We start from the raw sequence: 57,671 nt of genomic DNA, 5'->3' as shown, positions 1-57,671 counted from the left end.
AAATTCGGTGAGGGTCGCTTCGGGTTGACTTGGGTCGCTGAGTAAGTCGGCATTTAAGTTGTGGCCAACGCACTTGGATTCAATCGCCGCCACAAACAAATCATCTTTACTGCCGTAGTGGGAGTACACCGTTTGTTTGGACACGCCCGCCTGTTTCGCCACTTCATCCATGCTGGTATGGGGAAACCCCTGGCGGCAAAACAAGTCAATGGCCGCCACCAGCACCTGCTGTTTCTTTTGTTCACTGCGGCTCATCGGGATATCGGAGGACAGAGTCATATCTTCACTCAAGGTAGCAACATAATTAATTCGTATTAGTTAAGCATAAAATAGACTAGACAGTCCAGTTCCGCACAACTAGACTAGCAAGTTTAGTTACATAAACTTAACCTAAAGCTTACAACGGAAGGATTCAAATGGATCGAGCAGCCCGACGTTCTTGGCGTTCATTTTACGTTTGCGTGATTGCCGTCACCACCTTAACGGCCTGTCAAAAGGAAGTGACAGAACATAGCAATGCCACGCAATTGCAAACCGTAACGACGGCGCCACTGCGCTTGTCGACTAGCTATCAGAGTGAGCAAGTATTCACTGGCACGATCCGCGCGGGCAATACCACAGGTGTCGGCTTCGAATTATCGGGTAAGCTCAGTGAGTTAACTGTCGATAGCGGCGCTAAGGTGACACAAGGGCAAGTACTGGCCAAGCTAGATACCCGCTTGCTCGATGCCGAACATCAGGAGATCCAAGCCAGTCTGGCGCAAACCCAAGCCGATGTTGACCTTGCCACCAGCACCCTCAACCGAAATCTTGAACTTAAAAAATCGGGTTATGTATCTGAGCAGTTACTCGACGAGAACCGCACACAGCTGGCGAGTCTCGAAGCCGCCAAAAAAAGGTTATTAGCCTCGCAGCAGGCAAACCAACTTAAACGCGATAAATCACAGCTACTCGCGCCCTTCGATGGCATTATCAGCCAGCGGCAACACAATCTAGGGGAAGTGGTCGCCGCAGGCAGCCCAGTGTTTACCTTAGTCGGCAGTGTGAATACCGAGGCCTATATCGGTGTCCCAGTCGCAGTCGCCCAGCAATTCGTCAACGGGCAGAATGTGACTGTAAGCGTCCATAATCAGCAATTTACCGCCAAGATTGCTGGGATCAGTGCCGAAGTAAACCCCATCAGCCGCACCCTGCAGCTGCGGATCAGCCTGCCTGCGCATGCCAATGTGATCAACGGTGAAATCGCCTATTTGCATCAACAACAAACCGTCGAACAAGCGGGTTATTGGGTGCCAGTATCGGCACTTATCGATGGGATCCGTGGTCGCTGGAATATCTATGTAACCACGCCGCCTTCACATTCAACAACCGATAGCGCTTCAACTCAGATAGAGCGTCGTGATGTCGATATCCTCTACACCACTCAAGATATGGCCTACATTCAAGGCGCGATTAAGGCCGACGAACAGTATGTGACTCAAGGTTTGCATAAGTTAGTGGTAGGCCAAGCCGTTTCTTCCATCGCGTCGACGAGGTAATTATGATTAAAGCCTTCGTCGAAAATGGTCGCTTAGTCAGCCTAGTGATCGCCCTACTGCTGGTCGCGGGATTTGGCGCTATGTCCAGTTTGCCGCGCACCGAAGATCCTCATATCACCAACCGATTTGCGTCTGTCATTACCCCTTATCCCGGTGCCTCCGCCGAGCGGGTCGAGGCGCTTGTCACCGAAGTATTAGAAAATCAATTACGTCGCCTTGAGGAAATTAAGCTTATTCAATCCACCTCAAGACCCGGTATTTCGGTGATCCAGTTGGAGCTTAAAGATACCGTCACTGACACAGACCCTGTCTGGTCTAGGGCGCGGGATCTATTAGCCGATGCCAGAAATACCCTCCCCGATGGTATACAAACACCGACCTTAGATGATCAAGTCGGCTACGCCTACACCGCCATTTTAAGCCTAGTGTGGAACGATAGCAGTCAACCGCGGGTGGATATGCTCAACCGCTACGCCAAGGAATTACAAAGTAGGCTCAGACTCTTATCCGGCACCGACTTCGTTAAACTCTATGGCGCGCCCGAGGAGGAAATCCTGGTTCAGCTCGATGGCTATAAGATGAGCCAGTTGCAATTAACGCCGGGAACCATAGCGAAAATCTTAAGCAGCGCCGACAGTAAAATTGCCGCGGGCGAGATCAATAACAATCAGTTTCGTGCCCTCGTCGAAGTCTCGGGTGAGCTCGACTCCCAAAGCCGTATTCGCCAAGTGCCACTCAAGGTGGATGCGCAAGGGCAAATTATTCGTTTAGGGGATATCGCCCACATCAGCCGCCAACCTAAGACCCCCGCTGACAGCATCGCCCTTGTCGATGGTGAGCAGGGCGTGTTTGTTGCTGCACGCATGCTCAACAATACCCGCGTCGATATCTGGCAGGGGCAAGTCAAACAGCTGGTCGATGAGTTCAATCAGGAGCTGCCGGCCAATATCAAAGTGCAATGGCTATTTGAGCAAAACAGCTACACCAGCGAACGCCTCGGCGGATTAATCGTCAACCTATTGCAAGGGTTTGTAATTATTCTGGCGGTCCTACTGCTGACCTTAGGCTTAAGAAACGCGATTATCGTAGCCCTGTCACTCCCCCTGACCGCCCTCTTCACCTTGGCCTGTATGAAATATATCGGCCTACCCATTCATCAAATGTCGGTCACAGGCCTAGTCGTCGCCCTTGGGATCATGGTGGACAATGCCATTGTGATCGTCGATGCTATCGCCCAGCGCCGCCAACAGGGGATGAGTCGCTTAAGCGCGGTAAGTGAGACCTTACATCACCTCTGGCTACCCTTGGCCGGGTCAACCATCACCACCATTTTAGCCTTCGCCCCTATCGTGCTGATGCCGGGGGCGGCGGGAGAATTTGTTGGTGGCATCGCGATGTCGGTGATGTTTGCCCTGCTGGGTTCCTATGTGATTTCCCATACTTTGATCGCGGGCCTTGCGGGACGCTTTAGCCTCGAAGGTAAACATCCTGTCTGGTACCAACATGGCATCAACGTGCCTTTAGTAAGTGGTTACTTTCAGGCAAGCCTAAGATTTGCGCTAAATCGCCCACTACTGAGCGCTACCTTTATCGGGATAATTCCCCTGCTAGGGTTTTATGCTTCCGGCAAGATGACTGAGCAGTTTTTCCCGCCGTCGGATCGGGATATGTTCCAAATTGAGCTGTATTTCGCGCCCCATGTCAGCCTCGAAAACACCTTAAACCAAGTGCAGTTGATGGATAAGCAATTGCATCAAATCGAGGGTATCACCCAAGTCGTTTGGGTTGTGGGAGGCAATACGCCTTCGTTTTATTACAACTTAACTCAGCGCCAACAGGGAGCCACCAACTATGCTCAGGCCATGGTGAAAGCCAGCGACTTTGAGCGCGCCAATGCCCTTATCCCCGAGTTACAACAAACCTTAGATAAGGCCTTCCCCGAGGCGCAGGTGTTAGTGCGTAAACTCGAGCAAGGCCCGCCCTTTAATGCGCCGGTCGAGTTAATGATTTTTGGCCCTAACCTTGAGACGTTACGCTCACTCGGTGATGAAGTGCGCAATATCTTAGCCGCCACGCCAGATGTGCTGCATACCCGCGCAACTTTGAGCGCCGGCGCTCCTAAGGTGTGGTTGCAGGTGAATGAAGATGCGAGTTTGATCAGTGGCTTAACCCTAACGGATATCGCCAGACAGGTTCAAATGGCCACGACGGGTGTTATCGGCGGCAGTGTGCTCGAACAGACCGAATCGCTGCCGATCCGTGTGCGTTTGGGTGACACCAGTCGTGAGCAGGCTAGCCGCCTCTCTGAAATTCAGCTAGTGACTCCCTCTGGCACAGCAGTGCCCTTATCTGCGCTGTCCCACAACGAGGTGCAAGTGAGTCGAGGAGCGATCCCGCGGCGAAATGGCCAACGCGTCAATACGATTGAAGCCTATATCGTCAGCGGCGTCTTGCCCGCTCAAGTATTAAATGATGTAAAAGATAAAGTCGCAGCGATTTCACTGCCTGCGGGTTATCGAATCGAAATCGGCGGCGAAAGCGCTAAACGTAATGAGGCGGTCGGTAATCTGCTCTCTAATCTGATTTTGGTTGTCACCCTGCTGCTGGCCACGGTCGTCTTGTCCTTTAACTCCTTTAGGCTCACAGCAATTATTTTACTGAGCGCATTACAGTCGGCGGGGCTTGGGCTACTTGCGGTGTATGTGTTTGGTTATCCCTTTGGCTTTCCAGTCATCATCGCCCTACTCGGCCTAATGGGGCTTGCAATCAACGCGGCAATTGTGATCTTGGCCGAACTGGAAGATACCGACAATGCCCGTGCGGGTGATAAAGAGGTGATTATTACTACGGTCAGCAGCTGCGGTCGTCATATCAGCTCAACCACTATCACCACGGTCGGCGGCTTTATTCCGCTTATTATTGCGGGTGGTGGCTTCTGGCCCCCCTTTGCCATCGCCATTGCAGGCGGCACCTTACTGACAACGTTGCTGTCGCTCGTTTGGGTGCCAACCATGTATCTGTTGCTGATGAAAACGCGGCGCAAGGCACAAACATCGGCCTTGTCAGCCCAGACGGCATCCTAAACGAGATATTGATACAACTTATCTTTTAGGTGAAGTCGCTCTAATTTTAACGCCACAAAGTGCTCATCATCGGTGGGCACTTTGGTTAGCTCTAGAGCGCGGATTTTATGGTCCAGCTCATGGTAGCGCTCCGCCATAGTAGCAAAGGTGGTATTGGTCGTTTTGAGATGCTGTATATGGTCAACAAAATCGGGAAATTCATAAATTAATGCGTGATTCTCGCCAAGCATAGTGTCACTCCTTGTTTCTGGTATCGACTTAATCGCAGTAAACCTAGGGATACTTCCATTTAGTCCCTCAACGCTCGCCTTACGCCACTCTTCCTACCACTCAAACGTATATTTCTATCGACTAAAGTAAAGACTGGTCTACACTGGTATCTGTGAGCGAACTATTTATAAATAATAGAAAATCTTAGACCCATATCAAGACCACCACGTAAAAGTTCGGTTACATTAGCGTTAACCTTTACCCTATAGGATCGCACAATGAACTATAAAAATTGGCCTATTGCAAAACAGATTGGTGCCCTCGCTTTTGTCCTTACCCTGATCATTTTCTGCATACTGAGTACCCTCTCCTACAAATCCGCGTCCAACGTGCTCGAAGATAAAGGCATCAGTGCCATGAAAGCCGAGATGCACGCCGTATCTGACATGCTAGAGCTGCAATACGATAGCTTGCTGCAACTAGCAAGACGCAATGCCGATGTCTTTAAGGAAATGTACCCCGGCCAATTTAGTCGCCCAGATAAAACCGTGAATGTGCTCGGCGTCAGCACCCCTGCACTACTGCATGAAAAAGAACAAATTAACTCGTCAAAGAGTAAAGTTGACCGCTTTGCCAACCTCACGGGCGGGACCGCTACAGTGTTTGTGCGCGATGGGGATGACTTTGTGCGGATTGCAACCTCGTTAAAAAAGGCCGATGGTAGCCGCGCACTCGGCACTTTCCTCGGTAAAACCCATCCCGGTTATCCAACGCTTATCAAAGGTGAGGTTTACGAAGGCTACGCCAAACTCTTTGGCAAAGACTATATGACAGTCTATCGTCCAATTAAGGATGCCCAAGGGCAAGTGATTGGGATCTTATATATCGGCTTTGAAATCACTCAATCCCTCACACAGTTACAAGCCGCGGTGAATAAAATCACCCTAGAAGAAACCGGTAGCTTCCTGCTGATGCGCAAAGCCGACAATGTGTTGGTCGCCAATCCTAAATTTAATGCGGGCGAGCCAGTCACTGAGTCCATGCTCGATGGATTAACCCTTAGCCAAGCCACACAGGACCAATCGGAGTTTCGCTACACCAACAGTAAAAACCAACCTATGTTTGCCTACACCCAAACGGTGAATGGGTGGAATTGGATGTTGATTGGTCAAGTGAATGCAAACAGATTAAATGAAGAGAGCCTACTGCTACTGACCATCAACGCCATAGTGGCGGTCACAGGCATAGTACTCATCACAGTGCTGTTATCCTTAGTGCTGCTGCGTTCGCTTAAACCTTTACACGCACTTCAGCAACATATGGAAATTCTCGGCAGAGGGGACTTTAGTCATCCGCTTCCCCCATCCGCCTCAGATAGCAACAACGAAGTCGATAAGATCACCACTAGCGTGTCGACCATGTCATCGGAATTACGACAATTAATCAGTGCATTGCAAGCCTCAGTGCAAAGTATTGAACAGCAAGCCTCTAAGGCACAGCGGGTTGCCAAGCAAAACGGCGAAGAAGCCCAGGCATTGATGCAACAAACGGATCAAATCGCCACCGCGATCGAAGAAATGTCCACCTCCATCCGCGATGTCGCCAACCATGCTCAAGATGGTGCGAATCAGAGTCATCAAGTGGATATCGCCGCCAAAGAAGGCCAACAGCAACAAACCCAAGTGGTGCAAGATCTGTTGAAACTGAGCCAACAACTCAGTAGCAGCCATCAGGCCGTCGAAAAAGTCAGCCAAGAGAGTGAGGCCATCAGTAAAGTCACCGAGGTGATTAACAGCATTGCCGAACAAACCAACCTGCTCGCCCTCAACGCGGCCATTGAAGCGGCCCGCGCAGGAGAACAGGGTCGAGGCTTTGCCGTGGTCGCCGATGAGGTGCGAACCTTAGCGCAGCGGACACAATCCTCCATTCTGGAAATTTCGCAAACCATTGATAAGCTGCAATCTCAAGTGAAAACAACCACCAGCCAAATGGCGCAGAGCCACCAGCTGGGTATTGCATCGGCTAATCAAGGGGAAGAAACCGGCAAGCAGCTGGAGGAAATCACCCGCAGAATTGGCGAATTGGCGATTAGCTCACGTAATATTGCCTCGGCGACTGAGCAACAAAGCAGTGTTGCCCAAGAGATCACCCATAATCTGCACCAGATAAGCGAACTGGCTAATGAGGGTGAGCACAGAGCGGCCGAAACAGTGAACTCGGCAAATGATCTATCCTCACTCGCTGTCGCGCTTAAACAGCAAATCAGCCAATTTAAAGCCTAACTCAAACTATTGCTTTGTTCAGATACCGCCCGCTTGGGCGGTATTTTTTGACTTTTCAACTTAAGTTAAATCAATTCAGTTAAGCCGACATGGATAAATCACACAGCTGAATCTACTCGGCAAAACCGCAGAATAAATAACCTCGCGTAATGTCTGTCAAGTCGGTGTAGCGCGGCCTAATGCTCGAAACCACCTGCTGGCTTTGGCTTTGGCTTTGGCAATCAAACATAAGCTTTTAAATAGGCTTGAACTAACACTTTGATAAGCTGTGTGCTAATCGATACTGTGCGGCTAAATCAAATTGAGCCATGCCTCTTATGGAACCCCGTAGCTAACTTGTTGCTTGTTGCTTGTTGCTTGTTGCTTGTTACATTCGATATATCAGCAAATCAATGCCACCTTAGCGAATCCTTTGAACTGAGTAATCAGGTAATAAAAAACCCCGCGATTGCGGGGTTTTAAAGGGTTCAGCTATAGGAGGTTAGCTATTACTCAGCGTCATCGCTTGAGCGGTCCATATTCTCCGTGTTTTCAAGCCACAGGGCGTTGATCACACCAAAAGAACAGGCTAACAAAACCCCTAATATCCACGTGAAATACCACATAGTAGATGCTCCTTAATTCTAATAGAGTGAGGCTTTGTTATCTTCAATATGTTTGCGGTTTAAACGGCCAAACATCTTGAAGTAAGTCCATACAGTGTAACTTAACACAATTGGAACGAAGATAATCGCCGCCCAAGTCATCACAGTTAATGTCATTTCACTCGCAGTCGCATCCCACATGGTTAAGCTCACGTTAGGATCTAATGAAGATGGCATAACGAATGGGAACATTGCTGCACCACAAGTTAAGATCACCATAGCCACAGTCAGCGAGCTAAATAAGAACGCAAAACCTGAACGATTTAAGCGGCTCACGACGATAACCAGCAGTGGTAATGCCACACCTAATACTGGGAACAGCATAGTAATAGGATACTTATCGTAGTTGGCTAACCAAGCGCCAGACTCAACCGCAACGGTTTTCAGGGTTGGGTTTGACAGTGCATGGTGGTCAAGGGTTGAAGTGATAACATAACCATCAATACCGTTGGCTAACCACACACCCGCAGCGGCAAATAATACTGCAACTAACAGTGCACATAGTTGAGTCGCATTCGCGGCACGTACACGCAGCTCACCGTCGGTCTTCATTTGTAACCAAGCAGCGCCTTGCATCATAAACATGCTCACGCTCACTAAGCCCGCCAGTAAACCGAATGGGTTCAACAGGCCAAATAAACCACCGTGATAAGTCGCACGCAGGAACTCATCGAAGTTAAATGGCACACCTTGGAGTAAGTTACCGAAGGCTACACCGATGATCAGCGGTGGAATAAAGCCACCACAGAACAAGGCCCAGTCCCACGATTTACGCCATTTTGGATTTTCAATCTTAGAGCGATAGTCAAATCCTACAGGACGAGTGTACAAGGCAAACAGCACTAACATCATGGCCACATAGAAGCCAGAGAAAGACACCGCATACACCATAGGCCATGCCGCAAATAAGGCACCACCAGCGGTGATTAACCATACTTGGTTACCGTCCCAATGGGGGGCAATGGTGTTGACCATAATACGGCGCTCAGTATCGTCTTTACCGATAATCGGTAAAAGTGCACCCACGCCCATGTCAAAACCGTCAGTGACCGCAAATCCGATGAACAGTACGCCGATCAGAGCCCACCAGATAACTCTCAATATTTCATAATCAAACATAATGAAATCCTCTGCTTAGGCTTCTAGTTTCTCGAAGTGATAACGACCAGTCTTTAAACTGCTAGGGCCAAGACGGGCAAACTTAAGCATCAAGAATATCTCGATCACCAGCAGCACAGTGTAGAACAGTGAAATCGAAAGAATACTGAACCACAGGTCCCCAGTCGTTAAACTCGAAGCAGACATAAAGGTCGGCAGTACCTCAGAGATGGTCCAAGGTTGACGGCCATATTCCGCCACAAACCAACCACACTCGATCGCAATCCAAGGTAATGGCAAGCTAAAGAGTGCAGCTTTAAGTACCCATTTCTTCTCTTCGATCTGATGACGTGTGCTTTGCCAGAAGGCCGCCGCGAACACAAACAACATCACAAAGCCTAAGCCAACCATCACGCGGAAGCTCCAGAAAATCGGTGCCACATTCGGGATAGAATCCTTCGCTGCCGCTTTGATTTGCTCTTCAGTCGCGTCTACAACATTGTCGGTGTAACGCTTCAGTAGTAAGCCGTAACCTAAGTCAACTTTCGCCGCTTCGAACGCTTCACGTAACTCTGGAGACTTATCACCAGCGCGCAGTTTCACCAGCATCTCGTAAGCTTTCATACCGTTGCGGATACGTACTTCGTGTTCAGCCACTAAGTCACGTAGACCAGTCACTTCTTCATCTAAAGAACGTGTTGCCACGATACCCATAGCGTAAGGGATCTTCACCGCGAAATCGGTGTGCATGGTTTCTTGATTTGGGAAACCAACTGCAGTAAAGGCTGCAGGCGCTGGCTCTGTGTGCCACTCAGCTTCAATTGCCGCTAACTTAACGCGCTGCGCTTCACCCACTTTATAGCCTGATTCGTCACCCAGAACGATAACAGACAGGATAGACGCCATACCGAAGCTGGCTGCAATCGCAAATGAACGACGAGCAAAAGGTAAGTCACGTTTCTTCAGAATGTAGTAAGAGCTGATCGCTAATACGAACATTGCGCCAGTCACATAGCCAGAAGCCACAGTGTGAACAAATTTCACCTGTGCAACAGGGTTGAAGATAACATCAGCAAAGCTGGTCATTTCCATACGCATGGTTTCGTAATTGAACACGCTACCCACAGGGTTTTGCATCCAACCGTTTGCCACCAGGATCCACAATGCGGAGAAGTTGGAACCAAAGGCGACCAACCAGGTTGTCGCTAAATGTTGACGCTTAGAGAAACGATCCCAACCGAAGAAGAACATACCCACGAAGGTCGATTCTAAGAAGAACGCCATTAATCCTTCAATGGCCAGTGGTGCACCAAAGATGTCGCCCACATAGTGCGAATAATAAGACCAGTTAGTACCAAACTGGAATTCCATCGCTAAACCCGTTGAAACACCCAAGGCAAAGTTGATACCAAACAACTTACCCCAGAACTTAGTCATATCTTTATAAATTTGTTTATCCGTCATCACATAGAGTGATTCCATGATAGCCAGCAAAAATGCTAACCCCAAGGTTAAGGGAACAAACAGGAAGTGATACATGGCTGTCAGCGCAAACTGCAACCGTGATAGCTCAACAACCTCTTCAACAATCATCGGTGACTCCTTACGTGGTGCGTCCAATTGCTACGACTACTTGAGCCATTCGTAGCAAGTGCCTTTGTAGGATAGTGAGTTTTCATTTTGTGTTTATAGCTGGATTCAGTATAAACCGTTAAATTTCATCTTTTTCATTACATCGAAGCAGCAAGGCTCAAAAATCCCCTTTTTCCTCGCATACTGAGACCCTAGTCACACTATCGCTCGGCTTTGAGACTTCCACCTCACCACCCAATCCTACAAATGATCCCATCGATATAAATATCAGATAGTTAAGATATTTAATCGCTTTCATTTGTGAGTATTTTATACCACCCGCCTTTGATTCAAATCAATCAAACTCAGGGCTTTAGATGGGTTTTGCTACGGGGCACACACTTCACTTTTACCCACAGTTGACAGAGCCATAATTATGGGGTAGAGAGCGATTCATATTGAATTAAAAAGCCCATTTTTGACCGTTTGAGCACAAAACTACACTACAAACACCAAAAACTGATAAAAACAAATTAAAAACAATATTCACACTAATAAAACATTATCTATTCGATTTTGGATAATGAAATATATTAGTTTAAATTCAACAATGTACAAAATTAAACACACTTAAACCAATAAAAGTATGATATATATTGATTAGTTTTTCTAATTGTTAAATGTACTTTTTCTCGTTTGAGAAGATAGATTGGACTGGTTAATATATCTCCTGTGTTAAGGAGACGGTTTGATGTGACTGGTGAAGCGCCCCAGGCAAGCCAAACTCCGCGCACATAGGTATAACTTTGGTGTGGAGAAAGAGATATGACAAACTTATTTGAACGTCTGGTTAACAGCTATAAGCGTGTTTTTGTTGAACTTTATACAGCTCGTGAGCTGTAATCGTTCACCGCTTACTCTGAAATAATACTGATTTGATTTGAAGTTTTGTTAGCGCAAAACGAGCCCCCTTCTCGATGAGTTGGGGGCTTTTTGTTTTTATCTCTCGAGAATACAGGCAAGTACAGCGACTAAATTAAGGCAAGTCAATTTTGTTTCACTTGTGTGAACTACTTATTAAGGGATAATTAGTCTTTAAAATTGATATTTTTAAACTTCATTTTATTAGATTTAACAAATGTAAGACTAAGATCTTAAAATACCTTATCTTTTTAAAAGATGCGTTTTATATATAAAAAAGGAGCGAAAAATTTCGCTCCTTTTTTTGCTCACTTAAGTCGTGGTTTTCTCAATAAAAACCTTAGCCTAAGTTGACTCGCGCATTGCGGAACATGCGCATCCATGGGCTGTCTTCACCCCAGTTATCTGGGTGCCAAGAGTTCGCAACCGTTCTAAATACACGTTCAGGGTGTGGCATCATCAGGGTCACACGGCCATCGGTAGTACAGATACCGGTTAAACCGTTTGGCGAACCGTTCGGGTTTTGTGGGTATTGGGTGGCAATTTCACCTTTACCATTCACAAAACGCAGCGCGATGGTGCCAGAGGCCTCAGCTAACGCCAGTGCCTGCGCACTAGCAAACTCAGCATGACCTTCACCGTGGGAAACGGCGATAGGCATACGTGAACCCGCCATACCTTGGAAGAACAGTGATGGACTTTGCTGTACTTCAACTAAGCTGAAACGCGCTTCAAAACGCTCAGAGCGGTTACGCACGAAACGTGGCCAGTGCTCGCTACCAGGGATGATTTCCTTCAGGTTAGACAGCATTTGGCAACCATTACACACACCTAATGCGAAGCTTGAGTCACGTTCAAAGAAACGTGAAAACTCATCGCGAGCACGGGCGTTGAACAGGATAGACTTAGCCCAACCTTCACCCGCACCTAATACGTCACCGTAGGAGAAGCCACCACAGGCCACCAGACCTTGGAACTCTTCGAGGCTAATGCGGCCCGACAAAATGTCAGACATATGCACGTCGCGGCTCTCAAAACCTGCGCGGTCGAATGCTGCGGCCATCTCCACATGGGAGTTAACGCCCTGCTCGCGCAGAATCGCCATCTTAGGTGCAGCACCTTTGAGGATGTACGGCGCAGCAACGTCTTCACTTGGATTGAAGCTTAAGTTAACCGTTAACCCTAAGTCGGTTTCATCCTGCTTAAGTTTGAACTCTTCTAAGGCACAATCAGGGTTATCACGCAGTGCTTGCATGCGGTAAGTGGTTTCAGACCATAAGGTACGCAGTGCAACACGCGTCTCGCTGAACACTTCACGCGCACCATCTTTAATGGTGATGCGTTGGTCATTCGCTAAAGAGCCAATCATATGGCAAGGTACGCCTGCTTGGGCGAATTGGGCAGCGATAAGCTCGGCATCCGCGCGGCTCACTTGCAGTACGCCACCGAGTTCTTCATTGAATAGACGTTCAACGTCGGTACCTTGCAGTGCACTTAAGTCGATAGCAAGACCCGTGTTACCGGCAAAGGCCATTTCCACTAACGTCGTGAATAAACCACCGTCACTGCGGTCGTGGTATGCAATAACCGACTTCTTCGCCACCAGTTTTTGCATGGTTTCGAAGAAACCACGTAACAGAGCAGCATCGTCTAAGTCTGGCGCGATATCGCCTAACTCACCGTAAACCTGTGCCAAACAAGAACCGCCTAAACGGTTTTTGCCAGCGCCTAAGTCGACTAATAACAGCGAGGTTTCGCCTTTATCGCTGCGAAGTTCTGGCGTTAACGTGTTACGGATATCCTGCACCACACCGAAGGCAGAAATCACCAGTGACATAGGTGCCGTCACGGTTTTGTTCGCGCCGTCTTGCTGCCATGCGGTTTTCATCGACATGGAGTCTTTACCGACAGGAATGGTCAGGCTCAGTTCTGGACACAGCTCTTCACCCACGGCCTTAACCGCTTCATAAAGACCCGCATCTTCGCCTGGGTGACCCGCGGCAGACATCCAGTTAGCCGACAGTTTGATACGTTTGAACGAACCAATATCCGCACCCGCGATGTTCATAATCGATTCGGCCACTGCCATGCGGGCAGAGGCGCCAAAATCGAGCAGTGCCAGCGGCGTACGTTCGCCCATAGACATGGCTTCACCGGCATAGGTATCAAAGCTTGCTGCCGTTACCGCGCAATCTGCAACGGGTACTTGCCATGGGCCAACCATTTGGTCACGGTTCACTAGGCCGGTTACCGTGCGGTCACCAATGGTGATAAGGAAAGTTTTGTCCGCCACGGTTGGCAGGCTAAGAATGCGTTTAACCGCTTCTTTTACATCAATCTTGCTTTGCTCAAGCGCTGGTGAAACTGCCTTAGCTGATACCACATTACGGCTCATCTTAGGTGCTTTACCTAATAACACCTCGAGTGGTAAATCGATAGGATTGTTATCGAAATGGCTGTCGGCTAGGGTTAAATGCCGCTCTTGCGTCGCCTCGCCCACTACCGCAAACGGTGCGCGCTCACGCTCACAAATCGCCGTAAATAAAGGCAAGTCTTCGGCAGCAACCGAAAGCACATAACGCTCCTGCGATTCGTTACACCAGATCTCCAACGGGCTCATGCCCGGCTCGTCCGATGGCACGTTGCGCAGATTGAAGATACCACCACGGCCGCCATCGTTCACTAACTCAGGGAAAGCGTTAGATAAACCACCCGCGCCCACGTCGTGGATAAATTGGATAGGGTTTTTATCGCCTAATTGCCAGCAGCGGTCGATCACTTCCTGACAGCGACGCTCCATTTCTGGGTTTTCACGCTGTACCGACGCAAAGTCTAAATCTTCGCTCGATTGACCCGACGCCATCGAAGAGGCAGCGCCGCCGCCAAGACCAATGTTCATCGCAGGGCCACCGAGTACGATCAGCTTAGCACCGACGGTGATTTCGCCTTTTTGTACGTGCTCTTCGCGGATGTTACCTAAACCACCGGCTAACATGATGGGCTTGTGATAACCACGGACTTCTACACCGTTGTGGCTAGAGACTTCTTGCTCATAGGTACGGAAGTAACCTAACAGGGCTGGACGACCAAACTCGTTGTTAAACGCTGCGCCGCCAAGTGGGCCTTCGGTCATAATGTCCAGCGCACTGACGATACGCTCAGGCTTACCGTAGTTGCCTTCCCAAGGTTGTACAAAACCTGGGATTTTTAAATTCGATACGCTAAAGCCAGTTAAACCCGCTTTAGGTTTAGAGCCACGACCGGTTGCACCTTCGTCGCGGATCTCACCACCCGAACCTGTCGCCGCACCTGGGTATGGGCTGATTGCAGTTGGATGGTTGTGGGTTTCCACTTTCATCAGTACGTGCATTGGTTCAGTGTGATAGCTGTAAACACCGTTTGGATCGGGGAAGAAACGTCCCGCAACCGAACCTTCCATCACAGCGGCGTTATCTTTATAGGCAGATAACACGTGGTCAGGTGTGATTTCAAAGGTGTTTTTAATCATCTTGAACAGAGATTTAGGCTGCACCGCGCCATCAATTGTCCAATCTGCGTTAAAAATCTTGTGACGGCAGTGCTCAGAGTTGGCCTGAGCAAACATCATCAGTTCAATATCGTTTGGATTGCGGTTCAAACGCACAAAGTTTTCGACTAAATAATCGATTTCATCTTCGGCGAGCGCCAGACCCATTTCGACGTTGGCCACTTCAAGGGCACGGCGACCTTCAGCCAACACGTTCACACTCTTGAAAGGCGCAGGTTCAGTGCGCTTAAACAGCACATCGGCCTTAGCAAAATCGTCTAGGACCACTTCAACCATACGGTCGTGCAATAATCCTTTGAGGGTTTGTTGCTGCTCGACAGTCAAAGTGTCTGACTCCACATAATAGGCAACACCACGCTCTAAGCGCTTCACTTTACCTAAACCACAATTGTGGGCGATATCAGTGGCTTTAGAAGACCATGGGGAAATTGTGCCGGGGCGGGGAGTAACAAACAGGAGTGAACCTTGGGGGGTATGGGCTTCGATAGCAGGTCCATAGGTGAGAATTTTTTCAAGTTGCTCGCGCTCATTAGTCTCAAGCAACTCGCTCAAATCCGCTAAATGAACATACTCAGCATAGATTTGGCGTACCGGAAGCGCAGCGTTTACGCAGGCCTCCATTAGCTTTTGCACTCTAAACGTCGAGAGTGCTGGGGCTCCGCGGATGATCTCCATCACGTCAATTCACCTTATATTTATAATTGCAGGGGTCAGAGATGGCGCTATTATAAGGAAATGTCTGTCACAAATCACCTGTGACCTTACGTAAAACAGTGTTTCCTATTAAGATAAAAAGCGGCCCTTTTCCCCTCCTTCGTATTCCATGCGGTACGATTTTTTTACGTAATTGGCGACAAACGGATATAATCACAGCAATGTCAGCCAGTTTATCCTTGTTACCTCACTGACCTTCTACTGTTCATCATTTTGATTTTATTTAATAAAGTGTGTTTAATGACTCGATTTCTGTTCGCGATTATCTTAGGTTTCTTACTGACGGCTTGTCAGCAAGTGACCGTGGAAGAAACAGAATATGTCCCCCATAAACTCACCGAATTAAGGGTCGGCACCCTTTATGGCCCGCAAATTTATATGACCTCGGGCCAAGGCAACAGTGGCTTCGATTACGATATGGCGGTGCTGTTTGCCGAGTATCTCGATGTGCCCTTAAAAATGGTGCCTTATACCAACCGCGCCGAACTCTATGATGCACTGAAAAAAAACGAGATTGATATCATTGCCGCGGGGATGACAGAAACTCCAGCGCGGCGCGAACAATTCCGTTTAGGCCCGCCGCTGTATCGCGTCAATCAAGTACTGGTTTACCGTGAAGGCATGCCAACACCCAAAGATATTACGGACTTAAAAGGCAAAATTACCGTAATTGCCGACTCTTCTTTTGTGGAAACCTTGACGCAATTACAGAAACGCCATCCGACGCTGGTGTGGGATCAAGTCACAGATAAAGACAGCGAAGAGCTGCTGGCGATGATCGCTAACAAGGAAATCGACTACACCATCGCCGACTCGAGCAGCGTGCAGATTAACCGCCGTTACTTACCGGATCTGCGTTCAGGGCTCGTGCTAGAAGAAAAGCTCGATGTGGTTTGGTTACTGCCACCCACGCACAGTGACGGCTTGATGAGTCAGCTATTGGCGTTTTGGCACCAAGAAAAACTCGCCGGTACCCTCGATCACCTTAATGAAAAGTACTTTGGCCACGTTAAGCGTTTCGACTATATTGATACCCGCGCCTTCCTGCGCGCCATAGAAACCGTATTGCCTCGTTATCGTCAGCTATTCGAAACCCACGCTGGTGACTTGGATTGGCGTAAATTGGCAGCCACAAGTTATCAAGAATCCCATTGGAATCCTAATGCCCGCTCACCCACTGGGGTGCGCGGCATGATGATGCTCACACAGCCGACCGCCAAAGAAATTGGCATTACGAACCGCCTCGATGCGGAAGAAAGTATTCGCGGCGGCGCCGCTTATTTACGGGATATGATAAATCGCTTACCCGAGTCTATCCCCGAGAGTCAACGCATGTGGTTTGCGCTAGCCTCTTACAATATCGGTTATGCCCATGTGGAAGACGCCCGTAAGCTCGCCGAATCCATGGAGCTTAATCCCAACGCGTGGCGGGATCTTAAAAAGGTATTGCCACTGCTGCAAAAGCGTAAATATTACCAAAAGACTCGCTACGGCTATGCCCGTGGTAGCGAAGCCGTTCATTACGTCGACAGCATCCGCCGTTATTACGACACTTTAGTCTGGGTCGATAATCAATCTAAACAGCAAAATAGCGATGAGGAAGAGCCAAGCGACCTCGCCTCGGAAGATGGCCCAGCGCCAGTGCCCAGCACCCTCAGCCCTGATAAGCCCAAATAGTCCTAACCGCTTCCCCCTCAATAACTTGACTTGCGCCGCAGCCTTGCTTTTTTGCGGCCATCAAACCACGATTTTAATCTTAGATTAAGCCAATACAGGCTAAAGTGAGCTAGCTTTGGGCTAAAAATGCTGTTTTATAAAGCAGATGCATCGAGGGGGATTGCCGCCTGAGATCTCTGCTGATACTGTCATAGTGACAGGTCAATATAATAATCATTGCGCGTTAACCCATAGCCGTTAACCAAAGCAAAAAAGCCTTAACCTAGACAATAACAAGATACAAAACGGGGTCTATATGAGAAGAAAAACCATCAATAACAGCGCATCACGCCGTCGCACCACATTGAAAATTCGCCATCGCCGGGTGCTCAATCGCCACAAACTGTTTTTTACGTTTATCCAAGCCCAAGACTAACGCTTAAGCGAGTCCCTAAACTCCTTAGGATAGCGTTCCCTGCTGCGCCTTTTGAGCCTGTTTTAAAGCCTTCTTTTCCTCCCTGCGACGTTTAAAAAAGCGGCTCAATTGGTCAGCACAGTCCTGCGCTAACACCCCAGATGTGACCTCAACTTGATGATTAAAGGCTGGATGCTGCAAGAGGTTAAGCACGGTTCCTGCGGCGCCCGTCTTCTCATCTTTTGCGCCAAATACCACGCGGGCAATTCGGCTATGCACCATAGCTCCGGCGCACATGGCACAAGGCTCGAGGGTAACGTAAAGAGTTGTATCGAGGAGGCGATAGTTTTCAATCGTTTGACCCGCAGCTCGCAAACATTGAATTTCAGCATGGGCGCAGGGGTCGTGCTCACTGATAGACAAATTATATCCGGCCGCGATTTGCTGACCACCTTTGACTAAAACCGCCCCCACAGGTACTTCACCCGCTGCCTCGGCCTTTTCAGCCATACTCATCGCGACACGCATCCAATGTTCATCGACTCGAGCTTGTTCAAGGCTCACTTGATTGAGACTCGCTTGATTGAGACAAGGTTGCTCGCCAGTTAGCACATCAGCAGTAGCTTCATTACAACCAAGATCATCACAGCCAAGTTCATCAGGGCTAGGCGTATTCGCATGCAAGGTTTTGGGGTTCAGTTTTGTCTGCTCCACTTAAGGATTCTCTTTAATCAACAATGTGGGCAATTATACCCATAACCAATAAAAAAGGCGCACTTGGCGCCTTTTCGTTAATGCATCATGTTATCAAGACAGGGAATTATTCCCACTCGATGGTTGCAGGTGGCTTACCTGAAATATCGTAAACCACGCGGGAGATACCATCGATTTCGTTGATGATACGGTTAGACACTCGGCCTAAGAAATCGTATGGCAGATGTGCCCAGTGAGCGGTCATAAAGTCGATGGTTTCAACGGCGCGCAGTGACACCACCCAATCGTATTTACGGCCATCGCCCATCACACCGACAGAGCGAACCGGTAAAAACACGGTAAAGGCTTGGCTGACGTTATTATAAAGATCAGCTTTGTGCAGCTCTTCGATGAAAATGGCATCGGCGCGGCGCAGCAAATCACAGTATTCTTTCTTCACTTCGCCCAGTACACGCACGCCTAAGCCAGGGCCTGGGAACGGGTGGCGGTAAAGCATGTTGTATGGCAGACCTAGCTCAAGGCCAATCTTACGCACTTCGTCTTTAAAGAGTTCGCGCAGTGGCTCAACCAGACCCAGCTCCATATCGTCTGGCAGACCACCAACGTTATGGTGCGACTTAATCACATGGGCTTTACCTGTGGCGCTGCCAGCGGATTCAATCACGTCTGGGTAGATGGTGCCTTGGGCTAACCATTTAGCGTTAACGCATTTCTTGGCTTCTTCGTCGAAGATTTCCACGAATACACGGCCGATGATTTTACGTTTCGCTTCTGGATCGGCTTCGCCTTTCAGCGCATCGAGGAAACGGTTTTCCGCATCGACGTGAACAATGTTCAGGCCGAAATGGTCACCAAACATTTCCATCACTTGCTTCGCTTCATTTAAACGCAGTAAGCCGTTATCAACGAATACGCAGGTCAGTTTTTTGCCAATGGCGCGGTGCAGCAGCATGGCCACTACCGATGAATCCACACCACCAGATAGACCTAAAATCACTTCATCGTCGCCTACTTGCTTTTTCAAGCGTTCGATAGCGTCTTCGATGATTGAGGAAGGTTTCCAGTTGGCCGCACAGCCGCAGATATCCAAGGCAAAGTGCGACAGCATACGCATACCTTGGCGGGTATGGGTAACTTCAGGGTGGAACTGCACGCCGTAGAAACGTTTGGATTCGTTAGACATGGCCGCAAATGGGCAAGTGTCAGTTTTAGCAACGGCCACGAAACCTTCTGGGATAGCCGAAACTTTATCGCCATGGCTCATCCACACATCGAGCAGAGATTTGCCGTCGGCACTCACTGCGTCTTCGATATCTTTAAACAGGGCCGATTGCGCTAACATTTCGATTTGAGCGTAGCCAAACTCGCCTTCGCCCACGCCTTGAATCACTTTACCGCCGAGCTGCTCAGACATGGTTTGCATGCCGTAGCAAATACCTAGAACAGGTACGCCAGCATTAAACACATATTCAGGTGCGCGGGGAGAATTGTCGGCAGTCACACTTTCAGGGCCACCAGCGAGGATAATCCCGTTAGGGGCAAACTCACGGATTTGGGCTTCGGTCACATCCCACGCCCATAACTCACAGTAAACACCAATTTCACGGATACGACGGGCAATCAGCTGGGTGTACTGAGATCCAAAGTCGAGGATCAGTATCTTATGCTCATGAATATCGCTCATGGATAACCTTTATCTCATCTATTGTTTTAACTTAGCTCAAGACTGCGAGGTTCAATCTTGAGGGCATACAAATCTTAATAACGGGGCGGCTTATCGCCGCCCCGTTATCACAAACGTTTACGCACCTGAACGGTAGTTTGGCGCTTCTTTAGTGATAGTCACATCGTGAACGTGGGACTCGCCCATGCCCGCAGAAGTCACTTTCACAAACTGCGCTTTTTCGTTCAGTTCTTGAATCGTGGCACAGCCCGTTAGGCCCATGCATGAACGCAGACCGCCCATATGTTGATGGATGATTTCCTTGAGCTTGCCTTTGTAAGGTACACGGCCTTCGATGCCTTCTGGCACCAGCTTGTCGGCAGCATTGTCAGATTGGAAATAACGGTCAGAAGAACCTTGAGACATGGCACCTAAAGAACCCATACCGCGGTATGACTTATAGGCTCGGCCTTGGTAGAGTTCAGTTTCGCCCGGCGCTTCGTCAGTACCCGCGAACATTGAACCCGCCATAATGCACGATGCACCTGCAGCTAAGGCTTTGGCTAAGTCACCCGAGAAACGTACACCGCCGTCGGCGATAACAGGGATCCCTAAACCTTTTACGGCTTCGGCAGCGTCAGACACTGCGGTAATTTGTGGCACGCCCACACCCGTCACGATACGAGTGGTACAGATAGAACCAGGGCCAATACCGACTTTAACCGCGTTAACACCGGCTTCAACTAGGGCTAATGCGCCTTCAGCTGTTGCCACGTTACCACCGATGATTTGTAAATCTGGGTATTTAGCGCGGGTTTCACGGATACGTTGCAACACGCCTTCAGAGTGGCCGTGAGAAGAGTCAATCAGCAGCACGTCAACACCGGCTTTCACCAGCGCATCGACACGCTCTTCGTTACCCGCACCCGCACCCACGGCGGCGCCCACACGTAAACGACCTAATTCGTCTTTACAGGCATTAGGTTTACGCTCGGCTTTTTCGAAGTCTTTTACTGTGATTAAGCCTTTCAGCTTGAAGTTATCATCGACAACTAACACTTTTTCGATACGGTTTGAGTGCATTAATTTTTGCACTTCATCTAACTTAGTGCCTTCCGCAACAGTGACTAAACGCGCCTTTGGCGTCATCACTTCTTCTACGGTTTTGCTCCAGTCAGTCACGAAACGTACGTCACGGCCAGTGATAATCCCCACCAATTCATTGGCTTCGTTTACCACAGGGTAACCCGCAAAACCATTCTTCGCGGTCAGTACTTTAAGATCCGCCAGCGTAGTTGAAGGCGTTACCGTCACAGGTTGTTGAACCACACCCGCTTCGTAAATTTTTACTTTACGAACTTCTTCGGCCTGCTTTTCTATGCTCATGTTTTTATGAATAAAACCTAAGCCACCTTCCTGTGCCATGGCGATAGCAAGACGCGCTTCGGTCACAGTGTCCATAGCGGCAGACACAAGTGGAATATTCAGTTCAATGGTATTGGTCAGGCGAGTTTTAAGGATGGCGGTGCTTGGGAGTACAGTCGAATGCGCAGGAACAAGTAACACATCGTCAAAGGTTAGCGCTTCTTTAATTAAACGTAGCATAGGCAACATCTCCCCAGTTGAGTAGGATTTTAGAGGTGAAATATTGCGGCGGGATTATACCTTGCATCTGGGGAGCGGTAAATGGAAAATAGTGAAAAAATCCCATTTGCACGAGAAAACACATGCAAGTCCCTAAAAATAATATTTATACCGTCTCACGCCTCAATGGTGAAGTCAGGCAAATTCTCGAGGGACAACTGGGAAAAGTCTGGCTAAATGGTGAAATTTCCAACTTTTCCGCCCCCAGTTCGGGCCATTGGTATTTAACCCTTAAGGATCATTATTCACAAATTCGCTGCGCCATGTTTAAGGGACGCAACCAAAGCGTGAGCTTTAAACCAGTGAATGGTCAGCAAGTGCTAGTAAAAGGCGCAATTAGCGTGTACGAGCCTAGAGGCGACTATCAACTATTGATTGAGTCTATGCTCCCCGCGGGGGATGGCTTACTGGCACAACAATTTGAAGCGCTCAAGATGAAGCTCGCGGCGCAGGGATTATTTGCCGCCGACACTAAACGCCAGCTTCCGAAAAATATTCAACGCATTGGGGTCATCACCTCCCCTACGGGCGCGGCTATCCGCGATGTGTTGCATGTGCTTGCCCGACGCGATCCTTCCATCGAAGTGATAATTTATCCCACTCAGGTACAAGGTGAGAGCGCGGATCTCAATATCTGCCAAGCCATCAATATCGCCAATCAACGACTGGAGGTCGATGTATTACTGCTCACCCGTGGCGGTGGCTCACTCGAAGATTTATGGTGTTTTAATAGCGAAGCGCTCGCCCATACCATTTACAACAGTGCCCTACCCGTTGTCAGCGCCGTAGGCCATGAAGTCGACACAACCATCAGTGACTATGTGGCCGACGTTCGCGCCCCGACACCCTCTGCGGGCGCAGAACTACTGTCTCAGGATAGCGATAATAAAAGCCAACGCTTAGCCACAGTACTGTCGCGCCTCAAACAGAGCGCCAGCCACTATCAACTCAAGCAGGAAAGACGCTTAAGTTTGCTCGAACACAGACTGCAACGCTTAGATCCTAAGCGCACCCTGCAGCAATTTGAGCAGCGTTTCGATGAGATGCAATTAAGACTCGAAGCCGCATTGTCTAACAAACTGCACGGTTTAAGTCGCCGTCAGCAGCAACTGGCAAATCGCCTCGAGCAGCAATCCCCAAAGCACAAGCTCGCACTCGAGACCAATAGGTTGAGCTATTTAGCGACACGTTTGCAGGATGCTATGCAAGATACCCTTAACCAAAGTGAGCAGCGAATTAAATATGCCGCCCATCAATTGGAAACGGTCAGTCCATTAGCCACCTTGAGCCGGGGGTACAGCATCACCACAGATGCAAATAACCAAGTCATAGACAATGCCGCTCAGCTGAGTGTGGGCGATAGGATAAACACTCGTTTACTCCATGGGCAGGTGCAGTCGACAGTGACGCACATAACGGATAAAAGCTAAGACACAACAGCCTTTAGGCTCAACACTCAAGCCCATAGCCCATAGCTATACATTTTATCGAAACAAGACTTAAGATTTCCCCCTAAAATGCGCCAAGAAAAAAGGAACCCTAGGGTTCCTTTTTTATGTTCAGCTTAAGCCAATACCGCAGATTTACTTTGTCTTGCGATCTTTAATATGGCTCAGGGCGCGCTTACGGCGACGTTCTTGGCTCATGGTCAGCTTTTCAACCTTGTTTTCAAACGGGTTATCACCCTCTTGGAAACGTAGCTGAATTGGCGTACCGACCACTTTCAATGAACGACGGAAGTAGTTCATCATGTAGCGCTTGTAAGAATCCGGTAGCTTGCTGACTTGGTTACCGTGAATAACCACGATTGGCGGGTTATAACCACCGGCGTGGGCGTATTTCAGTTTCACACGGCGACCGTTCACCAATGGTGGCTGATGGTCATCCTGCGACATTTGCATGATGCGGGTCAGCATCGAGGTGCTCACGCGGCGAGTCGCACTGTCGTAAGCTTCTTCAATCGACTCAAACAGATGGCCAACACCTGTGCCATGTAGCGCCGAAATAAAGTGAATGCGAGCAAAGTCGATGAAGCCTAAGCGGCGGTCGAGTTCACTCTTAACGCGGTCTTTAATGCCCTGATCGATACCGTCCCACTTGTTGACGGCGATCACTAAGGCGCGGCCCGCGTTCAAGGCAAAACCTAATAGACCTAAATCCTGCTCGGCAATCCCTTCACGGGCATCGATGATCAGCAGCACGACGTTGGCATCTTCAACCGCTTTTAGGGTTTTGATCACCGAGAATTTTTCAATCACTTCATGGACTTTACTGCGACGACGCACACCAGCAGTATCGATAATCACGTATTCGCGGCCATCGCGTTCCATCGGAATGTAAATACTGTCGCGGGTGGTTCCCGGCTCGTCGTAAACCACCACACGCTCTTCACCTAAGATACGGTTAGTCAGGGTCGATTTACCCACGTTCGGCTTACCGATAATCGCAAGCTTGATCGGTAAATCCTGCAGACGTTTTTGCTCAGCTTCGGCTTCTTCTTCGGTGTACTGACGTTCGTCGACTTCTTCCTCTTCGCCTTGGCGTTCAATGCCCATAGCTTCAGCGTAAGGTGTCAGTGCGTACTCAATCATGTTGGTCACGCCGCGACCTTGGGCGGCTGCCATTTGATAGACCTCACCTAAACCTAATGACCAAAACTCGGCGCAGGCAGAATCGGCATCGATACCGTCAATCTTGTTCGCCACCACGAAAGTGGTTTTTTGACGGCTACGTAAATGCTGAGCGATAGACAAATCCGCAGCGGTTAAGCCCGCGCGCGCATCGGTCATAAATAAGACAACATCGGCTTCTTCGATAGCGGCAAGGGACTGCTCGGCCATCTTAGTTTCGATCCCCTCTTCGGTGCCGTCAATACCGCCGGTATCCACCACGATAAACTCATAGCCGGATAGGAATGCTCGACCATATTTACGGTCACGTGTTAGGCCAGGAAAGTCAGCAACCAGCGCATCACGCGTACGCGTAAGGCGGTTAAATAAGGTGGATTTACCGACGTTCGGCCGCCCAACAAGGGCCACTACAGGGATCATGATTTTGCCTCTAAAAAACTTTTTCAATAAAAAGCCCCCGGAACACACTTCCAGGGGCTCTACAAGGATAACACTTTTAACTAAGGAAGTGTTACAACAGCTAACTTTCCGCTGCGGCCTTGCACGTAGATTTTATCATCCACCACTAATGGCTGGCTGAATAATCCAGAGCTGTCCACTTGGATACGACCGACAATACTGCCTGTGCTACGGTCGATAAAGTGCAAATAACCTTCAAAATCGCCCACGACCAGATAGTCGCGATACACGGCTGGTGATGTGAGTGTACGGTTCGCCAGCTCAGAATTGCTCCACAATTCTAAGCCGTTACGTCTGTCCACAGAGTAGATACGGCTGTGATCATCCACTAGGAATAAGCTTAAACCGGCTGACGCAAGTTCATTAAAGCTTGAGTACTTACGGGTCCAAATCACACGCCCGCTACGCAGCTCCATCGACACCAAGTTACCGTTGTAGCTCACCGCATAAAGGTTGTCACCTAAGATCAGCGGCGTCATATCCACATCGGCCATACGAGTAAACTCATTGCCGCCGGTTGGATTATAAATCGCTTGTTCCCATGCGGCTTGACCGTTGTTTTTCACCACAACGGCGACTTTGCCATCGGCAGTACCGATAAAGAAACCACCCGCCTCATAGGCCGCAGAACCCGTGCCACGTAAGGTCAGATTGGGCAACTGCATCTCATAGGCCCACAGCTTAGCGCCCGTATCGACGTTAAAGGCTTCGAGCGCGCCAGAGCTAGTGCTCACCACCACCACATCGTCAGCAACGGTTGGCTTAGAGAGTAACTCGCCCCCAGCCACGACATGCCACAGCACTTGACCATCTTCGGCATTCAGCGCGGCCAATAGACCACTCTCACCACCGACAAAGATTTTATTGCGCGCGGCAGTGACACCCGCGGCTAAGCGTGCGCCCTTGTTTTTGGCTAAGGCGTTATCACGAAACTCTTCACTAAAATCTTTTTTCCAAACGCGCTCACCCGTGGCTTCATCAAAGGCCACGACTTCGCCGTAACGGTCGGCTGCAAAAATTTTACCGTAACGAACTGCAGGAGTGAGGCGAGAGTAATAATCACCGACACCGTCACCTACAGAGGCGCTCCAACTTACTTCAGGAAACACTGTCGCCTGAATCGCAGTTAACTCACTTACCGGTTCTTCTTCCACATCGCTAGAAGAACAGGCGGATAACATGGCTAGGCTTAACCCAGCGGCTAGCAGGTTCTTGCACCAAGACTTCATCAAGGGATCCCTTATGCTTGATTTAGGTTATCAAGTTTGATTTTAAGTGCAGGGCTGGTCACAACACCGCCATTGTCCATTGCCGCTTGGTAAGCGGTTTTCGCTTTATCCGCTTCGCCTTGGCGTACAAAGAAATCGCCTTTGAGTTCTTCACGTTGCGCTAAGAAGGCTTTATCAGTCACTTGTTCTAAAGTCGCCAGCGCAGTACCGATTTGGCCTTGCTCTGCTTGAATGCGCGCTAAACGCAGTGTTGCCACTGTGTCTAATCCGGCGCCCGGCTTAGCGGCAATCACCTTCTTCAGCGCTTCTTCGGCCTTAGCAAAATCTTTCGCTTCAACCGCGGTTTTCGCAACAATCAAGTCCAGCAGTGCTTGATAGCCCTTTTGGTCGTGATTTTTGGAAAACTCAGCAACGCCAGCCAGCATGGCCGCTTCGTCAGTTGATTTGGTGGTTAAGGTTTGGAAAGCCTGTGATGCTTCTTCGGCCTTCACGATTTTCATGTCGGAGTAATAGTTCCAACCGTACAGGCCGCCTAAACCAACGACCGCCCCGATAACAATCGAGGTTCCATAGTCTTTCCAGAACTGCTTGATAGCATCAACTTGTTGTTCTTCTGTGCTATAAATTTCCACGCGCACGTCCCCTTATTTGGTAAGTTCAGCTAAAAATGCGCTTAGTGCATTTCGAGCGACCCGTTGTTGTTCGTTGTCATTGCGTAAATATTTAACGGTAACCACACCTTCGGCGAGTTCTTCTTCACCGATGAGTAAGGCTACTTGTGCGCCGCTTTTATCGGCACGCTTAATTTGCTTCTTGAAGTTACCGCCGCCGCAGTGGCTCATAACACGCAGTGTCGGTAAGGTTGAGCGTAACTCCTGTGCCACTTTAATGGCTTCAACCAAGCAGCTATCCCCCATCGCAGCGACGTAAACATCAACAGCCGCGAGGATATCTTGGGTCAGCTCTAAGGTTTCAAGCAGCAACACAATGCGCTCTAATCCCATCGCAAAACCGACGGCAGGCGTATCTTTACCGCCCAATTGAGCGACTAAACCATCATAGCGACCGCCCGCAAGTACAGTGCCTTGAGAGCCTAAGCTATTGGTAACCCATTCAAAAACCGTGCGATTATAGTAATCCAAACCACGGACTAAGCGCGGGTTAACTCGGTATTGGATGCCAACTGCGTCGAGGAGTTCACGCAATTGTGCAAAATGTTGTGAAGATTCTTCACCTAAGTAATCCATCAGCGCAGGTGCATCACCTAAAATGCTTTGCACTTGCGGGTCTTTCGAGTCCAGTACGCGCAGCGGATTACTGTACATACGGCGCTGGCTATCTTCGTCTAATTTGTCCTTGTGTTGCTCTAAGAAGGCAATCAAGGCTTCACGGTAAGCGGCGCGCTCGGCTGGATCGCCTAAGGTGTTTAGCTCAAGCGTCACATGCTCGCTAATGCCGAGTTTTTCCCATAGACGGGCCGATAACATCAACACTTCGGCGTCGATATCGGCGCTACCAATGCCGTAGACTTCCACACCAAACTGGTGGAATTGGCGATAACGACCTTTTTGTGGACGTTCGTGGCGGAACATTGGGCCCATGTACCACAGGCGTTGTTCTTGGTTATAGAGCAGACCATGCTCATTACCGGCACGCACGGTTGAGGCGGTGCCTTCAGGACGTAGGGTTAAACTGTCACCGTTACGGTCCTCGAAGGTATACATTTCTTTTTCAACAATATCAGTCACTTCACCGATAGAGCGTTTAAAAAGATCGGTATTTTCCACTATTGGAGTGCGGATCTCACTGTAACCATAAGCAGCCACGCTCTCACGTAGTACCGCTTCCACTTTTTGCCATAGAGGACTTTGAGTTGGCAGAATGTCGTTCATTCCGCGAATCGCTTGGATCTGTTTTGCCACTGTATCGACTCGTCCGATTTTCGCTAAATTAATAAAAAATGTCAGGCATTATAGGCTGTTCAACACTAAACGTAAAATGACCCCGTCGGTTTCGGGGTCTAGCTCAAGGCTTGAGTGTTTTTATAACGCCTAATCTATGGGTTTGATTCGGCTGTGTCTGTTACTCAGTCGTGTCTTTCACTTGGATGCGATTGGCCATTTGGCTCGCCTTAGCGCGAATTTTCGCCTCGAGGGAATCGACTAGATTGTCATTGTCGAAACGCTCTTTTTGACGCTCGCCTTCATCGTAATAACCACTCTTACGATGTCCACCCGTTAAGCCGATGTGTGACACTAAGGCTTCGCCTGGGCCATTGACCACACAGCCGATGATAGACACATCCATCGCGGTCGTCACATCTTCGAGGCGGCGTTCTAATTCATTTACCGTGCTGATCACATCGAACTCTTGCCGCGAGCAGGAAGGACAGGCAATAAAGTTAATGCCACGACTACGGATACGCAGTGACTTTAGGATATCAAAGCCAACTTTGATTTCTTCCACCGGATCGGCCGCTAACGAAATACGCAGCGTATCACCAATGCCTTCCGCAAGCAGCATGCCTAAGCCAACAGCCGACTTCACCGCACCGGCACGGGCACCACCTGCTTCGGTAATACCTAAATGCAATGGCTGGCGAATTTGTTTGGCCAATAAACGATAGGATTCTACCGCCAAGAACACATCGGAGGCTTTTACGCTGACCTTAAATTGGTCGAAATTCAAACGGTCAAGAATGTCCACATGGCGCATAGCCGATTCGAGCAAGGCTTCCGGCGTAGGCTCTTTGTATTTGTCCATCAGATCTTTTTCTAATGAACCGCCGTTCACCCCAATACGGATAGGAATGTTTTTATCGCGGGCGCACTCCACCACACTGCGGATACGCTCTTCGTTACCGATATTACCTGGGTTGATACGCAAACAGTCCACACCATATTCGGCTACTTTCAGGGCGATACGGTAATCGAAGTGGATATCCGCAACCAAGGGCACAGACACCGATTGCTTAATCACTTTAAAAGCTTCGGCGGCATCCATGGTCGGCACAGAGACACGCACGATATCGGCACCCACTTTCTCTAGGGCACGGATTTGGGCTACGGTTGCCTCAACATCTGTGGTCTTAGTGTTAGTCATCGACTGTACGGCAATCGGCGCACCATCACCAATCGGCACATTGCCCACATAGATGCGGGTTGAAGGACGTCTCTTTATGGGTGTTTCGTTATACATACTCAATACGCTCTTTTCGGTACTCTGTGTCAGGCGCCAGACTTAAACCTGTGGGATAGTCAAACGCGCAACACGACCCTTAGGAAATTCAGCAAGGCTGATGGCTTTACCATCGACCGTAAACGTGGACACGACAGTAGGAGCGCCTAGGATCACTTTAAACGGAGGCACACCACTGGCTTGAATATTCGCACCAGCACCACGGACGCCGTCAACAATCGCTTTGCCCTTGGCATCGACGATGTTGATCCAGCAATCGCCCGTGAGCTCAATAGTAATGCTCGACTGCCCTGCGGTCACTGGCATGGCTTGTGCTGTCGACGCAGTATTAGTTGCGGGTGCATTCGATGCGGTTTGGTTCTGCACTGGGGCGGTATTGGTCGCAGCGTTTTGTGTAGCACTCGGAGTCCCAACGGTATTACTCGCTGCAGAACTCGGCGCAGTGTTAGAAGCATTGCTAGTCAGTGCGGAATTAGATTCGCTCGGATTCATCGCCGAATTGGCAGACGTCTGCTCTGCTTCCATCGCCGCCATATCGTTTATATTCGGGTCGATAGTGCTCTCATCGGTATCTTTAACCGGACCATCAGTCGCCATTGAACCATTGACTGCAATCTCGCTTAAGCGCTCGCTGGCGTCAGTTTCCGTTAGCAGCACATCGCCCGGCAAGGTTTGATTCGCCGCAGCTAACTCTTCCGCTGTCGGTTGAGACACATCAACATGGGTCACTAGCGTGGTTCGTTGCATCCACCATAGGACGAACAGGCCCAGTAACACGATGACAATAAAAAAGCTCAGCCACTTTAATTTAGTGTCACGAGCTTGATAGGTCGTCTTGCGGGAAAAGCTTTGCATGGCAGGCTGCGTCACTAACGGCACCTGCCGCGCTAGGCATGCCTCAATCAGGGCGTTATCCACCCCCAGCATGCGCGCATAGTTTTTGACATATCCGCGAACATAAGTCGAAGAAGAAATATTAGAGAAATCGTCGGCTTCGAGATTTTCAACAATCCCTGGGCGCAGATGTAACTTCACCGCGGTATCCGCAATGCTTAAGCCCATCTGCTCACGAGCCGTTCTGAGTACAGTGCCGAGCGTTACATCAGGCGTCGACTCAGCTTCACTCGCTGCTACTGGTTCTACTGACGCGTTTATTTCGTTATCTTTCATTGATGCAAATTAACTCTGTATTGCTTGGCTTGAGGCGATGCTGGGAATTTGGCGAGCAATAAAATGCCAAATCGCTTCATAGCAGCATCATCATTCAACGCCTGCTCAATTTTTATTCCGAGCGTTAAACTCTCTGGAGTCTGGGCTGCCACTTGGTGATAGCGCGCTAATTGGTTTTGCGCATCGACATAATCACCTTTATCTACCCCAAGCTCAGCCAGCTCCAGTAAAGACACCGAGCGTCTCGGGTCATACTTTAACGCCATCTGAAAATACTGTCGTGCCTTTTCTGTTTGTCCCGCGTCTCGGCTGCAAATGCCTAAGTTTTCATAACTGGACGCGGTACGCGTATATTTGGGCATTTCTATCGCGGCCAAAAACATTTTTTCAGCTTTGTCGTATCGCTTTTGTTGGCACAAAAACACCCCAAAGTTATTCATGGAATCGCCAGAGGCGTCCTTAGTATTGATAGCGTCTTGATACGCCTGTTCGGTACGTACTAAATCGCCAACGGTTTGATAGTAATAGGCCATGGCCACATGCACATCTTCAAGCTCTGGCGCATATTCAACGGCTTTATCAAGATTGTATTTGGCTTGTTCCGAGTTACCTCGATTAAGGTAGGTTAAACCGAGCTGCATACGCTCCCGTGCGGCGGCGACTTTATCGAGTTTTCGCTCCGACACGGGAATATCAGTCCCTGAATAGGTACGCTCAGTTACGCATCCTGTCACTAATAATGACAGGGCAATTGCTAATGATAACCCTGACAATCCATGCTTCATGGGCAAGCCTATAAATCTGTGCAAACAAAGAGTTAATTCATTGTGACCGAAATCTGATTTTCTTGCATGCGTTTTTTTGCTAAACGCTTGGTTCGATCGCGAATATCACCCGCTAACTGGCCACAGGCCGCGTCAATATCATCACCACGGGTTTTACGTACAATCACAGTTAAGCCATATTCCATCAATACCTTAGAAAAACGGTCGATGCGCGAGTTTGACGAGCGACCATAGGGCGAGCCTGGGTATGGGTTGAATGGGATCAGGTTAACCTTGCAGGGTGTATCCTTCATTAATTGTGCTAATTCATGGGCTTGTTCAGTACTGTCGTTGATGTGATCGAGCATCACATACTCCACCGTCACGCGGCCACGGTTAGCATTAGATTTAGCGATATAACGGCGAATTCCCGCCAAGAACTCTTGCAATGGATACTTTTTATTCACGGGAACCAGAATATCGCGCAGTTCATCGTTTGGCGCATGGATACTCACGGCCAGCGCCACATCGAGGGCATCACCGAGTTTATCTAATGCTGGCACTACGCCCGAAGTTGACAGTGTCACACGGCGTTTTGACAGGCTAAAGCCGAAGTCGTCCAGCATGATATCCATCGCAGGGATCACGTTGGCAAGGTTAAGCAGAGGTTCACCCATGCCCATCATCACCACGTTGGTGATTGGCCGCTCGCCGGTTTCTTTGGCGAACCCTAAAAAGTGGGAAACACGCCAAATTTGACCGACGATTTCAGAGACAGTTAAGTTGCGGTTAAAGCCTTGCTGTGCGGTCGAGCAGAAAGTACATTCAAGGGCGCAGCCCACTTGAGATGACACACACAGGGTGGCGCGGTCATCTTCAGGAATATATACGGTTTCAACTTCTTGGCCTTCGCCGACATGGATGGCGAACTTAATGGTGCCATCGGTGGATTTTTGATAGCTAGAAATCTCAGGCGCCACAATCTCACAGCGCGCCGCCAGCTTTTGGCGTAACACTTTGTTGATGTTAGTCATCTCTTCGAAGTCACTGACACCGAAATGATAGATCCACTTCATCAGCTGATCGGCACGGAAAGGCTTCTCACCCAGATCCGCAAATAATGCGCGCATCGCCTTACGATCAAGGTCTAATAAATTGATCTTTTTTTCACTCATAGAACTAACCTCAACACCAAAACCTGCAACAGGGCGGCGAATTATACAGACGCAGAAAAATTTTAGCCAGCAACTCCACACTCCTATGCTAGAATCGGCGTGGGTCAATGTTGGCCTAAATTATGGAGTTGTAATACCACCTATATGTTAACCCTCATCATTATAGTGCTTGTCGCTGTCGGAGTTTCTTTTCTGTGCAGTGTATTCGAAGCAGTGTTGCTCTCGGTTACCCCTAGTTATATCGCCTCGCTCGAACAAACAGACAGTGCCGCGGCCGCCCGGTTGCGTAAACTAAAAGAAAACATCGAAGCGCCTCTCGTGTCTATTTTGACCCTAAACACCATTGCCCACACTGTGGGTGCAGCCGTTGCCGGTGCGCAAGCGGCCAAGGTCTTTGGTGATGACATGCTCGGCGTGTTCTCCGGAGTGTTAACTTTTATCATCCTATTCTTCTCAGAGATTATTCCGAAATCTGTGGGAGCCAATCACTGGCGCCGTTTAGCCCCGAGTGTGTCGATTGCCATCACTTGGATGAAGCGTGTCACTAAGCCGCTGATTTGGATGTCGCAACAGGTGACTCGCCTGCTGGGTAAAGGGGAAGAAGGTCAGTACATTCGCCAAGAAATGAGCGCCATGGCCAAGATTGGTCACGAATCCGGTGAGTTAGACGAGCAAGAGTCTAAAATTTTGACCCAAATGCTCAAGGTGCGTGACGTGCCGGTGACGGCAATTATGACGCCGCGTACTGTAATGTTCTCCTTGCCGGTTTCACTGACGCAAAATGAGTTTGTGCAGGAATATCGCGACAAACCTTTTACCCGTATTCCGGTATACGATCAGGACCACGACGATATTATCGGTTACATCACCCGTACCGATGTCTTGCTGGCGGAACGTTACACCCCTGATGCACCGATTGGTGAGCTTAAGCGCAGCCTATTTGTGGTGCCCGAGACGGCTAAAATTTTGCCGTTATTCGAGCGGATGATTAAACGCAATACCCAAATTGCGATGGTGGTTGACGAATACGGCAGTAGCCAAGGTATTGTGACCCAAGAAGATATTATCGAATCGCTACTTGGCTTAGAGATTGTCGATGTGAATGACCCTGCGACCGACATGCAGCAACTGGCCCGTAAACTCTGGACCAAGCGCATGAAGCAAAAAGGCATTCGACTCTCCGATGATGGCGACTTCGAAGCCGCCGCCGAAGATGACGAGGCACGCTCGGGTTAATGACATTATTTAGTCATTGTTAAAGTAAAGGGAGCTTGGCTCCCTTTCTTGTTTTTGGGGAGAAGGTTATAATCTCCCGCCGTAAAAGAGGTAGGTTATGACACAGGGATACACACTCTCACTCGCGCACATCAACGATACCCATTCGAATTTTGAGCCCAGCCGCGTACAATTTTCCTTCAATCTCGGGCTTAAAGCCTTAGATATCACCAGTCACAGTGGTGGCTATGCACGCCTGGGCTATCAGATCAGTCAGGCACGTGACCGAGCCGCACAAAGCCAAATGCCGTTCTTATTTTTGCATGGGGGCGACAGTTTCCAAGGCACGCTGTATTTCAGCCATTTTAAGGGTAAGGCCAACGCTCATCTGCTAAATTTACTCGCGCCCGATGCCATGGTGATTGGTAATCACGATATTGATGAAGGCAATGCGCGGCTCGCCGAATTTGCTAAGCAAATCGATTTTCCGCTGTTGGCGGGGAATATGGACTTGAGCCAAGAGGATATCCGCAAGCCGGGTAACCTGCGTACTGTGGCGAATATTCTGGCCTATGATGAAAAAAACCAACTTGCCAGCTACCTCGAAAAGCCCTTCTACGACAAAAAGCTCGCTATCATAGGCATTACTCTGGATCAGATGAAAGACATCGCCAGACCCGATTCCGACACCCACTTTGTCGATGCGATTGCGACCACGGCGCGCACCGTCGCGCATCTGCATGCCAAAGGCATCAAGCATATTATCGTGCTGAGTCACTTAGGTTTAGATCAGGATAAAAGGCTTGCCGAACAAGTCGATGGCATCAGCCTTATCGTCGGCGGTCATACCCATACCTTGCAGGGCGATTTTAGCGCCTTGGGGTTAAGCAATATTCCCTATGGTGAAACCATCCATGGCACTCCAATAGTGCATGCGGGGAAATACGCCGAAACCTTAGGCTTGGCCGAGATTGAATTTGATGCAGCGGGCCGCGCAATCAGCCTCAAGGGTGGCAACTACTTTATGCTCGATAAGCAGTTTATGTTGAGTTCGAGTGAGCAAGTGGATAACACCGACTACCAAGCCGTGCAGCAACGCTTTAATGAGCATCCCTATGTATTGTGGGATGATGCCGATGAAGACATTCACGGCGTGATCCACGATATCTATCGCCCCGCGATTGCCGAGATGGAAAACAAAGTCTTAGCCCTTGTGCCTAAGAATCTAGTGCATACCAGACTGCCGTCTAAGGCATTACCCCATGGCAGCGAAATCGCCCCTTGGGTGAGCCGTAGTATGTTCCAAGAGGCCAAACTTGAAGATCCTCGCATCCACTTTGCCCTGCATAACGCGGGTGGCGTAAGGCAATCGGTCGCCCAAGGCAGGCTGACCCTCGCCGATGTATTAGGCCAATTGCTCCCCTTCGAATTGCCATTAGTCAAATACGAAATCCAAGGCCAGTATTTATACCAAGCGCTGGAGTCGGCGATTAACGCCGCGACAAACAACAGTGTGCGCGGCACAGGTGCGGGCAGCTTCCCCTATACCTATGGATTGCGTTATTACTACGATGGCAGACGCCCAATGGGGGAGCGCTTGTTCAAGCTTGAAATGATGCAGCAGGATGGCTTATCACTCTGGTATCCAGTGCAGCCCGATGCACTCTATGTGGGGGTGTCGACCTCTTATACCGCCGCAGGGAAAGAAGGTTATCACCCACTGTTACAGGCGCGCTGGCAGGAATCGATTGAGACGCTCACCCTACCCCAGGCCTTTATTCGCTTCCTCAATCGGGCACCCAACCCCAATTTAGCGGACTTGCTCTCGCCCCATGTGCATTACACCAGCCATTTGAAGCGTTCAGTGTAAGCGCCCAGTGTCAGGGATTTATATCAGCGCTGCCACAAAGCCCTGCCCTCTTAATTCATCACAGTACTTAGCAATGGTTAAGTACTGTGATTCACTCAATCCAGTACCAAAACGCACGCTTTACATCTCACTAAAACAACCAGTCGCAATGGGGTAAACGTTCGGCAAACCACGCCTGCGCCTTGCCTTGATTTCCCTTGCGCCACGCAAGAAACACTGGCTGCGCTGGTCTTGGGATCTCAACCTGACACGCGACTAATGCGCCTGAAGCGAGTTCTTCGCGGATCAAATGCTTGGGAAGATAACCCACACCCAGCCCAAGTTGCTGGGCTTTAATCTTGGTCTGCATGTTCGGCACGCGGATGACTTGGCGACTATCAAACAATCCACTGGAGCGCTGCGCGAGCGCCGTTGAGCTGTCGGCCACCACCACGGAGGGGAATTGCAACAGCGCTTCGGTGGGGATGGGATGGTCAAACTGTGCTAAGGGATGGTGAGGCGCTAGGGCAAACACGAATTCAAGCATGCCGATTTCGACTAAATGATATTGCCCCTTAGGTAACTCCCCCGTGACCCCAATGGCAATATCGGCTCGGCCCGAATACAGTGCATCCCAGCCGCCACCCAATGATTCCTCAGTGATATTAATAGTCACCTGTTTACCTAACTCGGTAAATTCAGCAATCAGTTTTAACAGTGGTAAATCGGGCACCACAGTGTCAATCGCTAAGGTTAACGCCGACTCCCAGCCCGTTTCGAGTTGCCGAACCGCCTCTTCAAGCCTTGCGGTGGCGGCTAAAATCTCCCGCCCTTGGCGTAATACCAACTGGCCAACTAAGGTTAGCTCGGCGCGCTGGCCCTTACGTTCAAATAATTTTACTCCTAAGTCGCTCTCTAATTTCTGCACTGTGTAGGTCAGCGCCGATGGCACCCGGAATAAGGATTCGGCCGCTGCCGAAAAACTGCCTTTCTTATCAATAGCATCGAGCACTATCAAGCCATCGAGACTCATCACAGGTAACATAGCCGCCTCTTGTTCAAATTTTTTGAAATAAACTTTGAAAATGTTCCGATTTTCTTTCTACAAGGTCAAGACTAAACTTTAAACCAATGGAGAGATTAACGCTAAACCTCCACCGACTAACCCATTAACGACATAGTTAAAAAATTTGAATTAAGGAACATCCCATGAAAGCACTTATCACAAAATTACTGACCTCTGCCCCAAGCTTCGCCCCATTGGCCCTGCGTATTCCTATAGGGATCATCCTCATGGCCCACGGCTCACAAAAACTCTTCGGCTGGTTTGGCGGCTACGGCCTAGAAGGCACTGGACAATGGATGGCCTCCATCGGCTTAACCCCTGGCTACTTAATGGCGCTGATGGCGGGCTCGAGCGAATTCTTTGGTGGCTTGCTGATCATTATCGGTTTACTGACTCGCCCAACGGCACTGGTATTGTCATTTACTATGGTGGTCGCGATTTTCTCGGTCCACATTGGTAATGGTCTGTTCCTCAGCAATAACGGTTATGAATTTGGTTTAGCCCTGTTAGCCGCCACAGTGTCTCTGGCCGTGTCAGGTGCAGGTAAACTGAGCGCCGATAACCTATTAGCCGCACGCTTAAAATAAGGAGGAAATGATGATCCGTATACGTAAAGCGCAGGACCGTGGGCAGGCTGATTTAGGCTGGTTAAAGAGCCAACATACCTTCTCGTTTGCAAGCTACTACGATCCGCAGCATATGGGCGTGTCTTCCCTACGAGTGATTAACGATGACAGAGTCGCGCCGGGCGCTGGGTTTGAAACCCATGGCCATAAAGACATGGAAATCATCAGTTATGTGATTTCAGGCACCATAGCCCATAAGGACAGCTTTGGTAATGTTAAGACCTTACCAGCGGGAGAGTTTCAGCTAATGTCCGCCGGTAAAGGGATTTACCACAGCGAGTTCAATGCATCAAACACTGAGTCACTGCACTTTTTGCAGATCTGGATCCAACCAGACACCTTAGGGATTGATGCGGGTTATCAGCAAAAGGCCTTCGAGCAAACCTCGGCGCTGACCGCCGTGGTCACCCCAACGGGTGAAAATGGCACCTTAAAAGTGCAACAAGATGCAACCTTGTATCGCTTAATGCTGGCACCACAAGAGCAAGTGCATATGCCGCAGCTTAAGCCACAGCGTCAGCTCTATGTGCAACTGGTGGAAGGTACGCTTAAGGTCAATGACCAAGTGCTCACTCCTGGGGATGGCGCGCATATCACCGCCGAAGACGCGGTTCGATTTAGCGCCGCCGACAGCTATGTCACCGCACTGGTGTTTGACTTAGCCTGATGAATATTGTGACCAATAAAAAACCGCCGAGGAAACGAGGCGGTTTTTTATTACTCATCCTATGACCAGAAGAGAGCAGTCTCTCCAAACGCGACCCTATGATAAGGACATAATCAAACTAAAGTTCACTAACACCTGCGCCCTGTCGTTTTGTTTATCTTCGGCGGTCAGATAACGACGTAGTTCATTACGGCGAATGCAATTAAAGCCCTGTTTCTCAAAGAAAGGACGCGCCTGATAGGAGGCTTCAACGGTAAGCCGTTTAAGATTACGGCTTTTAGCCTCTTCGAGTAAAGCTAAATAGAGATGCGTCGCCACTCCGGCACGGCTGTATTCTGGGTGGACAAACAGGCAATCGACTTCGCCGACCATACAATTGAGCTCTTTATCGGAGCATAGCCTTAAGTTGGTAAAGCCAACCAACTTACTGCCTTCCTGCGCCACCCAAGTGGTGGTGTCTTCTAACTTAGCCAGCCAGTAGGCATCACTTCGCGCCTCGCCTTGGTTTTGCGCCCAAGCCAAACGTTCGGTAAGCGAGTAATATTCCTGCGCGCCCTCCATCACACTGGCGTTAAATACCGCCGCCACCTGTGCCACATCCGCAGGTGAAAATAAGCGTATCTGCATTGGAGTCCACTCCTATGGGTTAATCATGACCAATGGGCACACAGGCAGTGTATTCCCATTCAGTTACAGTTTTTTAGTCATATAAAAACTCGGCAACACTTGACCCAGTTTTTGTTGATAGCTGCGTTGCTGTTGGACAAATCCGAGCTTAATAAACAGCCCGCGGGAAAGATAAGACGCATCGGCACTCAATTGACAATAGCCCTGCTCTTTTGCCCACTGTTCGAGCTGTCGATAAGCTCGCTCCCCCAGCCCCTGCCGTTGCCAATCTGGATGAATATAGAGGCTATCTATATATCCTTGATGGTGAAAATCCGTTTCGACATTGATAAAACCTGCACAAATCTTAGATAAGCTCGCGGCATCTGTCACCAAAATAATCCAAGCTTGGGAACGACTTAAGCGTAAATGCCAATGCTGACTCGAACGGGGCGCCTGCGACCAAGCGTTAAGCTGCGCGGCGTTATATCGCTCATGTTGTATTTGATGCACGCTGTGATGAAAGAGTTCACTCACCGCGCGGGCATAACGGCGCCGATAAGGCACAACTTCAATTTGCTTATTGGCTTGTAAAGGAACGGACACGATTTATCGACCAAGCTTGGACTTATCAGCCTATTTTGCCGCGCTTTACCAACGAGTGATAGCCTAGATATGTATGGAAGAGTAAATGCTGAAAACAAAACCGCCTCGACAAGGCGAGGCGGTTTAATGATTCTGGGTCATCTTCTATGCAGACCGAGATTATTTCTTCTCGATTTGGCCAACAAACAACAGCTTGTCGAAGGTGCGGTTTAAGGTTTTGCTGGTGAATTGATTCATCCACATTTGCTCAACCACGGCCACTTTGTCGCCTTTCTTGACTTCAGCTTCTGGGCCGGCTGCCCAAAACGTGTTGTCAGCTTCTTTAATTTGAACATAGGTGTAGCCGCCACCATTCATGGTATCCACAACTGTACCTTCATGAACGACGCCCTGTGCCCAAGCACTTGACATACCGAACGCTAATGTTGCTACAGCCGCTAATTTTACCAATTTTGCCATCATGCCTTTTGTTCCTTGTGTTTTACTAATATGCGGCATTAAAACATGCCATAGGTAATAAATCGCCAATCTCTATCACGAAATACAACACTTATCGCAAAAGTAGGATTTTTATCGCTCACTAGGGAACTCATTTCAACAGTGGTTTTAACATGCCCTCGAGGCCATTGAGTTTTACTTCATAAATCAGCGCTAACTGCTCACCTAATTTTCCCTTCGGAAATCCCTGTTGATGGAACCACACTAGATAAGGTTCGGGCAATTCGAGTAAGCGGCGGCCAGCATATTTGCCAAAGGGCATCACCTGATTTACGGCATCGATAAGCTGTTGTTGATCCATGGAGGTATAGCTTGAACTTAAACAGTGAACTAGATGCAGGATGCTACCCTATTGCCCAATGAATGCCTATGGCTAATGTCGCCTGAAGTACGACGACGGCTAAATAGGATAAGGGCAAGTCATAGACTTACCCCATTGGCAATACATTAGGCATAGAGTTTGCGCAGATTCGGCCCAAGATTGGCACAATGCGAATGCTCAAAACCGTACTCAATGCAGAGCCTTTCTTCCTCCCCGTGGGCGTTAATGCTCACACAAGTCCCTTGACCTGCATGTTCATCCACAAAAGCCATGACTCGCTCTAACATTATTTTGGCCAGCCCAACATGGCGATATTCAGGTAAGACAATAAAATCCTCAATCGCCAGATGGTTAGCCTTATCACCGTATACGCAGGCGGCTGCCACTAAGGCGGAGGTATTTTTCTGTTGCTCTGCCGTTAGGCGAATAGAGACCCAATATAAAAGCTGTAACGGATGCCCATCCGCCATCTCAACGCCGATAGAAGGATGCCCCGCCGCATCGCGTAAATTGAGCAACTCATGAAATAAAGGCGCAGATTCAACCAACTCAAATTCAATAGGCATTAGCATTTTAATATCCATTTTGGCATCCCTTCACGAATGGTAGAAAAATCAAGGTGATTAGACGGCATAATAGGAAAATCCTAACCGAATTAGGTGGCAATTTGATGACATAAAGCACAACAGCAAGACAACTTTCGACTGAAAAACAGCAATCAAGACTCTGTGTTTCGATAATATTTAAGAATAAAAACTAAAAACTATCTCCAAAAATGAAATATGCACCATCAACCAGATAGCTGAATACCGCTAAACTGACCTAGCTCACCTCAACACCTTACAAGTCAATAAAGCACAAACCCATTAAAAATCATAACATTAACCAACAATCAGCCTTATTCATCCTTTCGTCTGATAAGAGTCAAATTAACGGCACACGGCACTGTAACGTCAAATAATAATCGCGCGACAGTTTATGAAAAAGTGTCAAAAATCAGCTAATTGACCGCAATTAACATAGGGTTTACATTCATTTATGACAACAAGGTGCGGTAAAGCTCAACACATATAACAGCCGCCCAAGTGATACCCTAAGCATTGAGGAATTCGTCATGATAGTGTTAGTCGGCGGCGAAAAAGGCGGCAGCGGTAAGAGTTGCCTCGCACAAAATATCGCAGTATTTCTTACCACTGAATGTGGTGCCTCTGTCATCATGGTGGATTGCGATCCACAGCGAACCACATCCGATTGGATCCAAGCCAGAAACAACAACCCCAAACTTGCCAGCATCAACTGCGTACAGCTCTATGGAAAAATCCGCAATGATCTCTTGAGCTTAGAGCAGCATTATGACTTTGTGATTGTTGACTGTGGCGGCCAAGACAACCTTGCGTTAAGGGCGACCATGTCAGTGGCATCCCATATTTTAATGCCACTGCGACCAAAACGCCGCGACTTAAAAACCGTGAGTCATATGGATGATATCGTCGCGACTTGTAAGATGATTAATCCCAAATTGCACGCCTCCTTCGTTATCACCCAATGCCCTAACCTGCCGAATCAAGCGAACCGCATCTTAGAGGCCAAAGAGGTCTGCAAAACCTACGATATCAATGTATTAGATGCGATTACCTATAGCCGCAATATCTATGATGACAGCGAAGAGTCAGGGTTATCTGTTATCGAGATAGAACCTAAGGGTAAAGCCGCCACCGAAATCCGTGCTATCGCCTGTGAAATGTTCCAAGTGGACTGCGCCGCCTCATTAACGGCCTTACTCAGACCAAGTACACCAATGGCCGCGCATCGTGCCGCAATGAATCAACCTCAGCCGAATCATCTGAGAGGACAATATGGGACTCAGCGACCTCAAGAAAAACGCTATGCCATCTAGGGGAGGCGCACAGCCCCTCTCCCTCGATGAGTTTATTGATGCCGCGACCCTCTATGCCATGGGAGAAAACCGTCTCCCAAGCACTGGCGGCTCTTTGGCGGCGATGGAATTAGTGAAAGAATTACCGCTTCAAGCGGCGCCGCTTGAAGTCGCACCACTTGAAGTAATACTAGATACTTCCAATGTGGTGACTTTGCATCGGCCTAAAACGGCATCGATGCAGCAGGATGCGAACCATGAAGAGGAACGGCCGCATTACCGTAAAGCCACGTTTTCATTGAGTGAAGCGGCAATCAGCCATTTAGCCAAGCTCTCTGAAGAAAGTGACATTTCCAAATCTAAATTGATCCGTTTTTTAATTGAACAACACTATGCTTTGCCAACCGCCTTGCGGCAGATGCGCGAGCAACAGATAAAAAAATCTTAGTACCGCGCCATCTCCCACCCTTTTCCGGTGATCCACATTGATTAGGTCACCGGTTTTTTTTGCCTCAAAAAAACCTTACAAAAATTAAGTTATAATTTGTATCAAGCCTATCCTTAATGTACAGCTAAGTTTATTAATGCTATTTATTAGCATGTTAACCCTTGTATCTGAGGAGTCATTCTTGTTTAGACCTTTATCGCTCCTATTTATTGGACTTGGATTAACGCTAACAAAACCCGCTTTAGCGGAATTTTCCTTGGCTCAAATTCCCCCGCTATCGAATAAAACCCCCATCACCTTAGTCGCCGAAAAAGGTTTTTGGACCGACTATCTGACCCGCGAAATGCTGCCTAAATTCACCGAGAAAACCGGTGTCAAAGTCAATGTGGTTAGCACCGAGCTTGAGAGCATGTTTGAACTTCAGACCCAAGCGTTGCTGCAAGGTGAAGGTAAGTACGATTTGCTCACTATGGAAGCGGGTTGGGCCAAAGAATGGGCTGCTAATGGCTATACAGTGCCACTACCAGAATTAGCCAAACTCTACGATCCCGATGGCGAAAAAGCGATGGAAAGGTATCTCGAACCTTACTATCCCTCACTCCTTAATATTTTGTCCTATCATGGTGAGTTACATGCTATTCCCTACAATAACTATGTGATGGGCAGCCACTACCGTGCCGATCTGTTTGAAAATAAGACAGAGCAAACTCACTTTGAGCAACGTTTCGGTTATCCACTCAAACCTGCGACCAATTTTGATGAACTGCAGGACCAAGCGGTATTTTTTACTCGAAAGACTGGTGAACTCCTCGCCGATAAACCGCTAAGTCACAACTTTTATGGCCTTGCCTTAATGTCTGGCAATAAGCCCCATATTAACGATGAGTTTTCTAGCATTATCTGGAGCTTAGGCGGTGCTTGGATGTGGCCCATCTATAATCAACAAAAACAGTTGACGCATTTTGAGGTGCCCGCAGTCAATCAAGAGGCGCTAAAAGCGGCCATTATTTACCGTAAGCTGATGCCCTACGCTATCCCTGCGGATGACAAATTTGCCTTTAACGAGGCTGCCAATGCAATGGCTTCAGGGCAAGTGGCTATTTGGCCTTTTGCCTACAACAATCTATGGTCGGCCTCCTTTAAAGTCGAGGCCAATGTGCCAGGTGCTCGCCTTGGCGTAGCTCAAGTGCCAGGCGGTACCCCCTATAACGGCGCCTACGCCTTTGCCGTGAGCTACGACAGTAAAAATCCGCAAGCCGCCTATTGGTTACTTAAATACATGGGCACCTATGAAGCCCAATACGCCTATGCCCTCGGTGGCGGCAATCCCTGCAGAATGGACGTAGTAACGGCGCCCGAATTTAAACAAGCCTCAAAAAGAGCCATTGCTGGCGCATTTGAGGCGAGCCATATCGCAAATTTATTTTGGTCAACTAAAGTCTTGGATGTCGGGCACTTTACCACGACCGCCATGGGACAAATTTACCCGGAATTAAGCCATGCGTGTTACGCAGCAAGCCGGCATGAGGCGGACAGCGCCGATATTTTTATTGAATTGAGTGCCAAAATTAAGCATCTGCAGAATACCTATGGGGAAGTGCCTGCAATTGATAAGAACAATAGCCAATGAATGCTAAACGACTCACCAGTCTAAAACATAAAATTACGCTGGCCTTTTATATCATTCTGGGCATGGCGTTGCTTAATGGCGTTATCGCTATCCTATTGTCACAACAGCTAAGATCGGAAATTGAACTCTTGGTTAATAGCGATGTGGTGAAAGTGACAACCGCGCTGCAACTGGCAAAAAACAGTGAAAGACTGCAAATCATCACCACTGAGTTAAACCATTATGATACCGAGGAGCAGCGCCTACGTTTGTTGCAAGAACTCACAAGCCAATGGGAACACTTGCTTAGGGATACCAAAACCCTCGCCAGCATGGAAACCTCGCCGCATATGCATGAGGCGCTTAACCATGCCATAGACACTCAACTTTATTATCAGCAGCAATTACCCCTGCTCAACACTTTGACCGACACGGCGCTGCAAGCCAAATTCCAAGCCCAGAATATTCAGGCGAATCTCTCGGGGATGGCAATAGCATTTTCCGATAGTATGCAAACTCAGTTACAGCAAATTCATGGCCACTATAACCTCTTAATCGCCCAAAAGCAGTTGAATGCAATTGCAGAGAATCTATCTGAAGATCAAAAACTTTCAGCATTTCTTCATCAGGGCGAGCATCTGTTTGTACTCCTCGATAACGTAAAAAATGTGACAAGCCTAGTCGAGCTTAACCAATTACAGCGGGATGGGATGCGCCGACTGATAACCATGGACAACATCTCGCGCTCATTTAATCAAGATAGCGCCATTTATATCGACTGGTTATCGCAAATCAGGCAAAACATGGTGGGTAAAGACAACCTTTTTGACCTCTCCCGTAACGCGCTAAAAAGCACCCAAATTGCCAATGCACATTTTGGCTATCAAGCTGGTGCGGCGCAGGAAATCGCCTCCTTTACCCAAGAATTAGTCAACCATGTAGAAGAAGAAATTCAACTCGCGGGCGCAAATCTTAAAAGTGACAGCACATCCTTCGTGATTTTGATCTTTTGTGGCGGCATTCTCTATTGCTTCTTTATCTGGCTCACCAGTTGGCATTTTATCGCTAAAGGCATCATTAAGCCTGTTATCGCCACCCGTGATGCCATGAATGCCATCGCCAATGAAAAACTCGACACCCAAATGCCCATTACCGATAACCTCGAGCTACAACAGATGGTGAGTTCGCTGGAAACCCTTAAAACCTATGCGGCTCAGGTTAAAGCCATGGCCGAAACCGACGGATTAACCGGCTGTTATAATCGCCGCTATTTAGACAGCCAAATTCAGAAGGAATTGATTTACGCTAACGATCATAATATGCCCCTCAGCATAGTGATGTTCGATATCGATAACTTTAAGCAATTTAACGACAGATACGGCCATGTACTGGGCGATCAATGCTTAAGGCAAATCGTCAATGCCGCCAAATCGATTCTGCAACGGCCGACGGATATTCTTGCCCGCTATGGGGGGGAGGAATTTATGCTGTTACTGCCCTCAAGCCATCTAGAAGATGCCTACAAAATTGCCGAACGTCTGCGCAAAGCCATCATCGCCCTGCACATTCCCCATGAGGACTCCTCCCATTCGGGATTAGTGACCATCAGCTTAGGTGTAGCCTGCTGGCAACCGTCACAATTAATCGACACCAATAGACTCCTTTGCCAAGCCGATGAAGCACTTTATCAAGCCAAACAAAATGGCCGAAACCGCACCGAAGTTTTGCTCAACGCCCCCTCACTTTATCCGTAAGCAGCACATCCTAGAGCGTTTTATTTTTAGCCAAAGCATTGAGTTCGCCTCGCTGAATCCCCATTAGCTAATATACCTAAGGAAATAGTGCACTGAGGAATTCATGCTCGCAGTTTTCATTACCCTAACGCTTGGCCTCGGTGCGATCGCTTGGTTAGCATCGAGCCGCTGGCGCAAGACACTCCACCGCAAGCGCGTAATGGCCAGCGCCTTTCCTAAGGCTTGGCGAACAATTTTGAAGAAAAGATTGCCTTATTTCCACGCCTTGCCAGCGGATCTTCAGCTACAACTCAAACGCCATATCCAAGTCTTTTTGGATGAAAAACGATTCGTCGGCTGCGACGGTTTGCAAATAACCGATGAAATTCGCGTCACCATCGCCGCCCAAGCATGCTTGCTTCTGCTAAACCGCAATACCGATTTTTACCCCAATCTGAGACAGATATTGGTCTATCCCGATGCCTTTATTGTCGATAGCCAGCGCCAAGATCCCGCGGGTTTAATCTGGGAGCAACGTAATGTGCTGGCGGGAGAATCCTGGGAGCAAGGCCAAGTGATACTGTCGTGGAAGAACACCCTTGAGGGCGCAGCCAATCCCCACGATGGTAATAACGTGGTGATCCACGAGTTTGCCCATCAATTAGATCAAGAAGATGGCCACGCCAATGGCGCGCCGATTTTACAGCGCCGTCAGGATTACCTGTCGTGGTCGAGTGTATTTAGTCAGGCCTATAATGAGTTAGTTCAAGCTGCCGCCCTTGGCCGCCCGTCCCTGTTTAATTACTATGGTGCCACCAATCCCGCAGAATTTTTTGCCGTAGTGACTGAGGTCTTTTTTGAAAAGCCAGAAGCACTTAATCTAGAGCATCCAGCCCTTTACCGCGAGTTGAGCCATTTTTATCAACTCGATCCGATAAACTGGCACTGATCTAATTAGCATTTGTTCTAGAAACCATCAGACCGAATAACCATAACGATAAGGAATCCACGATGACAATTTTCACTCGCACGGAGCGCAGCTCCCATTCGACGCGCACTCGCCAACGTCTTGCCCTATTCAGCGCCAGCCTGTTAATGCTTGGCGCCCTATGCTTTCATCCACAAACCGCCATTGCTAACGAACAAGTTGCAACCACGCTTAGCGATGAGCAAGCGGCCGCTCAAGTGCTGGATAAATTGAACCAATATTCGAGTAGTGCCGATTGGGACAAGTATTTTGCCCTCTATCGTCAGGATGGCATTTTTATTGGAACCGATGCGACAGAGCGCTGGGGAATGGCCGAATTTGAACGCTATTCGCGCCCGACCAAAGGTTGGCGCTACGATTTAACCAGCCGCCATTTAGTGCAGCATGGTGATGTGATCCTGTTCGATGAACTCCTTAACAGCCCTAGTTATGGCGTGAGTCGAGGGACAGGCACCCTAATTAAAACCAATGGGGAATGGAAAATTGCCCAATATCATTTGAGCTTTCCCATCCCCAATGCGATTGCCAAACAGATTACCGCTGAAATTAAAAACGCTCAGTAAACTATTTTAACGACACGGTAAAACACACATTGGCCAGCTGCGAGAAGTGGATAAAAGCTTGAAAATCCACTTCGCTAAAAGTTCTTTCCGATGGCCCACGGTCAGCATAATAAAAACCAATCACTTTGCTATCGACCAAGAGTGGCGCCATCAAAAAACCCGACTCAGGCAGCTGAGTCTTGAGTTCTTTGCATTGCTCGAGCCACTTTTTAGCATTGGGGTTATCAATCCACTGGCATTCCTTATGCTCCATCGCCAGTGAAAATAAGCCCTTTTTATCACCAAGATCGATAATAAACAGTTGCTTCATCTCTTCAGCATCTCGACCGAGCATAATCCTAGGCTGCAACTGTTTACGACTGGGCGACAGGAGTAACACCCCGCAGCGATCCACGCCGACGCCCTCTAAAATCCCTTCGAGTACGGTCTGCATGATTTGGTTAAAATCGGCTTTATTGATCGCAAAGGCGGTGAGCTCGCGCAGTTTGGCCAATTGCACATTCAAGTTGGCCTCAAATACGGGCAGCTCAACCGCAGGTGCGCTGGGCTCAAGCTTATTGATGCGCTTAGGATCGGGCAGATAGTCAATCAACACTTTAGCGCCATAGGCTTCGGCTAATTTATGGGTCGCCTTAGTGCAGCGCTGCATTCTCAGGGTTAATTCTTTCTCATCCAGCCCAGTAAAATTAGCCGCTTGGCTGATACGCTTATCCAGCTCGGTTTTATCAATCACCTCTTGGGAGAGGATCTCACAGAGCTTATCGGCGAGAAAGATAGAGCGAATTTCAGGGCGTTGATCATCGGGATAATTCACCGCTTGGATCAATAACTCCCCTAATCCCCAGTGGCGCGCAATACTCTGCGTAAGTTGCGAGAATGAGGTACCCAAGGCTTCACGTATAACACTACGCTCTTCGACGGGGTTTTCACACTCGGTTAATTGGCTGTCTAAGGTTTCGGTAAACTCACCGCCAATACTCCAAAATGCACTCTCACCAATGTGATAGAGCAAAGAGGCGATAAAGGCTTCTTCCTGAATATCCTCATCGTAATCACTGAGCATCATCCGTGCTAACATGGCGGCTTGGAATGCCTTCGCCATTAATTTGATGAGGCGCTGATAAACGGCGGGGGCAAGATTTTTGCTCTCTAACAGACTCGATAATAGCTGGGCCGTAATGCAGATATTACGCACCGCATCAAACCCTAGCACAATGGCGGCTCGGCTGACGGTCGAAATTTGGGTACTGCCCTTATGGTAAATCGCGCTGTTAGCGACACGTAAAATGCGGGATGTGAGGGCGTTATCGTGCATCACGCTTCGCCCGAGTAAGGCGAGAGACGATACGTCATCCTTGGCAAGCTTTTCTAACGTTTGGACGGTGGAACAGAGCGCTGGCATTTCCAATTCACTGATCCGTTTTGTCCAATAATCGACCCCTTTATTAGTATTATTGTTAGGTTTCAACCCTGCTCGACCTCAATGATGTGAACTTATTGTTTTTAGTATAGATAGGCTTAAAAAAATTCGCCTAGCATCTGGCTCACAATTCGACTTTTGATTTTAAAATCCGCGATATAGTAAGCAAGATGTATAAAAAAGCCCAAGTTTTCACTTGGGCTCAACGCCGATTATGCCTGCAAATGTAATTTAAATACTTGTAGCACTTTATCAATATCCTGACGCGAGACATCTTTATGGGTCACAAAGCGCAGCGTGCGGCCAGGGCTGATGAGAATGCCCACCTCACGGCAACGTTTCGCTAGTGCTTTCTCATCGACATGGGGCGCGAGGTTGGCAAACACCATATTGGTTTGAACGGCGGCTAAATCGATTTCAAACTCACTCAACTGACTCAATTGCTGGGCAAGATACGCAGCATTTTCATGGTCTTCCCCAAGTCTCTCAACCTGCTGTGTGAGCGCTAATTTACCCGCCGCCGCTAAAATCCCCGCCTGGCGCATGCCGCCGCCAAGCATTTTACGCCAGCGCGTGGCCTTTTTAATTAGGCGCTCATCACCTAGGAGCAGCGAGCCAACAGGCGCGCACAATCCCTTTGATAAACAGATGGAAACCGAATCAAAATGCCCCGCAATATCGGCAATCCCTATCCCCTGCGCCACGGCGGCATTCGCAACCCGAGCACCATCTAAGTGAATTTTTAAACCACGCTGAAATGCTAGCGCCTGCGCATTGGCAAGGTAAGTCTGGGGTAATACTTTACCGCCGATAGTGTTTTCTAGACTCAGTAAGCGCGTGCGCGCAAAGTGAATATCATCAGGTTTAATCGCCGCTTCAATATCGGTCAGGGCGATAGTACCATCAAGCTGATTGCTCAGCGGTTGCGGCTGAATGCTGCCGAGTACCGCCGCGCCGCCGCCCTCAAATTTATAGTTATGGGCCTGCTGGCCGCAGAGGTATTCATCCCCGCGCTCACAATGCGCCATCAATGCAAGCAAATTGGCCTGAGTGCCCGATGCCGTAAACAGCGCACTCTCAAAACCAAACATCTCGGCGGCCATATCTTGTAAGCTGTTGACGGTCGGATCATCACCATAAACATCATCACCCACTTCAGCCCTCGACATGGCTAATCGCATCGCCTCTGTTGGCTGGGTCACGGTATCACTGCGTAAATCTATCATCTTGTCCTCGACTTCTTCTGCCTATCCCCGACGCGGATATTCATCGCGTAAGTGCGACTCTAGCCTCAAAGGAAAAATTTGTATAGTTTGCCTTTATGTCTGCCGATAAAATCAACAAGGAGCCAATGTTATCTAGGCTGATGCGATTGATTTGCATCAAATAACGGGCAAAACTTGGCGTTAGGCCGATAAAAAAGATAGAATACCCGACTAAGATGCTCATGCTAATGCAGTGCAAATCTCTTAGTGGTTTTAGCTACTCAAGATAAAATACAAGGTGATTTGTGGTGAAAACATCCGTAATGCAATGGATTAAATTAACGTGTTTAGCGCTGAGCTTAAGCCAGATGTTACCCGCGTATGCATGGCAAGATACAGATCAAGACGGCGTCCCGGATATTAAAGATGCCTGTCCAAACACACCAGCAAACACCACTGTGATGGCCAATGGCTGTGTTTACCAAGCCGAAGTAAAATCCAGCAGTATTCAATGTGATCTCAATGACCCCAGTACTTATTCAGCCGCTGATTGTCATAATATTGAGACCGCGATTGTGTATTTTGAGTTTGCGATTGCCGAAGTAGATTTATCGCAATGGAAAGCTTTAGCCTTAGTGAAAGCTTTTTTAGACGCGAATACTGAGACTCGATTAACTTTAGTTGGGCATACGGATATTGTCGGTACGCCAGAGTTTAATTATCAGTTATCACTACGACGGGCTCAAAATGTGAAACGTATTTTGGTTGAAGACTATGGCTTCAATCCAAATCGCTTTACCGTTATCGGTAAAGGTATATCTGAACCGGTTGCGGATAATCATTCCAGCGAAGGTCGCAGATTAAATCGACGAGTACAATTTATCGTCAATAATAACTAGTTTTGTTAGCGTATTTTTAGGGAGTAATTTAATGGAAAACCTCGAAGGTTTATTAAAGCAGGCGCCTGATTTGGTCATGACCTATGGCTTAAAAATCTTATTTGCCCTCATTATTTTCTTCGTCGGTAAATATTTTTCTGGCGTCGCACAAAAGTTAGTACGTAAGGTACTCAACAGCCGCAAGATTGACCCAACCGTGGTGTCTTTTGTGGCTAACTTAGCTTGGGCAGTGGTGTTTGTGTTCACCATTATCGCTACCTTAGGCCAAATTGGCGTACAAACCGCCTCTTTAGTCGCGGTTATCGGTGCCGCAGGTTTAGCCGTAGGTTTAGCACTGCAAGGTTCTCTGTCTAACTTTGCCTCTGGCGTATTAATGGTGCTATTCCGTCCATGCCGCGTAGGTGATTATATTGAGGCAGCGGGTATTGCCGGTACTGTTGATGAAATCACCATTTTCTCAACCAAATTACGCACTCCAGATAATAAAGTGATTGTGGCGCCAAACTCTTCAATCATGAATGGCACTATCACAAACTACTCTGCCTCTGAAAATCGTCGTATCGATTTAGTCATTGGCGTGTCTTATTCTGCGGATATTGCGCAAACCAAAAAAGTATTAACAGAGATTTTAGATAACAACCAATACGTGCTGAAAGAGCCAGGTTACACCGTAGGTCTTTCTGAATTGGCAAATTCTTCAATCAACTTTGTGGTTCGTCCTTGGGTTAAAACCGCCGATTACTGGACAGCGCGTTTCCAAATTTTAGAACAAATCAAGAATGCTCTCGATGCAGCGAACATTGAAATTCCATTCCCACAAATGGATATTCATGTGAAGCAATTGCCAGAGAGCAAATAATCAGCAAGCATATTAAAAGGCCGGTGAATACCGGCCTTTTTTATGGTGATAGCTTGGGTTTTGTCGTACCTTAAACCTATGTACACAACATACCTGAGTAAGGGAGAGAAAATGCAAAAGTATGTTTCATTTCTAGCCGCTGGCTGTGTTTTTAGTTTAATGGTTCTCAGCCCCACCGCTATCGCCAGTGATAAAACCCAAGTGATGATGGGCGACAAGACTGTCACTCTCGCTGGGAAATTACCCAAGCTTGAGCAAATGGCGCCACGATTTAAAGTTGTCGACGAAAAATTTACCCCTATCAGCCTGAGTGACTTTAAAGGGAAAACCGTGCTGATCAGTGCCGTGCCCAGTTTAGATACGGGTGTCTGTGCGCTGCAAACTAAGCGTTTTAACAGTGAAGTCAGTCACTTCTCCGATGATGTAGTCATGCTGACCATCAGTACAGATTTGCCCTTCGCGCAAAAACGTTTCTGTAAGGTGGAGAACGTCGACAAAATCAAAGTGCTTTCCGACTCAGTGTGGCGTGATTTTGGTGAGAAATATGGCTTATTGATTGAGGATTACGGCTTACTCGCTCGGGCTATCTTTATTATCGATGCCGAAGGTCAGCTTAGGTACCAAGAGCTGGTCCCCAATATTACTGAACACCCCAATTATGACGCCGCGCTTGAAGCGTTAAAAACCATTCAAGCACAGCAATAACATAAAAAAATGGGGCATTAAATGTCCCATTTTTATTAGGGCGTGTGCTGGTCGCCGCTGGCTTGATAGTCAAAGGTTGGCATAGACCAATGGTAACGCAGCGCTAACATTCGTAAGCTAAACCCAAGCGTTAAACAGATCACTAGGTTTATCCACTCAGCCAATTGATAGGCATTGAGGGTGATATATAAGCCTGCGGTAAAGAGCGAAATCACCGCATAGAGTTCTTTCTTAAAAATCAAAGGCACTTGATTACAGAGAATATCGCGGATCACCCCGCCAAAGACCCCTGTGACGAGTCCCATCACCACCGCAATCGTTGGACTAAAGCCTAACATTAGGGTTTTTTGGGCGCCAACAATCGAGAATACGGCTAGGCCTAAGGCATCAATGGCCAAAAATAACTTAGACAGGTAACGCATCACAGGCGCAATGGCGACCGTTAGTAAAGACGCAAATGCAATCGCGAGCAGGTAATGGACATTCTCGACCCAAATCAAAGGGTAATTTCCGAGCAGCATGTCTCTTAGGGTGCCACCACCAATTGCCGTCGCGCAGCCAATGATCACCACGCCGAATAGGTCCATCTGCTTACGACCCGCCGCTAATGCCCCTGTCATGGCCTCGGCTAAAATCCCAATCAGCCATAATAATCCGATAAATTGCGCTTCTTGCATTTAAACTACTTATTACCCATGCATAAAGAACGGATTTTGCCTGATAATCCACGGACAGGATAATGAGATTATTTAAATTTTGTCATTAGAATATTTAATCTATTGATAGTATTTGTGCATTAGCTATTTCTACTTTTCCATATTGCGTTACACTACAGCCCTTCAATAACAATACATTAACCAATGGACGACTGTTCCTCTCATTCAATTAAGCTTATTTTTTGATAAGTTTTAATAAAGCATAATCAATTAAAATTTTAAAATTTGTAGAAAATTCATCTTAATGCCACTCAAGCCTAAATTTTGGCCACAAAAAAGCGGCCGAAGGGCCGCTTTTTTAGACTAAAAGTAAATTATTTGTTTTCAGGCTTTGGCGGGAAATTCGCCATCACGCTGCCGACTGCTTCGTTGATCAGCTGTACTCTTTCCGAAGGAGTATTTTTATCACGGATAGTGTCGGCCACTGAGCCACGCCAAATTAACTTAGCTGTTTTATTATCAACTAAATCAATGATCAGGGTGCCAACTTCGTATTCTCTGACTGTGGTCTGGGTTTGCATGTTACCGCCCCAACCCCAACCTGGACCATAGTAAGGGTTATAGCCAAAATTGGTATTGAAGGTATCTACATTAATCTTCTTATCGATTTTGGTCAGATAGTTCACTAATACATCGGCATCTTTCGCATCGACCAAGGTCATGCCCTTAGATGAAAGCTGAGAATTCACCGCATCTCGTACGCGCTGATCCATTAAACCATCGAGGTGATAACCCGAAGCATCGGTCTTTTGTGCGACCCACGCATAGGTCTTGTACTGAGTAAAATTGGCGCTAGGGTCAAAATCCCAACCCGACTTCAGCGAACTACAGGCACTCAGTGCCAGTACGGCTAAACCTACAATTATATTTTTCATGATGATTTCCTTGGTCGTTCTTATCGAACACAAATAAGCCGAAAATAAATTTAGCTTACAGAGCAATGGACGGTTCTACAACTCAATATGATGAAAAAGCAGTGTGTTATTCAGCTTGACTTCAGTAATCGCTTTAAATGATAATGATTATCACTTAAAGCGATTAAAGGATAAATAACATGTACTGGTTCATTAGCGCATTGATTGTGGCATCAGCAATTTTCTGGTTCGCACCGCAAAAAGTCTCTGCCGATACCCATAACAGTAAGCTCACACCTCATCTCCCCATGATGTTGCTGTTTTTACCTTTAGTCGTATTGAGTTGGCTCGTGTTTGAGACTGTGTCGAACGGCGTGAATTACACCACGGTTGCCGCCTTTGGGTTTGTCGCCACCGCTTGCTTAATCGCCCTCCCTAAATTGCATCGTTTTATCATGCCCTGCGCCCTACTCACCGCATTGGCATTAATCGCTATGGTATTGCAGCATCTCTAAGTCTGCTTTTTAAACATGCTACTTCCCTGCAAAGAGCTAGCATTGACCTTCGGCCACTTTCAGTCTCTGTCAGTGGCCTTTTTTTACCTCCCCGAAAGACGTTGAGTTTGGTAAACTTAAGCGGCGTATATTCAAATAAAAGATGACTTATGAGAGTAGATCCCAACGTTTCCTTAGTGTACAGCACAGATAAAGGCCGCATTACTGCCGAGCCAGAAGCCAAAGCTATCCCCGCATCCGATGGGATTGTGCGTATCCACAGAGACAGCAAAGGCCGCAAAGGTAAAGGTGTCTCGGTCATTTCAGGCCTAGGGCTTGATGAAGCGGGCTTAAAAACCCTGGCACAAACCCTTAAAAAACAATGTGGTTGTGGTGGCACAGTCAAAGATTTCACGATCGAAGTGCAAACCGATAATCGCGAACAACTAAAACTACTGCTTGAAAAACAAAACTACAAAGTCAAATTAGCCGGCGGTTGATACACCACCAACCTAAGCCGCTGGATTTAATCTATTGGTCAACGCCTGTGGGCTGAACGGAGCATTTAATGGAGAGTTTGCAGAACCATTTTTTAATCGCCATGCCGTCGCTCGATGACACTTTTTTTGAGCGCACCGTCATCTATCTATGTGAGCACGATGAAAAAGGCGCCATGGGGCTCGTGATTAATAAACCATTGGGCATTGAAGTGAACTCATTGCTCGAACAGATGGATTTGCCCGCTGAGCAAGTGTCGACCGACCTCGCATTAGGCGCGCAGGTTTTAATGGGCGGCCCCGTGTCCCAAGATAGAGGCTTTGTCTTGCATACATCCCAGCCCTATTGGGCCAACAGTACAGAATTAAGCTCTGGCCTCATGCTCACCACCTCAAGGGATGTATTAACGGCGATTGGCAGCGAGCGCTCGCCAGAAAAATTTATCGTGGCATTAGGTTATGCGGGTTGGAGCAAAAACCAGCTGGAGCAAGAACTGGCCGATAACTCATGGCTGACTATCCCTGCCGATCAGGCCCTGCTCTTCGATGTCAAACACGAAGATAGATGGCAACAAGCGAGCCGCGCGCTCGGCTTTGATGCTTGGCAATTGTCATCACAGGCGGGCCACGCCTAGCCGATTTTATTGTGACGAGTGAATATAGAGATGAACGCAAAAACCGTTTTAGGTTTTGATTTTGGAACAAAAAGTATTGGTGTCGCCATAGGGCAGCAAATCACCGCCAGCGCCACGCCACTATTATCCTTAAAAGCCGTAGATGGTATTCCCAATTGGGACGAAATCGGCAAGCTCATTAAAGAGTGGCAACCCGATTTAGTCGTCGTAGGTTTACCGCTCAATATGGATGGCACAGAGCAAGAGATGACCCACAGGGCGAGAAAATTCGCCAACCGACTAAACGCTAAGTTTGGGGTCAAAATTGTCACTCAAGATGAAAGACTGACCACCACAGATGCAAAAGCTCGGCTATTTGAACTCGGCGGCTTTAAAGCCCTAACCAAAGGTCAAGTCGATGCCGTGTCTGCCGTATTGATTGTCGAAAGCTATTTTGAAAATCATTTCGGTGAATGATAAGTCATAAAAACAAAAGGATAGCCTGCGCTATCCTTTTTTATTTCTACGGTTATAAAGCTTACAGATGGGGCTTAACCAAGTTAGCCATCATGCTGATATGGTCATCATTATCGTTCAGCGCAGGAATGTAACGGAACTTCTCCCCGCCGGCATTAGCAAAGATATGACCGTTTTCACCGACAATCTCTTCTAAGGTCTCTAAGCAATCGGCACTAAACGCTGGGCACACAATCGCCACGTCACGTACACCTTCACTCGGCAACGCCTGCATGGTGGCATCCGTATAGGGTTGTAACCATTTAGCTTTACCAAAGCGAGATTGGAAAGTCATTACAAACTCATCCGCTGTAAGCCCTAATTGCTCAGCCACCAGACGGGTCGTCTTCATGCAAAAGCAATAGTAAGGATCGCCTAAGTGCAGATTACGCTCGGGCATACCATGGTAAGAAAGCACTAACTTTTGTGGCTTACCGTGTTGCTCAAAGTCGACGCGAATCGAGTTCACCAATGCGGTAATAAAGTCGGGGTGATTATGGTAAGTATGAATAAAATGCAGCGATGGTAGATAGCGCCACTGGGTTAATTCCCTTGCAATAGCGTCAAAAGCCGAGCCCGTTGTCGGCGCCGCATACTGCGGGTAAAGCGGCAATACGACCAGCTTATCAATCCCCTGTTGATGCATCGTTTGTAAGGTGCTCGCCACAGAAGGATTGCCATAACGCATGGCTAAATGTACCGATACTTGATGTCCATCGGCTGTTAATTTTTCCGATAGTTTAGCTGTTTGACGCAAGCTGATATCCATCAGTGGTGAACCCGCTTCAGTCCAGACCTTCTGATAGAGCGCCGCAGACTTAGCTGGGCGAACGCGCAGCACTATGCCATGTAAAATTAGCATCCACAGGAGTTTTGGAATTTCGACCACCCGAGGGTCTGATAAAAACTCGGCAAGGTAACGCCTCACCGCCGATGCCGTTGGCGCATCGGGTGTGCCAAGGTTGAGTAACAACACACCCACTTTGCCACGCTTTGCGTGACCCATCTCTTTTGATAATCCTGAAAACCTAGCCAAAGTAGCCTCTTAACATAAGTAAAATGAATAAATTGGGCATTAAAGCACTGATTCTATTGCCTGCTTAAGCTCGGCACTATCGGGTTTCACCTTTGAATTAAACTGCTGCACAGTATTGCCATCGCCACTGACGACATACTTGTAGAAATTCCACTTAGGCGAGCCAGCTTTATCTCCTAAGTATTTGAATACACTGTTAGCATCGCTGCCTCGCACGGGCGATGTTGCGAGCATAGTGAAGGTGACACCATAGTTGATGTAACACACCTTAGCCGTGTCTTTTTCATCATTTTCTTCTTGGAAAAAGTCATCGGAAGGGAAACCTATCACCACTAAGCCTTTGTCTTTGTATTCTTTATGAAGCGCTTCGAGAGCCTTAAATTGCGGAGTGTAGCCACAGTTACTCGCGGTGTTGACCAGTAACACTGGCTTGCCCTGAGTCAATTCACACAGATTAATCTTCTCATCCGAGTGCAATTTACGCACTTCAACATCAAGATAACTCGGGCAAGTTGCCGCAAATGCGCTAGTGCTTAACAGGCTGGCAAAGATAACTAAGGGGAGTTTCATCATAATGTCCTTCTCATTGGGCGCGCCAAGATTGGCAAACTCGTTATTCTCTATTACGTTACTCACTAATATAGAGATCATATTGAATAAAAAAATAAAAGCTACAGCGAGTTATCGATTGGCTTAAGCGATAAAAAAGCAGCTCAAGGGAGCTGCTTTAACATCACCGCGGACAGGATTAATCCATATCCAAGGTCACGCCTTCCATAAAGCTTGAACTGGTAGGCTCTTTATTTTGCAGTTTGATCATTAAACGCAAGTCGTTTGGCGAGTCAGCATGGTGAAGCG

General features: G+C 48.2%; 52 protein-coding genes (2 of these 52 cut by a window edge). 22 read left to right on the top strand and 30 right to left on the bottom strand.

What is annotated here, in order from left to right:
- A protein-coding gene (locus K0H60_RS06660; RefSeq protein WP_220057645.1) for a TetR/AcrR family transcriptional regulator crosses the window boundary here: on the bottom strand, positions 1-279 show its 5' end (the start). It extends 342 nt beyond the left edge of the window; only the first 279 of its 621 coding nucleotides appear in the window; its start codon is at positions 277-279; the stop codon falls past the left edge of the window.
- A gap of 137 nt (positions 280-416) precedes the next feature.
- On the opposite strand from K0H60_RS06660, the gene K0H60_RS06655 reads away from it, so the two are divergent.
- Together K0H60_RS06655 and K0H60_RS06650 are read left to right on the top strand one after the other, a co-directional pair.
- Complete coding sequence (locus K0H60_RS06655) at positions 417-1,538, top strand: efflux RND transporter periplasmic adaptor subunit (protein WP_220057644.1); 1,122 nt, start codon at positions 417-419, stop codon at positions 1,536-1,538.
- 2 nt (positions 1,539-1,540) lie between these two features.
- A complete protein-coding gene (locus K0H60_RS06650) occupies positions 1,541-4,621 on the top strand; it encodes an efflux RND transporter permease subunit (protein WP_220057643.1) in 3,081 nt (1,026 codons plus the stop codon).
- Here the strand turns inward: K0H60_RS06650 and K0H60_RS06645 are convergent.
- A complete protein-coding gene (locus K0H60_RS06645) occupies positions 4,618-4,851 on the bottom strand; it encodes an HP1242/YdcH family protein (protein ID WP_088212034.1) in 234 nt (77 codons plus the stop codon). The two genes, K0H60_RS06650 and K0H60_RS06645, sit on opposite strands and share 4 nt — an antisense overlap.
- Before the next feature lie 258 nt (positions 4,852-5,109).
- On the opposite strand from K0H60_RS06645, the gene K0H60_RS06640 reads away from it, so the two are divergent.
- Positions 5,110-7,113 (top strand): methyl-accepting chemotaxis protein, encoded by a 2,004-nt coding sequence (locus tag K0H60_RS06640; RefSeq protein ID WP_220057642.1) that lies wholly within the window; start codon positions 5,110-5,112, stop codon positions 7,111-7,113.
- Between the two features lie 488 nt (positions 7,114-7,601).
- Here the strand turns inward: K0H60_RS06640 and cydX are convergent, their stop codons facing one another.
- The 4 genes from cydX to purL all read right to left on the bottom strand — a co-directional run bounded on the left by cydX (position 7,602) and on the right by purL (position 15,570).
- Positions 7,602-7,718 carry a cytochrome bd-I oxidase subunit CydX gene (gene cydX / locus K0H60_RS06635; RefSeq protein WP_011622029.1) on the bottom strand — a complete coding sequence of 39 codons (117 nt, stop codon included), beginning with the start codon at positions 7,716-7,718 and terminating at the stop codon, positions 7,602-7,604.
- Between the two features lie 18 nt (positions 7,719-7,736).
- The gene (gene cydB, locus K0H60_RS06630; RefSeq protein ID WP_037420654.1) at positions 7,737-8,876 is read right to left on the bottom strand and encodes a cytochrome d ubiquinol oxidase subunit II; all 1,140 of its coding nucleotides are present in this window, start codon (positions 8,874-8,876) and stop codon (positions 7,737-7,739) included.
- Positions 8,877-8,891: 15 nt separating this feature from the next.
- Positions 8,892-10,448 carry a cytochrome ubiquinol oxidase subunit I gene (locus K0H60_RS06625; RefSeq protein WP_088212036.1) on the bottom strand — a complete coding sequence of 519 codons (1,557 nt, stop codon included), beginning with the start codon at positions 10,446-10,448 and terminating at the stop codon, positions 8,892-8,894.
- 1,240 nt (positions 10,449-11,688) lie between these two features.
- The gene (gene purL / locus K0H60_RS06620) at positions 11,689-15,570 is read right to left on the bottom strand and encodes a phosphoribosylformylglycinamidine synthase (RefSeq protein WP_220058124.1); all 3,882 of its coding nucleotides are present in this window, start codon (positions 15,568-15,570) and stop codon (positions 11,689-11,691) included.
- Positions 15,571-15,849: 279 nt separating this feature from the next.
- Between purL and mltF the strand changes: the two genes are divergently transcribed.
- On the top strand, positions 15,850-17,286 hold the full coding sequence (gene mltF, locus K0H60_RS06615) for a membrane-bound lytic murein transglycosylase MltF (RefSeq protein WP_220057641.1): 1,437 nt from the start codon (positions 15,850-15,852) through the stop codon (positions 17,284-17,286).
- A gap of 439 nt (positions 17,287-17,725) precedes the next feature.
- Here the strand turns inward: mltF and tadA are convergent, their stop codons facing one another.
- The 3 genes from tadA to guaB form a co-directional block, all read right to left on the bottom strand.
- Entirely contained in the window at positions 17,726-18,244 is a 519-nt protein-coding gene (gene tadA / locus K0H60_RS06610) for a tRNA adenosine(34) deaminase TadA (protein WP_258405819.1), read from the bottom strand.
- A gap of 256 nt (positions 18,245-18,500) precedes the next feature.
- Positions 18,501-20,078 carry a glutamine-hydrolyzing GMP synthase gene (gene guaA / locus K0H60_RS06605; protein ID WP_220057639.1) on the bottom strand — a complete coding sequence of 526 codons (1,578 nt, stop codon included), beginning with the start codon at positions 20,076-20,078 and terminating at the stop codon, positions 18,501-18,503.
- Positions 20,079-20,195: 117 nt separating this feature from the next.
- Positions 20,196-21,662: an IMP dehydrogenase gene (guaB, locus tag K0H60_RS06600; protein WP_220057638.1), complete on the bottom strand. Its 1,467-nt coding sequence runs from the start codon at positions 21,660-21,662 to the stop codon at positions 20,196-20,198.
- A 122-nt stretch (positions 21,663-21,784) separates the two neighbouring features.
- Between guaB and xseA the strand changes: the two genes are divergently transcribed.
- Positions 21,785-23,131, top strand: coding sequence for an exodeoxyribonuclease VII large subunit (gene xseA, locus K0H60_RS06595; RefSeq protein WP_220057637.1), 1,347 nt, complete (start codon positions 21,785-21,787; stop codon positions 23,129-23,131).
- Positions 23,132-23,284: 153 nt separating this feature from the next.
- On the opposite strand, the gene der is transcribed toward xseA, so the two are convergent.
- The 8 genes from der to rlmN form a co-directional block, all read right to left on the bottom strand.
- Complete coding sequence (gene der / locus K0H60_RS06590; protein WP_011622020.1) at positions 23,285-24,751, bottom strand: ribosome biogenesis GTPase Der; 1,467 nt, start codon at positions 24,749-24,751, stop codon at positions 23,285-23,287.
- An 80-nt stretch (positions 24,752-24,831) separates the two neighbouring features.
- Positions 24,832-26,019, bottom strand: a complete 1,188-nt coding sequence (gene bamB / locus K0H60_RS06585) for an outer membrane protein assembly factor BamB (protein ID WP_220055029.1) — start codon at positions 26,017-26,019, stop codon at positions 24,832-24,834.
- A gap of 11 nt (positions 26,020-26,030) precedes the next feature.
- Positions 26,031-26,651 (bottom strand): tetratricopeptide repeat protein, encoded by a 621-nt coding sequence (locus K0H60_RS06580; RefSeq protein ID WP_220057636.1) that lies wholly within the window; start codon positions 26,649-26,651, stop codon positions 26,031-26,033.
- Between the two features lie 12 nt (positions 26,652-26,663).
- On the bottom strand, positions 26,664-27,941 hold the full coding sequence (hisS, locus tag K0H60_RS06575) for a histidine--tRNA ligase (RefSeq protein WP_220057635.1): 1,278 nt from the start codon (positions 27,939-27,941) through the stop codon (positions 26,664-26,666).
- Between the two features lie 160 nt (positions 27,942-28,101).
- Positions 28,102-29,217: a flavodoxin-dependent (E)-4-hydroxy-3-methylbut-2-enyl-diphosphate synthase gene (gene ispG / locus K0H60_RS06570; RefSeq protein WP_011622016.1), complete on the bottom strand. Its 1,116-nt coding sequence runs from the start codon at positions 29,215-29,217 to the stop codon at positions 28,102-28,104.
- 42 nt (positions 29,218-29,259) lie between these two features.
- A complete protein-coding gene (locus tag K0H60_RS06565) occupies positions 29,260-30,387 on the bottom strand; it encodes a RodZ domain-containing protein (RefSeq protein WP_220057634.1) in 1,128 nt (375 codons plus the stop codon).
- Positions 30,384-31,172, bottom strand: a complete 789-nt coding sequence (pilW, locus tag K0H60_RS06560; RefSeq protein ID WP_220057633.1) for a type IV pilus biogenesis/stability protein PilW — start codon at positions 31,170-31,172, stop codon at positions 30,384-30,386. The genes K0H60_RS06565 and pilW overlap by 4 nt, the downstream gene beginning before the upstream one ends.
- Before the next feature lie 32 nt (positions 31,173-31,204).
- On the bottom strand, positions 31,205-32,326 hold the full coding sequence (rlmN, locus tag K0H60_RS06555; RefSeq protein ID WP_011716310.1) for a dual-specificity RNA methyltransferase RlmN: 1,122 nt from the start codon (positions 32,324-32,326) through the stop codon (positions 31,205-31,207).
- 144 nt (positions 32,327-32,470) lie between these two features.
- Between rlmN and K0H60_RS06550 the strand changes: the two genes are divergently transcribed.
- The gene (locus K0H60_RS06550) at positions 32,471-33,562 is read left to right on the top strand and encodes a CNNM domain-containing protein (protein ID WP_011716309.1); all 1,092 of its coding nucleotides are present in this window, start codon (positions 32,471-32,473) and stop codon (positions 33,560-33,562) included.
- A gap of 97 nt (positions 33,563-33,659) precedes the next feature.
- Positions 33,660-35,411 (top strand): bifunctional metallophosphatase/5'-nucleotidase, encoded by a 1,752-nt coding sequence (locus K0H60_RS06545; RefSeq protein WP_220057632.1) that lies wholly within the window; start codon positions 33,660-33,662, stop codon positions 35,409-35,411.
- A 130-nt stretch (positions 35,412-35,541) separates the two neighbouring features.
- On the opposite strand, the gene K0H60_RS06540 is transcribed toward K0H60_RS06545, so the two are convergent.
- Positions 35,542-36,435 carry a LysR family transcriptional regulator gene (locus K0H60_RS06540; protein ID WP_220057631.1) on the bottom strand — a complete coding sequence of 298 codons (894 nt, stop codon included), beginning with the start codon at positions 36,433-36,435 and terminating at the stop codon, positions 35,542-35,544.
- 164 nt (positions 36,436-36,599) lie between these two features.
- Here K0H60_RS06540 and K0H60_RS06535 point away from each other — a divergent pair, with 164 nt between their 5' ends.
- A complete protein-coding gene (locus K0H60_RS06535) occupies positions 36,600-37,043 on the top strand; it encodes a DoxX family protein (protein ID WP_011716306.1) in 444 nt (147 codons plus the stop codon).
- Between the two features lie 10 nt (positions 37,044-37,053).
- Positions 37,054-37,749 (top strand): pirin family protein, encoded by a 696-nt coding sequence (locus K0H60_RS06530; RefSeq protein ID WP_220057630.1) that lies wholly within the window; start codon positions 37,054-37,056, stop codon positions 37,747-37,749.
- 96 nt (positions 37,750-37,845) lie between these two features.
- Here K0H60_RS06530 and K0H60_RS06525 read toward each other — a convergent pair whose 3' ends face one another.
- The 5 genes from K0H60_RS06525 to K0H60_RS06505 form a co-directional block, all read right to left on the bottom strand.
- The gene (locus tag K0H60_RS06525) at positions 37,846-38,376 is read right to left on the bottom strand and encodes a GNAT family N-acetyltransferase (protein WP_220055021.1); all 531 of its coding nucleotides are present in this window, start codon (positions 38,374-38,376) and stop codon (positions 37,846-37,848) included.
- A gap of 63 nt (positions 38,377-38,439) precedes the next feature.
- A complete protein-coding gene (locus K0H60_RS06520) occupies positions 38,440-38,961 on the bottom strand; it encodes a GNAT family N-acetyltransferase (RefSeq protein ID WP_089068208.1) in 522 nt (173 codons plus the stop codon).
- Between the two features lie 159 nt (positions 38,962-39,120).
- Complete coding sequence (locus tag K0H60_RS06515) at positions 39,121-39,423, bottom strand: NrfJ (protein ID WP_220057629.1); 303 nt, start codon at positions 39,421-39,423, stop codon at positions 39,121-39,123.
- A gap of 127 nt (positions 39,424-39,550) precedes the next feature.
- Positions 39,551-39,760 carry a DUF3820 family protein gene (locus tag K0H60_RS06510; RefSeq protein ID WP_011622004.1) on the bottom strand — a complete coding sequence of 70 codons (210 nt, stop codon included), beginning with the start codon at positions 39,758-39,760 and terminating at the stop codon, positions 39,551-39,553.
- A 146-nt stretch (positions 39,761-39,906) separates the two neighbouring features.
- Positions 39,907-40,365: a GNAT family N-acetyltransferase gene (locus tag K0H60_RS06505; RefSeq protein WP_220057628.1), complete on the bottom strand. Its 459-nt coding sequence runs from the start codon at positions 40,363-40,365 to the stop codon at positions 39,907-39,909.
- 530 nt (positions 40,366-40,895) lie between these two features.
- Between K0H60_RS06505 and K0H60_RS06500 the strand changes: the two genes are divergently transcribed.
- The 6 genes from K0H60_RS06500 (at position 40,896) to K0H60_RS06475 (ending at position 46,998) form a co-directional block, all read left to right on the top strand.
- Positions 40,896-41,678, top strand: coding sequence for an AAA family ATPase (locus K0H60_RS06500; protein ID WP_089068210.1), 783 nt, complete (start codon positions 40,896-40,898; stop codon positions 41,676-41,678).
- Entirely contained in the window at positions 41,638-42,105 is a 468-nt protein-coding gene (locus K0H60_RS06495) for a CopG family transcriptional regulator (protein WP_220057627.1), read from the top strand. The genes K0H60_RS06500 and K0H60_RS06495 overlap by 41 nt, the downstream gene beginning before the upstream one ends.
- A 136-nt stretch (positions 42,106-42,241) precedes the next feature.
- Positions 42,242-43,735, top strand: coding sequence for an ABC transporter substrate-binding protein (locus tag K0H60_RS06490; protein ID WP_258405796.1), 1,494 nt, complete (start codon positions 42,242-42,244; stop codon positions 43,733-43,735).
- Positions 43,732-45,468: a GGDEF domain-containing protein gene (locus tag K0H60_RS06485; RefSeq protein WP_220057626.1), complete on the top strand. Its 1,737-nt coding sequence runs from the start codon at positions 43,732-43,734 to the stop codon at positions 45,466-45,468. The genes K0H60_RS06490 and K0H60_RS06485 overlap by 4 nt, the downstream gene beginning before the upstream one ends.
- A 103-nt stretch (positions 45,469-45,571) precedes the next feature.
- A complete protein-coding gene (locus K0H60_RS06480; protein WP_088212059.1) occupies positions 45,572-46,396 on the top strand; it encodes a M90 family metallopeptidase in 825 nt (274 codons plus the stop codon).
- A gap of 62 nt (positions 46,397-46,458) precedes the next feature.
- Positions 46,459-46,998 (top strand): nuclear transport factor 2 family protein, encoded by a 540-nt coding sequence (locus K0H60_RS06475; RefSeq protein WP_220057625.1) that lies wholly within the window; start codon positions 46,459-46,461, stop codon positions 46,996-46,998.
- Position 46,999: 1 nt separating this feature from the next.
- Here K0H60_RS06475 and K0H60_RS06470 read toward each other — a convergent pair whose 3' ends face one another.
- Complete coding sequence (locus tag K0H60_RS06470) at positions 47,000-48,466, bottom strand: HDOD domain-containing protein (RefSeq protein ID WP_220057624.1); 1,467 nt, start codon at positions 48,464-48,466, stop codon at positions 47,000-47,002.
- A 164-nt stretch (positions 48,467-48,630) separates the two neighbouring features.
- A complete protein-coding gene (gene ltaE, locus K0H60_RS06465; RefSeq protein ID WP_220057623.1) occupies positions 48,631-49,644 on the bottom strand; it encodes a low-specificity L-threonine aldolase in 1,014 nt (337 codons plus the stop codon).
- 287 nt (positions 49,645-49,931) lie between these two features.
- On the opposite strand from ltaE, the gene K0H60_RS06460 reads away from it, so the two are divergent.
- From K0H60_RS06460 to tpx, 3 genes are all read left to right on the top strand, one after another.
- A complete protein-coding gene (locus K0H60_RS06460) occupies positions 49,932-50,522 on the top strand; it encodes an OmpA family protein (protein WP_434086667.1) in 591 nt (196 codons plus the stop codon).
- 31 nt (positions 50,523-50,553) lie between these two features.
- Positions 50,554-51,381 (top strand): mechanosensitive ion channel family protein, encoded by an 828-nt coding sequence (locus K0H60_RS06455; RefSeq protein ID WP_023266506.1) that lies wholly within the window; start codon positions 50,554-50,556, stop codon positions 51,379-51,381.
- Between the two features lie 111 nt (positions 51,382-51,492).
- Positions 51,493-52,086 (top strand): thiol peroxidase, encoded by a 594-nt coding sequence (gene tpx, locus K0H60_RS06450; RefSeq protein WP_220057622.1) that lies wholly within the window; start codon positions 51,493-51,495, stop codon positions 52,084-52,086.
- A 35-nt stretch (positions 52,087-52,121) separates the two neighbouring features.
- Here tpx and K0H60_RS06445 read toward each other — a convergent pair whose 3' ends face one another.
- Positions 52,122-52,763, bottom strand: coding sequence for a trimeric intracellular cation channel family protein (locus K0H60_RS06445; RefSeq protein ID WP_220057621.1), 642 nt, complete (start codon positions 52,761-52,763; stop codon positions 52,122-52,124).
- A 353-nt stretch (positions 52,764-53,116) separates the two neighbouring features.
- Complete coding sequence (locus K0H60_RS06440) at positions 53,117-53,677, bottom strand: DUF4136 domain-containing protein (protein WP_011621990.1); 561 nt, start codon at positions 53,675-53,677, stop codon at positions 53,117-53,119.
- A 179-nt stretch (positions 53,678-53,856) separates the two neighbouring features.
- Between K0H60_RS06440 and K0H60_RS06435 the strand changes: the two genes are divergently transcribed.
- The 4 genes from K0H60_RS06435 (at position 53,857) to ruvX (ending at position 55,738) form a co-directional block, all read left to right on the top strand.
- Positions 53,857-54,171, top strand: coding sequence for a hypothetical protein (locus tag K0H60_RS06435; protein ID WP_011716287.1), 315 nt, complete (start codon positions 53,857-53,859; stop codon positions 54,169-54,171).
- A 149-nt stretch (positions 54,172-54,320) separates the two neighbouring features.
- Positions 54,321-54,650, top strand: a complete 330-nt coding sequence (gene yciH / locus K0H60_RS06430; RefSeq protein WP_023266511.1) for a stress response translation initiation inhibitor YciH — start codon at positions 54,321-54,323, stop codon at positions 54,648-54,650.
- Between the two features lie 68 nt (positions 54,651-54,718).
- A complete protein-coding gene (locus tag K0H60_RS06425; protein WP_011621987.1) occupies positions 54,719-55,282 on the top strand; it encodes a YqgE/AlgH family protein in 564 nt (187 codons plus the stop codon).
- Between the two features lie 30 nt (positions 55,283-55,312).
- Positions 55,313-55,738: a Holliday junction resolvase RuvX gene (ruvX, locus tag K0H60_RS06420; RefSeq protein ID WP_011621986.1), complete on the top strand. Its 426-nt coding sequence runs from the start codon at positions 55,313-55,315 to the stop codon at positions 55,736-55,738.
- A gap of 61 nt (positions 55,739-55,799) precedes the next feature.
- On the opposite strand, the gene hemH is transcribed toward ruvX, so the two are convergent.
- From hemH to K0H60_RS06405, 3 genes are all read right to left on the bottom strand, one after another.
- A complete protein-coding gene (gene hemH, locus K0H60_RS06415; RefSeq protein ID WP_220057620.1) occupies positions 55,800-56,783 on the bottom strand; it encodes a ferrochelatase in 984 nt (327 codons plus the stop codon).
- Positions 56,784-56,852: 69 nt separating this feature from the next.
- Positions 56,853-57,386, bottom strand: a complete 534-nt coding sequence (locus tag K0H60_RS06410) for a glutathione peroxidase (RefSeq protein WP_086904528.1) — start codon at positions 57,384-57,386, stop codon at positions 56,853-56,855.
- Between the two features lie 175 nt (positions 57,387-57,561).
- Positions 57,562-57,671: the 3' end of a PilT/PilU family type 4a pilus ATPase gene (locus tag K0H60_RS06405; protein ID WP_011621983.1), read on the bottom strand. It continues 1,003 nt past the right edge of the window; the window shows 110 of its 1,113 coding nt (coding positions 1,004-1,113); the start codon falls outside the window, past its right edge; it ends in the stop codon at positions 57,562-57,564.

It is taken from the genome of Shewanella mangrovisoli (genome assembly GCF_019457635.1).
GTDB classification, from domain to species: domain Bacteria; phylum Pseudomonadota; class Gammaproteobacteria; order Enterobacterales; family Shewanellaceae; genus Shewanella; species Shewanella mangrovisoli.
Note: the sequence above shows the minus strand (reverse complement) of the source record. Positions and strands in the feature narration are given on the sequence as shown.

Bases quoted from the DNA above. Each gene is read 5' to 3' on its own strand.
- K0H60_RS06655 (WP_220057644.1), top strand. From the start codon at position 417: ATGGATCGAGCAGCCCGACGTTCTTGGCGTTCATTTTACGTTTGCGTG.
- guaB (WP_220057638.1), bottom strand. From the start codon at position 21,662: ATGCTACGTTTAATTAAAGAAGCGCTAACCTTTGACGATGTGTTACTT.
- K0H60_RS06410 (WP_086904528.1), bottom strand. From the start codon at position 57,386: ATGATGAAACTCCCCTTAGTTATCTTTGCCAGCCTGTTAAGCACTAGC.
- pilW (WP_220057633.1), bottom strand. From the start codon at position 31,172: ATGAAGCATGGATTGTCAGGGTTATCATTAGCAATTGCCCTGTCATTA.
- K0H60_RS06455 (WP_023266506.1), top strand. From the start codon at position 50,554: ATGGAAAACCTCGAAGGTTTATTAAAGCAGGCGCCTGATTTGGTCATG.
- K0H60_RS06625 (WP_088212036.1), bottom strand. From the start codon at position 10,448: ATGATTGTTGAAGAGGTTGTTGAGCTATCACGGTTGCAGTTTGCGCTG.
- K0H60_RS06485 (WP_220057626.1), top strand. From the start codon at position 43,732: ATGAATGCTAAACGACTCACCAGTCTAAAACATAAAATTACGCTGGCC.
- K0H60_RS06445 (WP_220057621.1), bottom strand. From the start codon at position 52,763: ATGCAAGAAGCGCAATTTATCGGATTATTATGGCTGATTGGGATTTTA.
- K0H60_RS06440 (WP_011621990.1), bottom strand. From the start codon at position 53,677: ATGAAAAATATAATTGTAGGTTTAGCCGTACTGGCACTGAGTGCCTGT.
- guaA (WP_220057639.1), bottom strand. From the start codon at position 20,078: ATGAGCGATATTCATGAGCATAAGATACTGATCCTCGACTTTGGATCT.
- bamB (WP_220055029.1), bottom strand. From the start codon at position 26,019: ATGAAGTCTTGGTGCAAGAACCTGCTAGCCGCTGGGTTAAGCCTAGCC.
- der (WP_011622020.1), bottom strand. From the start codon at position 24,751: ATGATCCCTGTAGTGGCCCTTGTTGGGCGGCCGAACGTCGGTAAATCC.
- K0H60_RS06480 (WP_088212059.1), top strand. From the start codon at position 45,572: ATGCTCGCAGTTTTCATTACCCTAACGCTTGGCCTCGGTGCGATCGCT.
- K0H60_RS06435 (WP_011716287.1), top strand. From the start codon at position 53,857: ATGTACTGGTTCATTAGCGCATTGATTGTGGCATCAGCAATTTTCTGG.
- rlmN (WP_011716310.1), bottom strand. From the start codon at position 32,326: ATGAGTGAAAAAAAGATCAATTTATTAGACCTTGATCGTAAGGCGATG.
- K0H60_RS06550 (WP_011716309.1), top strand. From the start codon at position 32,471: ATGTTAACCCTCATCATTATAGTGCTTGTCGCTGTCGGAGTTTCTTTT.
- K0H60_RS06475 (WP_220057625.1), top strand. From the start codon at position 46,459: ATGACAATTTTCACTCGCACGGAGCGCAGCTCCCATTCGACGCGCACT.
- cydB (WP_037420654.1), bottom strand. From the start codon at position 8,876: ATGTTTGATTATGAAATATTGAGAGTTATCTGGTGGGCTCTGATCGGC.
- K0H60_RS06495 (WP_220057627.1), top strand. From the start codon at position 41,638: ATGGGACTCAGCGACCTCAAGAAAAACGCTATGCCATCTAGGGGAGGC.
- K0H60_RS06490 (WP_258405796.1), top strand. From the start codon at position 42,242: ATGCTATTTATTAGCATGTTAACCCTTGTATCTGAGGAGTCATTCTTG.
- K0H60_RS06645 (WP_088212034.1), bottom strand. From the start codon at position 4,851: ATGCTTGGCGAGAATCACGCATTAATTTATGAATTTCCCGATTTTGTT.
- ltaE (WP_220057623.1), bottom strand. From the start codon at position 49,644: ATGATAGATTTACGCAGTGATACCGTGACCCAGCCAACAGAGGCGATG.
- tpx (WP_220057622.1), top strand. From the start codon at position 51,493: ATGCAAAAGTATGTTTCATTTCTAGCCGCTGGCTGTGTTTTTAGTTTA.
- ispG (WP_011622016.1), bottom strand. From the start codon at position 29,217: ATGTATAACGAAACACCCATAAAGAGACGTCCTTCAACCCGCATCTAT.
- ruvX (WP_011621986.1), top strand. From the start codon at position 55,313: ATGAACGCAAAAACCGTTTTAGGTTTTGATTTTGGAACAAAAAGTATT.
- K0H60_RS06425 (WP_011621987.1), top strand. From the start codon at position 54,719: ATGGAGAGTTTGCAGAACCATTTTTTAATCGCCATGCCGTCGCTCGAT.
- purL (WP_220058124.1), bottom strand. From the start codon at position 15,570: ATGGAGATCATCCGCGGAGCCCCAGCACTCTCGACGTTTAGAGTGCAA.
- K0H60_RS06545 (WP_220057632.1), top strand. From the start codon at position 33,660: ATGACACAGGGATACACACTCTCACTCGCGCACATCAACGATACCCAT.
- K0H60_RS06515 (WP_220057629.1), bottom strand. From the start codon at position 39,423: ATGATGGCAAAATTGGTAAAATTAGCGGCTGTAGCAACATTAGCGTTC.
- K0H60_RS06565 (WP_220057634.1), bottom strand. From the start codon at position 30,387: ATGAAAGATAACGAAATAAACGCGTCAGTAGAACCAGTAGCAGCGAGT.
- K0H60_RS06525 (WP_220055021.1), bottom strand. From the start codon at position 38,376: ATGCAGATACGCTTATTTTCACCTGCGGATGTGGCACAGGTGGCGGCG.
- cydX (WP_011622029.1), bottom strand. From the start codon at position 7,718: ATGTGGTATTTCACGTGGATATTAGGGGTTTTGTTAGCCTGTTCTTTT.
- K0H60_RS06500 (WP_089068210.1), top strand. From the start codon at position 40,896: ATGATAGTGTTAGTCGGCGGCGAAAAAGGCGGCAGCGGTAAGAGTTGC.
- K0H60_RS06640 (WP_220057642.1), top strand. From the start codon at position 5,110: ATGAACTATAAAAATTGGCCTATTGCAAAACAGATTGGTGCCCTCGCT.
- xseA (WP_220057637.1), top strand. From the start codon at position 21,785: ATGCAAGTCCCTAAAAATAATATTTATACCGTCTCACGCCTCAATGGT.
- K0H60_RS06535 (WP_011716306.1), top strand. From the start codon at position 36,600: ATGAAAGCACTTATCACAAAATTACTGACCTCTGCCCCAAGCTTCGCC.
- K0H60_RS06650 (WP_220057643.1), top strand. From the start codon at position 1,541: ATGATTAAAGCCTTCGTCGAAAATGGTCGCTTAGTCAGCCTAGTGATC.
- K0H60_RS06540 (WP_220057631.1), bottom strand. From the start codon at position 36,435: ATGTTACCTGTGATGAGTCTCGATGGCTTGATAGTGCTCGATGCTATT.
- K0H60_RS06510 (WP_011622004.1), bottom strand. From the start codon at position 39,760: ATGGATCAACAACAGCTTATCGATGCCGTAAATCAGGTGATGCCCTTT.
- yciH (WP_023266511.1), top strand. From the start codon at position 54,321: ATGAGAGTAGATCCCAACGTTTCCTTAGTGTACAGCACAGATAAAGGC.
- K0H60_RS06530 (WP_220057630.1), top strand. From the start codon at position 37,054: ATGATCCGTATACGTAAAGCGCAGGACCGTGGGCAGGCTGATTTAGGC.
- mltF (WP_220057641.1), top strand. From the start codon at position 15,850: ATGACTCGATTTCTGTTCGCGATTATCTTAGGTTTCTTACTGACGGCT.
- hemH (WP_220057620.1), bottom strand. From the start codon at position 56,783: ATGGGTCACGCAAAGCGTGGCAAAGTGGGTGTGTTGTTACTCAACCTT.
- K0H60_RS06505 (WP_220057628.1), bottom strand. From the start codon at position 40,365: ATGGATATTAAAATGCTAATGCCTATTGAATTTGAGTTGGTTGAATCT.